The sequence below is a fragment of the Pseudomonas sp. S2_F07 genome, assembly GCF_054668325.1.
The window spans coordinates 6,257,835-6,315,505 of the sequence record NZ_CP162758.1; the positions used below are offsets into that span (position 1 = coordinate 6,257,835).

General features: G+C 61.3%; 50 protein-coding genes (1 of these 50 only partly in view). 26 read left to right on the top strand and 24 right to left on the bottom strand.

Going from position 1 to position 57,671, the window contains the following annotated elements:
• Position 1 precedes the first annotated feature (1 nt).
• The 8 genes from catC (at position 2) to AB4O40_RS28550 (ending at position 7,116) form a co-directional block, all read left to right on the top strand.
• Entirely contained in the window at positions 2-292 is a 291-nt protein-coding gene (catC, locus tag AB4O40_RS28515; RefSeq protein ID WP_460056909.1) for a muconolactone Delta-isomerase, read from the top strand.
• 52 nt (positions 293-344) lie between these two features.
• Positions 345-1,274 carry a catechol 1,2-dioxygenase gene (catA, locus tag AB4O40_RS28520; RefSeq protein ID WP_056723545.1) on the top strand — a complete coding sequence of 310 codons (930 nt, stop codon included), beginning with the start codon at positions 345-347 and terminating at the stop codon, positions 1,272-1,274.
• Positions 1,275-1,471: 197 nt separating this feature from the next.
• Positions 1,472-2,431 carry an AraC family transcriptional regulator gene (locus tag AB4O40_RS28525; protein WP_460154628.1) on the top strand — a complete coding sequence of 320 codons (960 nt, stop codon included), beginning with the start codon at positions 1,472-1,474 and terminating at the stop codon, positions 2,429-2,431.
• 204 nt (positions 2,432-2,635) lie between these two features.
• Positions 2,636-4,000, top strand: a complete 1,365-nt coding sequence (gene benA / locus AB4O40_RS28530) for a benzoate 1,2-dioxygenase large subunit (RefSeq protein ID WP_409079278.1) — start codon at positions 2,636-2,638, stop codon at positions 3,998-4,000.
• On the top strand, positions 3,997-4,485 hold the full coding sequence (gene benB, locus AB4O40_RS28535) for a benzoate 1,2-dioxygenase small subunit (protein WP_056723550.1): 489 nt from the start codon (positions 3,997-3,999) through the stop codon (positions 4,483-4,485). The genes benA and benB overlap by 4 nt, the downstream gene beginning before the upstream one ends.
• 10 nt (positions 4,486-4,495) lie before the next feature.
• Positions 4,496-5,509, top strand: a complete 1,014-nt coding sequence (gene benC / locus AB4O40_RS28540; RefSeq protein ID WP_056723552.1) for a benzoate 1,2-dioxygenase electron transfer component BenC — start codon at positions 4,496-4,498, stop codon at positions 5,507-5,509.
• A gap of 92 nt (positions 5,510-5,601) precedes the next feature.
• Positions 5,602-6,375 (top strand): 1,6-dihydroxycyclohexa-2,4-diene-1-carboxylate dehydrogenase, encoded by a 774-nt coding sequence (locus AB4O40_RS28545; RefSeq protein ID WP_056723554.1) that lies wholly within the window; start codon positions 5,602-5,604, stop codon positions 6,373-6,375.
• 42 nt (positions 6,376-6,417) lie between these two features.
• Positions 6,418-7,116 carry an alpha/beta hydrolase gene (locus tag AB4O40_RS28550; RefSeq protein ID WP_460056903.1) on the top strand — a complete coding sequence of 233 codons (699 nt, stop codon included), beginning with the start codon at positions 6,418-6,420 and terminating at the stop codon, positions 7,114-7,116.
• Positions 7,117-7,119: 3 nt separating this feature from the next.
• Here AB4O40_RS28550 and AB4O40_RS28555 read toward each other — a convergent pair whose 3' ends face one another.
• Positions 7,120-7,482: an NUDIX hydrolase gene (locus AB4O40_RS28555; RefSeq protein WP_056723558.1), complete on the bottom strand. Its 363-nt coding sequence runs from the start codon at positions 7,480-7,482 to the stop codon at positions 7,120-7,122.
• A gap of 219 nt (positions 7,483-7,701) precedes the next feature.
• Here AB4O40_RS28555 and AB4O40_RS28560 point away from each other — a divergent pair, with 219 nt between their 5' ends.
• Positions 7,702-7,902 (top strand): SPOR domain-containing protein, encoded by a 201-nt coding sequence (locus AB4O40_RS28560; RefSeq protein WP_056723560.1) that lies wholly within the window; start codon positions 7,702-7,704, stop codon positions 7,900-7,902.
• Positions 7,903-7,953: 51 nt separating this feature from the next.
• On the opposite strand, the gene osmE is transcribed toward AB4O40_RS28560, so the two are convergent.
• Both osmE and AB4O40_RS28570 read right to left on the bottom strand, forming a co-directional pair.
• Positions 7,954-8,304, bottom strand: a complete 351-nt coding sequence (gene osmE, locus AB4O40_RS28565; RefSeq protein WP_056723562.1) for an osmotically-inducible lipoprotein OsmE — start codon at positions 8,302-8,304, stop codon at positions 7,954-7,956.
• Between the two features lie 13 nt (positions 8,305-8,317).
• Entirely contained in the window at positions 8,318-8,557 is a 240-nt protein-coding gene (locus tag AB4O40_RS28570; protein WP_046043505.1) for a hypothetical protein, read from the bottom strand.
• A gap of 252 nt (positions 8,558-8,809) precedes the next feature.
• Between AB4O40_RS28570 and AB4O40_RS28575 the strand changes: the two genes are divergently transcribed.
• The 4 genes from AB4O40_RS28575 to AB4O40_RS28590 all read left to right on the top strand — a co-directional run bounded on the left by AB4O40_RS28575 (position 8,810) and on the right by AB4O40_RS28590 (position 12,544).
• Complete coding sequence (locus AB4O40_RS28575; protein ID WP_056723564.1) at positions 8,810-9,145, top strand: hypothetical protein; 336 nt, start codon at positions 8,810-8,812, stop codon at positions 9,143-9,145.
• A gap of 161 nt (positions 9,146-9,306) precedes the next feature.
• Entirely contained in the window at positions 9,307-10,596 is a 1,290-nt protein-coding gene (locus AB4O40_RS28580) for an NAD(P)/FAD-dependent oxidoreductase (RefSeq protein ID WP_056723566.1), read from the top strand.
• A gap of 26 nt (positions 10,597-10,622) precedes the next feature.
• Entirely contained in the window at positions 10,623-11,177 is a 555-nt protein-coding gene (locus tag AB4O40_RS28585; protein ID WP_007976194.1) for a helix-turn-helix domain-containing protein, read from the top strand.
• A 20-nt stretch (positions 11,178-11,197) separates the two neighbouring features.
• Positions 11,198-12,544 carry a glutamine synthetase family protein gene (locus tag AB4O40_RS28590; RefSeq protein WP_223541496.1) on the top strand — a complete coding sequence of 449 codons (1,347 nt, stop codon included), beginning with the start codon at positions 11,198-11,200 and terminating at the stop codon, positions 12,542-12,544.
• Between the two features lie 344 nt (positions 12,545-12,888).
• Here the strand turns inward: AB4O40_RS28590 and AB4O40_RS28595 are convergent, their stop codons facing one another.
• The 9 genes from AB4O40_RS28595 to AB4O40_RS28635 form a co-directional block, all read right to left on the bottom strand.
• A complete protein-coding gene (locus tag AB4O40_RS28595) occupies positions 12,889-14,109 on the bottom strand; it encodes an SEL1-like repeat protein (protein ID WP_460056896.1) in 1,221 nt (406 codons plus the stop codon).
• A gap of 64 nt (positions 14,110-14,173) precedes the next feature.
• Positions 14,174-15,448, bottom strand: coding sequence for an SEL1-like repeat protein (locus AB4O40_RS28600; RefSeq protein ID WP_317850370.1), 1,275 nt, complete (start codon positions 15,446-15,448; stop codon positions 14,174-14,176).
• A 17-nt stretch (positions 15,449-15,465) separates the two neighbouring features.
• Complete coding sequence (locus AB4O40_RS28605) at positions 15,466-17,370, bottom strand: phospholipase D-like domain-containing protein (protein WP_223541498.1); 1,905 nt, start codon at positions 17,368-17,370, stop codon at positions 15,466-15,468.
• On the bottom strand, positions 17,367-18,974 hold the full coding sequence (locus AB4O40_RS28610; protein WP_223541499.1) for a type VI secretion system tip protein VgrG: 1,608 nt from the start codon (positions 18,972-18,974) through the stop codon (positions 17,367-17,369). Before AB4O40_RS28610 ends, AB4O40_RS28605 begins: the two co-directional genes overlap by 4 nt.
• Positions 18,975-19,294: 320 nt before the next feature.
• Positions 19,295-20,647 (bottom strand): purine-cytosine permease family protein, encoded by a 1,353-nt coding sequence (locus AB4O40_RS28615; protein ID WP_056723572.1) that lies wholly within the window; start codon positions 20,645-20,647, stop codon positions 19,295-19,297.
• Positions 20,648-20,652: 5 nt separating this feature from the next.
• Positions 20,653-21,330, bottom strand: a complete 678-nt coding sequence (locus AB4O40_RS28620) for a cysteine hydrolase family protein (protein WP_056723575.1) — start codon at positions 21,328-21,330, stop codon at positions 20,653-20,655.
• A 90-nt stretch (positions 21,331-21,420) separates the two neighbouring features.
• The gene (locus AB4O40_RS28625) at positions 21,421-21,570 is read right to left on the bottom strand and encodes a hypothetical protein (RefSeq protein ID WP_162130443.1); all 150 of its coding nucleotides are present in this window, start codon (positions 21,568-21,570) and stop codon (positions 21,421-21,423) included.
• A 31-nt stretch (positions 21,571-21,601) separates the two neighbouring features.
• Positions 21,602-22,645, bottom strand: a complete 1,044-nt coding sequence (locus AB4O40_RS28630) for an LLM class flavin-dependent oxidoreductase (RefSeq protein WP_007982502.1) — start codon at positions 22,643-22,645, stop codon at positions 21,602-21,604.
• 169 nt (positions 22,646-22,814) lie between these two features.
• Positions 22,815-23,300 carry a flavin reductase family protein gene (locus AB4O40_RS28635; protein ID WP_056723576.1) on the bottom strand — a complete coding sequence of 162 codons (486 nt, stop codon included), beginning with the start codon at positions 23,298-23,300 and terminating at the stop codon, positions 22,815-22,817.
• A gap of 323 nt (positions 23,301-23,623) precedes the next feature.
• On the opposite strand from AB4O40_RS28635, the gene AB4O40_RS28640 reads away from it, so the two are divergent.
• Entirely contained in the window at positions 23,624-25,030 is a 1,407-nt protein-coding gene (locus AB4O40_RS28640; RefSeq protein WP_056723579.1) for a purine-cytosine permease family protein, read from the top strand.
• A 69-nt stretch (positions 25,031-25,099) separates the two neighbouring features.
• Here AB4O40_RS28640 and AB4O40_RS28645 read toward each other — a convergent pair whose 3' ends face one another.
• Positions 25,100-25,720: a glutathione S-transferase family protein gene (locus AB4O40_RS28645; RefSeq protein ID WP_056723580.1), complete on the bottom strand. Its 621-nt coding sequence runs from the start codon at positions 25,718-25,720 to the stop codon at positions 25,100-25,102.
• A 355-nt stretch (positions 25,721-26,075) separates the two neighbouring features.
• Between AB4O40_RS28645 and AB4O40_RS28650 the strand changes: the two genes are divergently transcribed.
• The gene (locus tag AB4O40_RS28650; protein ID WP_460056886.1) at positions 26,076-27,401 is read left to right on the top strand and encodes an OprD family porin; all 1,326 of its coding nucleotides are present in this window, start codon (positions 26,076-26,078) and stop codon (positions 27,399-27,401) included.
• 160 nt (positions 27,402-27,561) lie between these two features.
• Here AB4O40_RS28650 and AB4O40_RS28655 read toward each other — a convergent pair whose 3' ends face one another.
• Positions 27,562-29,163: a PQQ-binding-like beta-propeller repeat protein gene (locus AB4O40_RS28655; RefSeq protein WP_409079287.1), complete on the bottom strand. Its 1,602-nt coding sequence runs from the start codon at positions 29,161-29,163 to the stop codon at positions 27,562-27,564.
• A 334-nt stretch (positions 29,164-29,497) separates the two neighbouring features.
• Here AB4O40_RS28655 and AB4O40_RS28660 point away from each other — a divergent pair, with 334 nt between their 5' ends.
• Complete coding sequence (locus tag AB4O40_RS28660) at positions 29,498-30,598, top strand: polyamine ABC transporter substrate-binding protein (RefSeq protein WP_460056883.1); 1,101 nt, start codon at positions 29,498-29,500, stop codon at positions 30,596-30,598.
• Between the two features lie 167 nt (positions 30,599-30,765).
• On the opposite strand, the gene AB4O40_RS28665 is transcribed toward AB4O40_RS28660, so the two are convergent.
• Positions 30,766-31,554 carry an AraC family transcriptional regulator gene (locus tag AB4O40_RS28665; protein WP_414912967.1) on the bottom strand — a complete coding sequence of 263 codons (789 nt, stop codon included), beginning with the start codon at positions 31,552-31,554 and terminating at the stop codon, positions 30,766-30,768.
• A gap of 85 nt (positions 31,555-31,639) precedes the next feature.
• Between AB4O40_RS28665 and AB4O40_RS28670 the strand changes: the two genes are divergently transcribed.
• A complete protein-coding gene (locus AB4O40_RS28670) occupies positions 31,640-32,638 on the top strand; it encodes a bile acid:sodium symporter family protein (protein WP_460056880.1) in 999 nt (332 codons plus the stop codon).
• Between the two features lie 45 nt (positions 32,639-32,683).
• On the opposite strand, the gene AB4O40_RS28675 is transcribed toward AB4O40_RS28670, so the two are convergent.
• From AB4O40_RS28675 to ribBA, 6 genes are all read right to left on the bottom strand, one after another.
• Positions 32,684-34,399: an amidase gene (locus tag AB4O40_RS28675; RefSeq protein WP_460056878.1), complete on the bottom strand. Its 1,716-nt coding sequence runs from the start codon at positions 34,397-34,399 to the stop codon at positions 32,684-32,686.
• Positions 34,400-34,663: 264 nt separating this feature from the next.
• Complete coding sequence (locus AB4O40_RS28680) at positions 34,664-35,818, bottom strand: ABC transporter ATP-binding protein (protein ID WP_414918094.1); 1,155 nt, start codon at positions 35,816-35,818, stop codon at positions 34,664-34,666.
• A gap of 16 nt (positions 35,819-35,834) precedes the next feature.
• On the bottom strand, positions 35,835-36,644 hold the full coding sequence (locus tag AB4O40_RS28685; protein ID WP_007976227.1) for an ABC transporter permease: 810 nt from the start codon (positions 36,642-36,644) through the stop codon (positions 35,835-35,837).
• A 6-nt stretch (positions 36,645-36,650) separates the two neighbouring features.
• Entirely contained in the window at positions 36,651-37,595 is a 945-nt protein-coding gene (locus tag AB4O40_RS28690) for an ABC transporter permease (protein ID WP_056723593.1), read from the bottom strand.
• Positions 37,592-38,617, bottom strand: a complete 1,026-nt coding sequence (locus tag AB4O40_RS28695; RefSeq protein WP_056723596.1) for an ABC transporter substrate-binding protein — start codon at positions 38,615-38,617, stop codon at positions 37,592-37,594. The genes AB4O40_RS28690 and AB4O40_RS28695 overlap by 4 nt, the downstream gene beginning before the upstream one ends.
• Before the next feature lie 314 nt (positions 38,618-38,931).
• Positions 38,932-40,041 (bottom strand): bifunctional 3,4-dihydroxy-2-butanone-4-phosphate synthase/GTP cyclohydrolase II, encoded by a 1,110-nt coding sequence (gene ribBA / locus AB4O40_RS28700; protein ID WP_223541504.1) that lies wholly within the window; start codon positions 40,039-40,041, stop codon positions 38,932-38,934.
• Between the two features lie 70 nt (positions 40,042-40,111).
• Here ribBA and AB4O40_RS28705 point away from each other — a divergent pair, with 70 nt between their 5' ends.
• From AB4O40_RS28705 to AB4O40_RS28725, 5 genes are all read left to right on the top strand, one after another.
• Positions 40,112-40,408 carry a DUF1330 domain-containing protein gene (locus tag AB4O40_RS28705; protein WP_414912970.1) on the top strand — a complete coding sequence of 99 codons (297 nt, stop codon included), beginning with the start codon at positions 40,112-40,114 and terminating at the stop codon, positions 40,406-40,408.
• 900 nt (positions 40,409-41,308) lie between these two features.
• A complete protein-coding gene (locus tag AB4O40_RS28710; protein WP_460056873.1) occupies positions 41,309-43,135 on the top strand; it encodes a DUF1302 domain-containing protein in 1,827 nt (608 codons plus the stop codon).
• Between the two features lie 11 nt (positions 43,136-43,146).
• Positions 43,147-44,484 carry a DUF1329 domain-containing protein gene (locus AB4O40_RS28715; protein WP_460056870.1) on the top strand — a complete coding sequence of 446 codons (1,338 nt, stop codon included), beginning with the start codon at positions 43,147-43,149 and terminating at the stop codon, positions 44,482-44,484.
• 177 nt (positions 44,485-44,661) lie between these two features.
• On the top strand, positions 44,662-46,011 hold the full coding sequence (locus AB4O40_RS28720) for a DUF1254 domain-containing protein (protein WP_409079294.1): 1,350 nt from the start codon (positions 44,662-44,664) through the stop codon (positions 46,009-46,011).
• Positions 46,008-47,393, top strand: a complete 1,386-nt coding sequence (locus AB4O40_RS28725) for a DUF1254 domain-containing protein (protein ID WP_460056866.1) — start codon at positions 46,008-46,010, stop codon at positions 47,391-47,393. The genes AB4O40_RS28720 and AB4O40_RS28725 overlap by 4 nt, the downstream gene beginning before the upstream one ends.
• Positions 47,394-47,837: 444 nt before the next feature.
• Here AB4O40_RS28725 and AB4O40_RS28730 read toward each other — a convergent pair whose 3' ends face one another.
• The gene (locus AB4O40_RS28730) at positions 47,838-49,811 is read right to left on the bottom strand and encodes an alkyl/aryl-sulfatase (protein ID WP_460056863.1); all 1,974 of its coding nucleotides are present in this window, start codon (positions 49,809-49,811) and stop codon (positions 47,838-47,840) included.
• 137 nt (positions 49,812-49,948) lie between these two features.
• On the opposite strand from AB4O40_RS28730, the gene AB4O40_RS28735 reads away from it, so the two are divergent.
• The 4 genes from AB4O40_RS28735 (at position 49,949) to AB4O40_RS28750 (ending at position 54,863) form a co-directional block, all read left to right on the top strand.
• Positions 49,949-50,617 carry an ABC transporter ATP-binding protein gene (locus AB4O40_RS28735; protein WP_056723609.1) on the top strand — a complete coding sequence of 223 codons (669 nt, stop codon included), beginning with the start codon at positions 49,949-49,951 and terminating at the stop codon, positions 50,615-50,617.
• Between the two features lies 1 nt (position 50,618).
• Positions 50,619-53,090, top strand: a complete 2,472-nt coding sequence (locus AB4O40_RS28740; RefSeq protein WP_460056859.1) for an ABC transporter permease — start codon at positions 50,619-50,621, stop codon at positions 53,088-53,090.
• Positions 53,080-54,153 (top strand): lipocalin-like domain-containing protein, encoded by a 1,074-nt coding sequence (locus tag AB4O40_RS28745; protein ID WP_460056856.1) that lies wholly within the window; start codon positions 53,080-53,082, stop codon positions 54,151-54,153. The genes AB4O40_RS28740 and AB4O40_RS28745 overlap by 11 nt, the downstream gene beginning before the upstream one ends.
• A gap of 131 nt (positions 54,154-54,284) precedes the next feature.
• Positions 54,285-54,863 carry a hypothetical protein gene (locus tag AB4O40_RS28750; protein WP_056723614.1) on the top strand — a complete coding sequence of 193 codons (579 nt, stop codon included), beginning with the start codon at positions 54,285-54,287 and terminating at the stop codon, positions 54,861-54,863.
• A gap of 349 nt (positions 54,864-55,212) precedes the next feature.
• Here AB4O40_RS28750 and hglS read toward each other — a convergent pair whose 3' ends face one another.
• Complete coding sequence (hglS, locus tag AB4O40_RS28755) at positions 55,213-56,619, bottom strand: 2-oxoadipate dioxygenase/decarboxylase HglS (protein ID WP_414912978.1); 1,407 nt, start codon at positions 56,617-56,619, stop codon at positions 55,213-55,215.
• A 148-nt stretch (positions 56,620-56,767) separates the two neighbouring features.
• A protein-coding gene (locus tag AB4O40_RS28760; RefSeq protein WP_460056851.1) for an alpha/beta fold hydrolase crosses the window boundary here: on the bottom strand, positions 56,768-57,671 show its 3' portion. 53 nt of this gene lie beyond the right edge of the window; only the last 904 of its 957 coding nucleotides appear in the window; its start codon lies off the right edge, out of view; its stop codon occupies positions 56,768-56,770.

Sequence of the window (57,671 nt, forward strand, 5' to 3'; positions counted from 1 at the left end):
TATGCTGTTCCACGTAAAAATGACCGTGAACCTGCCGGTCGACATGAATCCCGAAGCGGCAGCCAATCTCAAGGCTGACGAAAAAGCCCTGGCCCAGCGTCTGCAAGAGCAGGGCAAGTGGCGCCACCTGTGGCGCATCGCCGGGCACTACGCCAACTACAGCGTGTTCGATGTCGACAGCGTTCAGGAACTGCATGACCTGCTGATGCAATTGCCACTGTTTCCGTACATGGCCATCGAGATCGATGCGATGTGCCGGCATCCTTCTTCCATCCGTGACGATGACCGCTGAGCCCAGCCTGTTCAGCGCGCTACGCTAATAATTACAAGATGAGGAACCCAGAATGAACGTCAAGATTTCCCACACTGCCGAAGTCCAGAAATTTCTCGAAGAGGCCAGCGGCCTGCTCAACGACGCCGGCGACCCACGGACCAAGGCACTGGTCTACCGCATCCTGCGTGATTCGGTGAACATCATCGAAGACCTGGCGGTGACCCCGGAAGAGTTCTGGAAAGCCGTCAACTACCTCAACGTGCTGGGCGCGCGCCAGGAAGCCGGACTGGTGGTGGCCGGTCTCGGTCTGGAGCACTACCTCGACCTGCTGATGGACGCCGAAGACGAGCAGGCCGGCAAGTCCGGCGGCACGCCGCGTACCATCGAAGGTCCACTGTACGTGGCGGGCGCGCCGCTGTCGGAAGGCGAAGCACGTCTGGATGACGGCGTCGATCCGGGTGTGACCCTGTTCATGCAAGGCCGCGTATTCAACACCGCTGGCGAACCTTTGGCCGGCGCCGTGGTAGACGTCTGGCACGCAAACACAGGCGGTACCTACTCGTACTTCGATACCACGCAGTCGGAATTCAACCTGCGTCGCCGCATCGTTACCGACGCCGAAGGCCGCTATCGTTTTCGCAGCATCGTGCCGTCGGGCTACGGCTGCCCACCGGACGGTCCGACCCAGCAACTGCTCGATCAACTGGGCCGTCATGGCCAGCGCCCGGCGCACGTACACTTCTTCATTTCCGCGCCGGATCATCGCCACCTGACCACCCAGATCAACCTGGATGGCGAGAAGTACCTGCATGACGATTTCGCCTACGCCACCCGTGATGAGCTGATCGCCAAGATCACCTTCAGCGATGATCAGCAGCGTGCGGCGGCCCACGGTGTGAGCGGACGCTTTGCCGAAATCGAATTCGATTTCACCCTGCAGTCCTCGGCCCAGCCTGAAGAACAGCAGCGCCACGAGCGAGTTCGCGCACTGGAAGACTGATCGCACGACCCTGTGGGATCACCACACTGTGGGAGCGAGCTTGCTCGCGATAGCGGTTTAACATTCAACATCCATGTTGACTGGCACTCCGTCATCGCGAGCAAGCTCGCTCCCACAAGGTCTTGCGATAACACATCGATGCGAGCACTGTTCTGGAATGATCCGACGCAACCTATAACAACAACGAGAGTGACCTGATGATGCAAGCGCAACTGTTGAGTCAGCGTAGCCGGGTGTTCGACCATGCCGACCCTTACGCGGTGTCGGGCTACGTCAATCAGCACGTCGGCAACCATTGCATCCTCATGCCCCGTGCGGGCCAGCCACTGGCCAGTCTCGATCATCGCAAGTTCGCCAGCCTCGACCTGTGCCGCATCAGCTACGGCGCCAGTGTGCGCGTTACGTCCGGTGCGCTGGACAGCATTTATCACCTGCAAGTGCTGCTGCGCGGCAATTGCCTGTGGCGCGGCCACGGCCAGGAGCATTACTTCGCCCCCGGCGAGTTGCTGCTGATCAACCCCGACGATCCGGTGGACCTGACGTACTCCGACGATTGCGAAAAATTCATCCTCAAGGTCCCGACCCGTTTGTTTGAATCGGTCTGCGATGAGCAGCGCTGGCGCTATCCGGGGCAGGGCGTGCGGTTTCTGGAAAACCGTTATCAGCTCAATGAACTGGAAGGTTTCGTCAACCTGTTGGGGATGATTTGCCAAGAGGCCGAGTCCACCGAGCAGATCCCCAGGGTGCAGGAGCATTACACGCAGATCATCGTCAGCAAGATGCTCAGCCTGATGAAAACCAATGTCTCTCGCCTGGAACTGGGCTCGCAGACGGCCACGTTCGAAGCGATTGCCGATTACATCGCCAATAACCTCAAGCAGGACATCGACAGCGAAGAGCTGGCGCGCCAGGCGCACATGAGCCTGCGCTCACTGTATGGCCTGTTCGAGCGCAATGCCGGCCTTACGCCGAAAAACTACCTGCGCCAGAAACGCCTGGAACGCATCAACGCCTGCCTGAGCGACCCGACCTGCAACGTGCGCAACGTCACCGAAGTGGCGATGGACTACGGGTTCCTGCACCTGGGCCGGTTCTCCGACAGCTACCGCAGGCAGTTCGGCGAGTTGCCGTCCGATACCCTCAAGCGTCGTCACTGAATCAATATTCCCTGTAGGAGCTGCCGAAGGCTGCGATCTTTTGATTTTGTTTTTTAAGACAAGATCAACGGATCGCAGCCTTGGGCAGCTCCTACGGGCTTATCTGCACAAAACGGATAAAGGTCTGCACCCCGCGGATATTCCAGCCTGCCTCCCCGTCCTAGCATGACCCCTGCCTGAACAATAACAATGGAGGCGGCGGCCATGACCCTGCGACCCGAATACGTGCATTCCCTGCTTGAAGACGATCCCGAGCAGGGCCTCTATCGCTGCAAACGCGAGATGTTCACCGATCCCCGGTTGTTCGATCTGGAGATGGAACACATCTTCGAGGGCAACTGGCTGTACCTGGCCCACGAAAGCCAGATCCCCAACATCAACGACTTCTACACCACCACCATGGGGCGCCAGTCGGTCTTCATCGCGCGCAACAAGGACGGTGTGCTCAACGCTTTCATCAACGCCTGCAGCCACCGTGGCGCGACCTTGTGCCGGCACAAGTCCGGCAACAAGAGCTCCTACACCTGCCCGTTCCACGGCTGGACCTTCAACAACTCCGGCAAGCTGCTCAAGGTCAAGGATCCGGCCAACGCCGGTTACCCGTCGAGCTTCAACTGCGAAGGCTCCCACGACCTGACCCGCGTCGCGCGTTTCGAGTCCTATCGCGGTTTCCTGTTTGGCAGTCTCAAGGCTGATGTTTTGCCGCTGGTCGAGCACCTGGGCGAATCGGCGAAGATCATCGACATGATCGTCGACCAGTCCGCCGATGGCCTGGAAGTGCTGCGCGGTTCCTCCAGCTACATCTACGAAGGCAACTGGAAGCTCACCGCCGAGAATGGCGCCGACGGCTACCACGTCAGCTCCGTGCACTGGAACTACGCGGCCACCCAGAACCAGCGCAAGCAGCGCGAGGCCGGCGACAGCAATCCGACCATGAGCGCCGGCAGCTGGGCCAAGCAGGGCGGTGGTTTCTATTCCTTCGACAAGGGCCACATGCTGCTCTGGACCCGTTGGGCCAACCCCGAAGACCGTCCGCTGTACGAGCGCCGCGATGAACTGGCGCAAGACTTCGGAAAGGCCCGCGCCGACTGGATGATCGAGAATTCGCGCAACCTGTGCCTGTACCCGAACGTATACCTGATGGACCAGTTCAGCTCGCAGATCCGCATCGCCCGGCCGATCTCGGTCAACCGCACGGAAATCACCATCTACTGCATCGCCCCCAAAGGCGAGAGCGACCACGCCCGTTCCAGCCGGATTCGCCAGTACGAAGATTTCTTCAACGTCAGCGGCATGGCCACGCCAGACGACCTGGAGGAATTCCGCTCCTGCCAGACCAGCTACCAGGGCAGCGTCACCACCTGGAATGACATGTCCCGGGGTGCCGAGCACTGGATCGAAGGCGCTGACGAGGCCGCGAAAGAGATTGACCTGCATCCGCTGCTCAGTGGCGTGCGCACCGAAGACGAGGGTCTGTTCGTGCTGCAACACAAATACTGGCAGCAGACCATGCTCAAGGCCCTGGCGGCCGAGCAGTCGAAGCTGATCGCCGTGGAGGACGTGCAATGAGTATTTCCTATGAAGCGGTGCGCGATTTCCTCTATCGCGAAGCGCGCTACCTCGATGATCGTCAGTGGGACGAATGGCTGGAACTGTACGCCCCCGACGCGACGTACTGGATGCCGTCCTGGGACGACAACGATGAATTGACCGAAGATCCGCAGCGGGAAATCTCGCTGATCTGGTACGGCAACCGCACCGGCCTGGAAGACCGCATCTTCCGCATCAAGACCGAGCGCTCCAGCGCCAGCGTGCCGGACACCCGCACCTCCCACAACATCAGCAACATCGAGCTGCTCGAACAGGCCGACGGCGTGTGCAAGGTGCGCTTCAACTGGCACACCTTGAGTTTTCGCTACAAGACCGTCGACAGCTATTTCGGCAGCAGTTTCTACACCCTCGATGTGCGCGGTGAGAACCCGCGGATCTTGGCCAAGAAAGTGATCCTGAAGAACGACTACGTTCGCCAGGTCATCGATGTTTATCACTTGTGAGACTGCCGTCATGACCCATTCCATTGCGTTCAACTTTGAAGACGGCGTCACCCGGTTCATCGACGCCAACGTCGGCGAAACCGTGGCCGATGCCGCGTACCGCCAGGGCATCAACATCCCGCTGGACTGCCGCGACGGCGCTTGCGGCACCTGCAAGTGTTTTGCCGAAGCCGGTCAATACGATCTGGGCGAGGAGTACATCGAAGACGCCCTCAGCCCGGAAGAGGCCGCGCAGGGTTTTGTCCTGACTTGCCAGATGCGTGCGCAGAGCGATTGCGTGGTGCGGGTGCCGACGTCCTCCGAGGTCTGCCGCACCCGTCAGGCCAGCTACGACGCCACCATCAGCGCCGTGCGCCAGCTGTCCGACAGCACCATCGCGCTGTCGATCAAGGGCGAAGCCCTGAGCAAGCTGGCGTTCCTGCCAGGGCAATATGTGAACCTGGGGATTCCTGGTAGCGAGCAGACTCGTGCCTATTCGTTCAGCTCGTTGCAGCGCGATGGCGAGGTCAGCTTCCTGATTCGCAACGTGCCCGGCGGCCTGATGAGCAGCTTCCTGACCGGCATGGCCAAGGCCGGCGACTGCATGAGCCTGGCCGGTCCCTTGGGCAGCTTCTACCTGCGCGACATCCGTCGGCCGCTGTTGCTGCTGGCCGGTGGCACCGGGCTGGCGCCGTTCACCGCGATGCTGGAGAAGATCGCCGAGCAGGGCAGCGATCACCCGCTGCATTTGATCTACGGCGTGACCCACGATTTCGACCTGGTGGAAATCGACCGCCTCGAAGCCTTTGCCGCGCGCATCCCCAACTTCACCTTCAGCGCCTGCGTCGCCAGCCCCGAGAGCCAACACCCGCTCAAGGGCTATGTGACCCAGCACATCGAGCCGAAGCACCTGAACGATGGCGACGTCGACGTCTACCTGTGCGGCCCGCCGCCGATGGTCGAGGCGGTCAGCCAGTTCATTCGCGAACAGGGCATCGCGCCGGCCAACTTCTACTACGAAAAGTTTGCTGCCAGCGCGGCTTGAGTCGCACACGAACTCCCGGTGTCGGTAAAGACCCAATGTGGGAGCGGGCTTGTGTTTCGACCGATACATCGTCATTGACCGATGAGGTACACATGAACAGATTCCACGAAAAAGTCGCCCTGATCACCGGCGCCGCCCAAGGCATCGGGCGGCGGGTGGCCGAGCGCATGGCCGCCGAAGGGGCGAAGCTGATCCTGGTGGATCGCTCCGACCTGGTGTTCGAAGCCCAGCAGCAGTTGGCGTCAACCACCCAGGTACTGGCCCTGACCGCCGACCTCGAGCAATACGAGGAATGCAGCCGGGTGATGCAAACCGCCGTCGAGTGCTTCGGTCGCCTCGATGTGCTGGTCAATAACGTCGGCGGGACGATCTGGGCCAAACCGTTCGAGCACTATGAAGCCTCGCAGATCGAGGCCGAGGTTCGTCGTTCACTGTTCCCGACCTTGTGGTGTTGCCATGCCGCGCTGCCGTTCATGCTGGAGCAGGGCAGTGGTGCGATCGTCAACGTATCCTCCATCGCCACCCGTAGCCTCAACCGTGTGCCCTACGGTGCGGCAAAGGGTGGGGTCAATGCCTTGACCGCTTGTCTGGCGTTCGAAACCGCCGGTCGCGGCGTGCGGGTCAATGCCACGGCGCCGGGCGGCACCGAAGCGCCGCCGCGACGCATACCCCGCAACGGTGCCGAGCAGAGTGAGCAGGAAAAACTCTGGTACCAGCAGATCGTCGACCAGACCCTCGACAGCAGTCTGATGAAACGCTACGGCACCCTGGATGAGCAAGCGGGGGCTATTCTGTTTCTGGCCAGCGACGATGCGTCCTATATCACCGGCATGGTCATGCCCGTGGGCGGTGGCGATCAGGGCTGAGGCGAGCGGCGAACAACCCCTTCGGCGAACGGAGTCATGGTGATGAGTGACAAACCCACGATCGTGCTGGTCCATGGTTTCTGGGGCGGTGCCGCCCACTGGAACAAGGTCATCGTCAAGTTGCTCAGCCGGGGTGACACGCACATTCGTGCCGTCGAGTTACCGCTGACGTCCCTGGCCGAGGATGCCGAGCGCACGCGCAAGATGGTTGCCCAGGTGCCCGGTCCGGTGCTGCTGGTGGGGCATTCCTATGGCGGCGCGGTCATCACTGAAGCGGGTGATTTGCCGAACGTGGTCGGGTTGGTGTACATCGCCGCGTTCGCCCCGGACGCTGGCGAAAGTCCCGGCGGCATCACGCAACGGCACCCGCCTGCGGCAGCGGCAAACCTGACCCCGGATAGCGACGGTTACCTGTGGGTCAAGCCCGAGCTCTACCACGAGAGCTTCTGCCAGGACCTGCCGGCGACCGAAGGGTTGGTCATGGGCCTCACCCAGAAAGCACCGCTGGCGAGCACCTTTGGCGACACCATTGGCACGGTGGCCTGGAAGAACAAGCCATCGTGGTATCAGATTTCGACCGCAGACAGGATGATCGCGCCTCAGAACCAGCAATGGATGGCGGCGCGGCTCAACGCCCGGGAGATTCTGACCTTGCATGCCAGCCACGCATCATTGGCTTCGATGCCCGCCGAAGTGGCGGCCTTGATCGACAGGGCCGCGACGGCGTTGGCCAAAGGCTAGGGCCTACAGGCGGCGCACAAAGGTGCCGACAATACTGCGCATGGTGTCGCTGATGTTCAGGTTGTGGACCGCATCCAGAGGGTGCCAGATGCAATCGGTGATTTCGTTCAGCGGCCGCAGTTGCTCAAGGTTCAGTACCGACGCCTCGAATACGTGATGTCGGGTGTCGTCCGATTCCAGCTCCAGCACGTACACCAACTCGTCGACCCGCAAGCCGGTTTCCTCCAGCAGCTCGCGAACGGCGGCATCGGCGGCGCTTTCACCCCGTTCAAGCTTGCCGCCGGGCAACGTCCAGCGTCCTCCACGCTTGCGTACCAGCAGTACATGCCTGTCTCGCTCGCAGATGATCGTTGCGCGTACTTTCATGGATTACCCGATGTCCGTTGTCATGGAAAAGGCATGCAAATGCAGCATTCGGGCCAGGGCCGCGATTGTGCTGCTATCTGGGTAATTTGAGCGGCCGACGCGACGAAAAGTGCAACCGAAAGAAGGAATTTCCATGGCGACGGCTGGTCGGTATTTTGGACAAGGGTGGGTGTAAGGTTAGCAAGTCAACCTGATATCACTGCCCAAAAGGAGGTGACTATGAGTGTTCCGATGCTGAACAAAATGCACATGAACGGTTACGACGTACTCAGTGTGAACCACGGCCCCTGGCGGGTGTGCACCCAGGGCGACCGACTGGGCTCGTTTGCCAGTCGAGAAGAAGCACTGGCGTTTGCCGCTTCGTTGCCCGGCTACAGGGCGCGTACTGGCAAGCCTGCGGGCAGCCATCAGACAAAATGAAATCGGGCCAGAAGCCCCGGTTCTCCGGGGCTTTTTCATGATGCTACGACGCTAGTAGCCACCACCTCCACCGGCGCGGGAGGGCTCCCGGGCCTTAAGCTGCGTATTGCTCCATTGCGCGCAGGTCATGAAACTCTTGTGGTCGACCATGCCCCGGCCGTCGAAGCTGACATTGAACGCTTGTTGATGGCCGGACTGAGTCAGCCTGTAGTCAAAGCACGTGCCGGGTTCGGCGGTACGGTCGCTGACCGTCAGGGGCTGGCCGCCGATTTGACGGACTTGCTCCTGGGTCATGCCGGTGTCGACTTTCGCGACCAGAGGCTGGTCCTGGTAGATCGAGTTGGTGCTGCAGCCTGCCAACGCGGTCAGTACGACGACCAGCGTAAATAGAGGCCTGTTCATGGCAGCGCTCCCGCTATTGAGCCTTGTTGCGGCTAATAACCTTGGCTTTCACTTCCTCGGCGTAGCCGGACAGTTTTGCTTCATCGCCCTGAAACAAGGCGCACAGCTTCTGAACGGCTTGCGCGTCGATGTCATTGCCAAGCAGGCGCAATTGCTGCTCGATGCGCAACAGCTCCACGGCCGACCAGCGCAAATCTGACGCAAGCCCCTGCAGATCGCGCCGAAGTTCCTGTTCCGATTCGTTAAGCCACATAATGACCTCCTGAATGCCTCATTCAGGAATTCTAGACCTGTTTACCGGGCCGGATGTTATGTTCGTCTGATTGAGCGGGGTTTCCTTTGGTCGGGGAAATAAACGTGAACATGACAGTACGCTTTCCTGCTTTATCTGAAAGCAAGGAACTAACCGGGCAAAGTGATATCAATGAAAGTCGCCGAATCGTTGGGGATGGCTGTAGGGACGATGGCGAGCTACATTTTCTTTTTTCGAATTAAAGGAAGCAGCATGCGGATGTTGATGGGAGGGGTCGCGCTGGCATTACTGGCCGGGTGTTCGTTGCCGGCGTCGCTGGTACCGGGCGAGCCAAATGTCAGCAAGCAGAGCGAAAAAACGCCAAAAGAGTATGCGGCGTGTGTGTTGCCTGCCTGGAAAAAGGAAGTATCGAATACCACTCAGGTTTCGATATCCAATGGATACCGCATCACGGCGCCCAGCGTGATCACGGCCGACGAAGTGCTGGATATCGTGAAATACAAGGACGGCAGCCGGGTTTCGCTCTATCAGGGGCCACCTTGGGCCAAGTCAGGCGACCTGCGCAAAATCGTGCGCGACTGTTTGTAAGCGAGGGAGGGTGAAAATCGGTCACCGACCGTTTTTCGACTCAATTGAGAAAAAACCGGATGCCTGGCGTGCATCCGGTTTTTTTTGCGTGCCATTTGCCTGTGTGAAATTTACCGTGTATTTTTTCATGAAATTAAAAATACAAAATTTCACGAGGCCGTATGTTTCAGCAATCCACCCGGCATGTCGCCAGTTACTACGCCCATACCTGCGCCGATCGTCTGGTCGATCGAGCCGCACTGGAAGGTGAGCAAGACACCGAAGTGCTGATCATCGGGGCCGGCTTCAGCGGATTGCACACGGCTTTGCGCCTGGCGCTGGCCGGCAAGCGCGTAACTTTGCTCGAAGCCAGCCGGGTGGCCTGGGCCGCGTCCGGGCGTAATGGCGGGCAGGCGATTCTTGGTTGGTCGTGCGACATGCCACCGCTGGAAGCGGCACTGGGTTACGAACGGGCGCGGCGCCTGTGGGACGGCATGCGCTGGGCCGCGCGGGAACTGCGTGACTTGCCTGGCCGCCATGAGTTCGATTGCGACTACCGCGCCGGTCATCTGTGGACCTCGGTAATGCCCCGTCGGGTAGGCCTGCTGACCGAATGGCAACACGAGGCCAGCCACAAATGGGGCCACGACAAACTGCAATTTATCGAGCGCAGCGAATTGCCCCGGTGGGTTGCCAGCGAGCGTTATCAGGCCGGCCTGTTCGATCCCGAAGGCGGGCATCTGAATCCGCTGAAACTGGCCCTGGGCCTGGCCGATGCGATCGAACGGGCCGGTGGCCGCATCCATGAGCTAAGCAAGGCGCTGAGCTATGGCGAGGAGGGCGACGGGTTTGTGGTGACCACCGAGCGTGGTCGTATTCGCGCCGATGTGCTGGTGCTGGCGTGCAACGCTTACCTCGATCGACTCGATCCGCAACTGGCCAGTTGCGTGTTGCCGGTCGGGACCTATCAAGTCGCGACCGCGCCGCTCTCCAAGGAGCAAGCTACCGCCCTGCTGCCAAGCAACGTGTGCGTGACCGACAACCAGTTCGTACTCGATTATTTCCGTCGCACCCCGGATAACCGCCTGCTGTTCGGCGGTGGTTGCACTTACCTGGGCGGCATGCCCAAGGACATCGCCGCCGCGACCCGGCCGTTCCTGGAGCGCGTGTTCCCGCAACTCACCGGCGTCGATCTGGAGTTTGCCTGGGGCGGCCACATCGACCTGACCCTCAAGCGCACGCCGGATATCGGCCGGCGTGGCGATCTGTACTGGATGCAGGGGTATTCCGGGCATGGCGTGCTGCCGACACTCGCCGCGGCGCGGGCGGTGTCCGACGCGGTACTCGGCCAGCCCGACGAATTGTCCCTGTACCAGGGCCTGAACAACGGCAGTTTTCCCGGCGGAAAATACCTGGCCGCGCCACTGGAAGCCATCGGCAAGGCCTGGTATCGACTGCGCGACAGCATTTGAAGCGACACTTTTCTGGAAGCCTCTAGATGGACATGCAAGAAGAAATCTCGGCGCTGGCGATCCTGATCCAGGACCTGCGCAAGCACAAGAAATACACCCTCAAGGAACTGGCGGACAAAATCGGTCGTTCCGTGGGGTTTCTATCCCAGGTCGAGCGCGGCCTGTCGCGCCCGACCGTGGCGGACCTGACCGCCATCAGCGAAACCCTGGGGGTGCCGACCACCTATTTCTACAGCCTGCCCAAACCCATGGCCTTGTCCTGGGTCACCCGCCCGGACGAACGCCGCACGCTGTACTACGCCGACGGCATCACCGACATCCTCGTTTCGCCAAAGATGCGCGCGTCCTTTTCGATGCTCGAAAGCCAGCTCGAACCCGGCGCCAGCAGCGGCGACCGGCACATGAAGGACAGTTCCGAGCAGGGCGGTTATGTCCTGGAAGGGCAACTGACCCTGTGGCTCGACGACAACGAACCGGTGACCCTGCATCCCGGTGACAGCTTTCAACTGGCAAGCCATGCGCACTGCCGCTACGGCAACCTGTCCGACCAACTGACCCGCGTGCTTTGGGTTTACACCTGATAACAACAAGGACCAAAACGATGGATGCTGTGTGCTCTGAACTGCTGGCCGAGGTTCGCAACTTCCGCCACTGCAACCCCGAAGTGCGTTACGTCGACCTGATATCCCTGGACATTCCGGGGCATTTCTACGGCAAGCGCTACCCGATCGAGATGCTGGAAAAAGTCGCTGCCGGCAGTGCCCTGAAGCTGCCGCAGAACTGCGTGCTGCTCGGCACCCAGGGCGGACTGTTCAAGATCGGCGATTACTGCTTCAACGATGGTGACCCGGATGCACTGCGCCGTTTGGTGCCTGGCACCTTGAAGTTGGTGAGCTGGGAAAAGCAGCCCTTGGGCCAGATGCTGATCACCTCCGACGGCACCGAAAAACCCATCGAATTCGAACCCCGCGAAGTGCTGGCGCGGGTGCTGGAGCGGCTCAAGCGCAAGGGCATTTTCCCGGTGGTGGCCTTCGAACTGGAGTTCTACCTGTTCGACAGTCGCTTGAAGGACGGCTTGCCGCAATTTCCCCGTGATGAGCTGAGTGGCGATGCCGACGATCAGCCGAACATGCACATCGAACGCCTGTCGCGCTTCGCCCCGGTGCTCGATGAAATGGTCGAGACCGCGCGAGCCCAAGGCGTCGATGCCACGGTGATCACCGCCGAACTCGGCCCGGGCCAGTTCGAAATCAACTTCGGCCATTGCGATGACGGCCTGCGCGCCGCCGACTGGGCTGCCCTGTTCTGTCGCAGCACCCGGGGCGTGGCGCTCAAGCACAACTACCGCGCCAGCTTCATGGCCAAACCCTACTTGCAGCACCCCGGCAGCGGCATGCACGTGCATGTCAGCCTGTATGACCAGGCCGGCAACAACCTGCTGGCGGCGAACGGCCAGCGGGCGCTGCGCCATGCGGTGGCCGGTTGCCTGGATGTGTTGCCGCACTGCATGCCGATCTTTGCCCCGAACCACAACGCCATGCGCCGCTTGAGCGGCACGGTGAACGTCGCGTCCCGCGCCAGTTGGGGCTTCGAGGATCGCGATGCCTGCTTGCGTATTCCGGAGTCGGACATCAAGAACCTGCGCATCGAACATCGCCTGGCGGGCGCCGATGCCAACCCCTATCTGGCGTTGGCGGCGATTCTGGTGGGGCTGGAGCAAGGCCTGGAAGGGGAGCGCGAGCCGATTGCACCGCTCAACGAAGACCGTGGCAGTGGCATCGATTTTCCGTTGGAAATGCTTGAAGCCGTGCAGTCCATGCAAAATCATGCATCGCTGCGCGAAGGCTTGGGGGCGGAGTTCGTGGACGTCTATTGCGAAAACAAGCGTCAGGATCATCTGGCATTTCTGCATGACATCAGCGCGCGGGAGTATCGTTGGTTCTTGTAGTCGCCCTTAAAAATATGTGGATATTGAAGGGGTTAGAAGGATTAGTAACCGGATAGTGAATAAAAATATCTTGTTACAGACCGAAATATTCCGTAATATCCGCGCCGCGTTCACCACCACGGTTTATGCATTTTTAAATCCCGGGCGTCCATCAGCTGCCTGGGATTTTTTTTGCCTGAGATTTGAGACCGCAATGGCGCCCCCTCATGGCTATCAGCCGAGCGGCCGGACAGGCGGGGTTTGTCTCGATTCAATGCACTTGACCACTGGCCGTCTCCGGTCGATTGGCTGAGGAAGTGTCACAGCCGATCAAGGCCGCGGCCAATATATAGATCAGTAAATACTCAGGCTTCACCGAACAATATCCATTCGATGTTTTCCTCTTTGACGGTCATTCGGTCGGCGAGCAAGAAGCGGCTAAGACGATGCTGAACATTCAGGGTCGGCATGATCTCGCCCTTCTCGAAGCGCCGGGGCTCGCCTTTTTCCAGGCGCGACCAGGATTGACCGGCGATACTTTCCGCCAGCCAATAACCGGTATGCGTGCAGGCTTGGCCGCTGATGCAGGTCGGTCTTTTGATGTAGTCGATCTGTATAAAGGCCGAGGAGCCTGGCATGGGCCGGCCGGTGGCGGGTTCGAGGACTTTGGCCTTGGCCAGTTGGTGAATCAGTGCTTCGCTGGGCTTTTCTGGTGGGACATTGGCCAGGCGTTCTTCGAGCCATTGGAGCTTGCCGTCCCAAGCAGGCAACGTGGCAGGCGGCAGTGGGACGATCTCGTTGATCTCGGGGACTTTGGGATTGGCGTAGGAGTAACCCGAGAGGATTTTCCAGATTTTTTCGTAGCGATCGGCGCGTTCGAGGTCTTCCTGTTGGCCCAGGTAGTACATCCGATCATCCGGCTCCGGACCACGGAAGCCTTTGCTCAAAAAAGAAGTCGAAGTGCTGTCACCGGCCGCTGCCCCGTGCTGGAATGCTTCGAGTGCTTCCTGATAACGCCCTTTCGTCGATAAATTAATACCTAGTGCTCTTGCCGCTTTGCCGTTTCCTTGCTCCCCAGCGCAACGGCGCATTTGCCGGGCAACGTCCGGGGCAATGTTGATCGGCGCCAACTTGTCTGCGACATAGGCTTGAGCTAGCGGATTACCTTCATCGGCGGCTTTGCGGTAGTAACGCAACGCCATTTCGTGATCTTTCTGTAGTCCCGCCGAACCGTTCTGCAGGAAAATGCCGACAAAGTAATATCCCGTTGCCACTCCCGCGTTGATCAGTTGCTCACTCATGCGCAAATGCTCTTCGCCACGGAGTCCGAAATACCCGCGCATGGCACCGTTCTGCAGATTGATATTGGCCTTGTAGTGACCGTTCTCACTGGCGATGCGGTACAAGCGCTCGATCTCCGCATCAACAATCTTGTCCTGCTTGAGTTGGTTGTTCTTTTGCAACCAGCGCGCGTAATGGAACAGCACATCGGCCTCAGCGGGCGGCGCCGGAATTGTTTCGTGTTGGCAGGTGAAGGCGAGATCAACGTTGATATCGGTGAGCGGGTTTACAAAGTCCACCGACAAAGGCTCGGCACTGTTGGCGCCACAACCGGTCAAGGCGATGAGTATCAAACAGCTCCATAAATACTCAGACCTCACCGAACAGTCTCCATTCGATATTTTCCTCCTCGACCGTCACACGGTCGGCGAGCAGGAATCGGCTGTGACGATGCTTGACGTTCAGGGTCGGCATGATGTCGCCCTTCTCGAAGCGCCGGGGCTCGCCTTTTTCCAGGCGCCACCAGGATTGACCGGCGATACTTTCCGCCAGCCAATAACCGGTATGCGTGCAGGCTTGGCCGCTGATGCAGGTCGGTCTTTTGATGTAGTCGATCGGTATGAAGGCCGAGGAGCCGGGCATGGGCCGGCCGGTGGCGGGTTCGAGGACTTTGGCCTTGGCCAGTTGGTGAATCAGTGCTTCGCTGGGCTTTTCTGGTGGGATATTGGCCAGGCGTTCTTCGAGCCATTGCAGTTTGCCGTCCCAGGCGGGTAACGGGGCGGGCGGCAGCGGGAGGATCTCGTTGATTTCGGGGACTTTGGGATTGGCGTAGGAGTAGCCCGAGAGGATTTTCCAGATTTTTTTGTAGCGTTCGGCGCGTTCGAGGTCTTCCTGTTGGCCGAGGTAGAGCAAGCGGTTATCTGGCTTAGGGCCACGGAAGCCTTTTTCCAACCGGCCGGCAGCACCGTCGCTACCAGCTACAACGCCCATCTGGAAGACCTCAAGCGCTTCTTGGTACTTTCCTTTGTTCTTAAAGTGGACACCTAGGGCGACGGCTGATTTACCGTGACCTTGTTCAGCTGCGCAACGGCGCATCTGCCGCGCAACATCCGGGGCAATATCAATCGGCGCCAACTTGTCGGCTACAACTGCCTGAGCTTGCGCATTGCCCTGATCGGCGGCTTTGCGGTAGTAACGCAAGGCCATTTCGTGATCTTGCTGCAACCCGCCTGCGCCGTGCTGCAAAAAGATACCGACAAAGTAATATCCCGTTGCCACTTCCGCGTTGATCAGTTGTTCACTCATGCGCAAATGCTCTTCACCACGGAGTTTGAAAGTACCGCGCATCGCACCGTTCTGCAGGTTGATATTGGCCTTGTAGTGGCCGTTCTCACTGGCGATGCGATATAAACGTTCGATCTCTCCATCGACGGTCTTGTCCTGTTTGAGTTGGTTGTTCTTTTGCAACCAGCGCGCGTAATGGAACAGCACATCGGCCTCGGCGGAGGCCGTGGGGATCTGCTCGTGCACACAGGTAAAGGCCATATTGGCCTTGGCTTCAGTCAAAGGGTTCAAGGGCGCTTCCTTGGTCGAAGTAGAAGTAGGATTACTGGTATCGCAGGCGAGCAGCAGCAGGCATGACAACAACAAGACCCGTCGCATCAGTCGAGGTCCGACAGGTCTGATTTACCGAAGTAGAACTCAACGACGGGGGCACAAGGCACATCCTTGTCTTCCTGAAAGTCTTTGTTGTCGTCGATGATCCACTGCCAAGCTTCGAACGCTTCCTCCGGATCATCCTGCGCGCCCAATCCATTCGTATGCATATCCCACAACCGCCGCCGCATCGCCTGCGTCACACTCGCCCATTCATGCGCAATATTCAGTTCGCTATCGACCTGCATGCTGCGGGTATTGATGTTGGCCGAGCCGTGAGTGGTGAACACATCGTCGACGATCATCAACTTGGAGTGGATGTACACTGGCATCCAGGGCTTACCGGCGGGCGAGTCGGGGGCAACCAGTGAGCACACATGGACTTTCAGGCCGGAGAGTTCCGGGAGTTGGGCAAAAGTCTCTTTCTCGATTGCCTCGATTTGGCTCTGGAGTGCGGTTTTGCGCCAATCGTTGTCTCGATTCTTGCTCCGCTGAGCTTCCTTGGCCTTGTCGCTGAGATCGGTTCCGCCCAATGCGTTGGTGAGTTTCGTCAGCGTGATCAGGGCATGCTGCTCCAGCCGTTCGCCCAGGCTGGTTTCCAGTGCGGCGGCGTCAGCTTTTGCCTGTTCAATACGCCGTAACTTGGTGATTGCAGGCATGGTATGGCCGCGCCCGAGGCTTTCGAGCATGCGCTGGGTGTTCACGGTGCCGGAGCCGATGCCACCCTCGCTGGCGTTGGTGATTACAAACAGGTGCAAGGGGCCGTGTATGGCGGGGTCGCGCCCGGCCTTGGTCTGGCCGGCGGCAACGGCCTTGATCAATTCGGCCAGGGGCGGCCAGCGGAAATACTGGTTTTCGATGTAGATGAACTGGGTCGCGTTGTTGACCGCCTGCAGGTACAGCTTCTCGATGTCGCGCTTGCCCTCCTGGGCCTGGGTGCGCAGGATCTGCGCGATCTGTCGGGTGGCTTGCGGGGCGCATTGTTGTTGCGGCCCGATCTCTTTGGCTTGGCGCAGGTCGAGCAAGTCCTCGCCGGTTTCCTTGCGCCAGGCGCTGGCGAAGTTGTGGTGCAGGTGTTCCAGGATCGGCCCACTGACCTGGCTTGAAATGTCCTGACGTGGGGTATCGCCACGCGGGCCCTTGTTGGGGGCGGGTTTGGTGTCCTTGTCACGGTTCACCGCCAAATGGTCATTGGTGTCCCAGTACTCGTCGAGCATGTTATGACCCATCACGAAACCGACGGCGCGGTCCGGCAGTTCATAATCGACGAGAACGGTTTTTTGATGATGGGTCGCTGTCGCCGTCAGGATGAATTGCGTGGTGGCGCTGACCTGCGGGTCGAGACTTTTGTATTTCGCCTGATGGGCTATTTCGGCCCTCTCAAGTACGCTGAAACCGCGACTGACGAACACTGGAGTGCCGCGAGCCGCCAGATGCGCAGCGGCCATGTTGTCGGCAAGCGCACAGTTGGCAAACCACTGGCGGTCATAAGCATATTGCTCGTCCGTGGAGGGTTGCATCGCCCGGTCGTATATCCGGTACGGGCCTTTACCGGGCAGATTGGATTCGTCGGCAAAGCCCGCGCTGTTAAACGGCATTTCCCACCCCAATATCCGCACCTTGACGCCTTCGCGAGCCATGGCCATCAGCAATTCACCGATACGCGGCGATATTCCGTCGCGGATGAAATACATCGACGGCTGAAAGCCCCAGCAGATGATGTCGACAGTTGCCTTGGCCTGTGAAATGGCCAGGTGCACGGCCCGAAACGTCTCTTCCCCATTGATCAGCGGTTGATACGTCGCCATGGCGGGAGGGTATTCGGTATTGCGCACATACCATGGCGGGGTACAGGTCACCTCTTGGGTGTGCTGGAGTGCGACCGGTGTGACGATCTCGTATTGGCTCATGGTGTTTTCCCTTCCTGATCACCAGCGCCTTCCATCACCGTGGCATACAGGCCGCGGTGATCGGTGTGCGATATGGGCTGGCTCACCTCGGCGTGGGCTTGCGAAGGGTGGTTGTGCAGGCCACGATTGGCGAGTTCCGCCTGCTCGGCGTTGCGGTATTCCGTGGGCACCGGAATCTGGTAGGTCACACCGTTGGCCATCACCAACCGGTAGCCCTGCGTGACGACCTGATGGTCGATCGACAGTTGCCCGGTCTTGTCCAGCACACCCTGCTTGAGCACTGCGCCGTCGGCGTAGAGCGTATAGGGCATGCCCGCCCCGTTTTGGCTGGAGGCATTTGGGGCGGGTGACAGGTTGAATCGTAAGGTCTGTCTGGACAGACTTTGCGGATAGTCCGGATGCGTGGCCTTCATGCTCGCCGGACCGCTGTACTCGAAATGCGCCGCCTTGACGTTGTGATCGCCCGCCGTGCCCGACTCGATGCCACACGTCTCCAGGGTGATGTAGCTGCCCCCGCCGTTGAGGACGATTTTCTTTTTCGCCGTGATGTGGATTTCATCTTCGGTGCTGGTGATCTCCAACCCGTGCCGTGCGATCAGCTCCAGGCGATCGTTCTGCGCCTGCACCCTCACCGGGCCCTGATTGGCGATCAGCTTGATCCCCAGCTTGCGTACGAACAGGCTCAGGCCCTGGCCGACGCCGATGAACAGGCGCTTGACCACGCTGGCATGGCGGTCGCCGAGCGCGGTGTAGGGTTCGGCGTAGTGATAGGCCTCGCCGTAGGTGCCCTTGGCGCCGCGCGTCTGGTCGATGTCGCCGTCGAGGTACGCGCGGGCGTCCCGGTGCTGGTAGGCGCGGATGTTCACGTGCTGCTCCACCACCTGGTGTTCCGACTGCAGGGCCCAGACGCTGTCCTCACCGCTGCTGCTCAACCCGCAGAGCGGACGCAGCGGCAACTCGACGTCGAACTGGTAGGCGCGCGGGGAGTCGTGGAATTCGACGACGTCGATACTCAGGCGTTCGTCGCTGGTGAAGCGGTACCAGATGCCGACTTCGGCCAGCAACCGGGCAATGAAGGCCAGGTCGCTTTCGCCGTATTGCATCACCTGCTCGCGCCGGGGGTATTCGCGGTGCAGGTGGAAGAGGAAGTCCTGGCCCCTGAAATCGTGGCGACTGCGCAGGATGTGCTCGACGATTTCCGGCACCGACCGGTGCTGGTAGATCCGGTATTGCCGGCCCCGCGCGAGCAGCGCCAGACGCGGTTGCAGGGTGACTTCGTAGCGTGCCTCGTCGACGGAACCGGACAGGCGTTTGAAGCCACCGATCACCCCGTGCAAGCCGCGCAGCGGCTTGACCTCGGACGGTTCGAAGATCAGCGACGAGACCTTTTCCGGCAGTGCGTGCAGGCTGAAGCTGGCTTGTTGGCCAAGCATGAGCTCGGCGTCGATGTCGAGTTGGCTGGAGGTGAACTCGATGTGGTAGCTGAACGGCTGGCTGAGGTGTTCTTCGCCGTGGAAGGCCAGGACGTCGAGGGGGGCGTCCAGCTCCCGGACCCAGAGTGTGTGGCGGCTGTGGTCGAAAAAGGTACGCGGTGCGTTGGACAAAATCAGGCCTCCCTGGGCTGTTGAAGCGGACGGGGAGGCTTCGTTGCCTCCCGCGTTCAAGCGCTCGACAGCTTTCAGGAAGGTAAAAAAGGGTGATATAGGACGCTTCCGACGCTCGCGTAGGATGCATCCGAGTGTTGATGCTGCGTACCTGTAGGACTGTTCGCGGCTGGCGTTTGATGGCGTCCAGCCGTTGGGGGGGGGGCCGGAAGCAGAAGATCAAAAGATCGCAGGCTTCGCCAGCTCCTACGGGGATGTACGCCTTACATTCGTAGGCGCTGCCGCAGGCTGCGATCTTTTATGCCGTCAAATGCTGATGACTACGCTGGCACGCTGACGCGCGTGGTCATTTTCATCAGCCAGTAATAACTCAACGCCGGCACCAGCAACCCGACGATCCACGCCAGATCCACCCCATCCAGCGCCGTGGCCACCGGGCCGACGTACAGCGTGGTGTTCATGAACGGAATTTCCAGGGCAATCGCCAGCAGGAAACTGCCGCAGGCAATCCGGTTGACCCGTCCGTAGATCCCGTTCAGGTCGAAGATGTCGTCAATCCGGTACTGGCCTTTGCGCAGGCAGTAGTAGTCCACCAGATTGATCGCCGTCCACGGGATCAGGAAGTAGCTCATGAAGAAGATGAAGTTGAGGAAGAAGCTGATGAAGTCGTCCTGACTGATGGTGCACAGGGCCGTGGCCACCAGGCTGATCAGCAGCATGAACACGCCGCGCACCCGTGGCGTCACCTTGAGTCGGGCGAAAGGTTCGATCACGGTGATGGTCGACATGAACGCGCCGTACAGGTTGAACACGTTGATCGACACCTGGCCGTAGACGATGAAGGCGAACAGCAGCACCGCGCCAGGGCCGAACAGACCGGCGACATGCCCGCCGACGTTGCTGGAGAAGTCGCCGATGCCGACGCTCAGGATCGCCCCGAGAATCATCATCCACGCACCGCCGCTGACCGTGCCGGCGTAGCTGTACCAGAACACCTGGGCGGTCGGCGTGTTGCTCGGCAGGTAGCGCGAATAGTCGGCGACATAAGGCGCGTAGGACAGTTGCCAGGTTACGGCAATACTCACCGCCACCAGGAACTTCGATAGCGAGAAGCCTGTTGGCAGCCACTGTTCGGCCGGGATCGGCAACTGCAAGGCGAGCACCGTGGCGGCGACGAACACCACCAGCGACAGAATCGACAGCAGCTTCTGCAAGCGGTGAATCAACCGATAGCCATAGAGCGCGACGATGAAGCACAACGCGCCGATCAGGTAGATATTGCCGGACATCGGCAGCGGGCTGACGGACTCCAGCGCCTGGGCCGCGAGCAAGGTGTTGCTGACGAAGAAACCCAGGTAGATCAGCATCACGAACAGCAGCGGCAACACCGCCCCCAACACGCCGAATTGCGCCCGGCTCTGGATCATTTGCGGAATGCCCAGCTTCGGTCCCTGGGCCGAGTGGGAGGCCATGAAAATCGCCCCGAGCAACGAGCCGATGATGATCGCCAGCGCGCTCCAGAACAGGTTGAGCCCCATCACCACCGGCAACACGCCGGAGGCGATGGTGGTGATGTTCATGTTGGCGCCGAACCAGATATAGAACAGCGAACCCGGCTTGCCGTGGCGTTCGGTCTCGGGGATGAAATCGATGCTTCTTTTTTCGACTTGCATGGCGATCACTCCTGAGTCCGGACGAGACGGGATTGCAGACGGGCGATGGTGCTTTGCAGCTCATGGGGCTGGTGGGCGAACAGGTCCGGCTGCTCGGGGATCAGGCTGATGTAATCGCGGCGTTCGAGGGCGCGTTGGCACTCGGTGGTGGTGAGGATTTCCAGTGCGTAGACCCAGTTGGCCAGGATCAGCAGGGCCGAGTAATGCCCGGCCTCGGTGGTCGTGGTGCAGGCATCGCTGACCAGGCGCACGCGATAACCCAGGGCGAAGGCATCGAACACACTGGTGAGCACGCAGACGTCGGTCAGCACGCCGCAGACGATCAGTGTGTTGACCTCCATTGCCTTGAGTCGGGCATCGAGGTCGGTGCGATGAAAGGCACTGTACCGGCCCTTGTCGATGATCAGCTCACCGGGCTGCGGCCTCAGCGACCCGATGATTTCCACTTGCCGGGTGCCGGCGCGGTAACTGCCGGGGCCTCCGTCGGCGGCCAGGGGTTCGCCGTGGGGCAGGTCACTGCCATCGGCCTGATTGATGTGGCGGGTATAGATGACAGGCGTCCGCTGATGGCGGGCGGTATCGAGCAGGGCGGCGGTATGGGCGACCACCCTGTCGAGGTTTTCCAGGACGAAGCCGTCCTCCTGCTGCATGTCGATGATCAACAGCGCGTTGTTATTGTTCATTGGGCAAACCTGATCAAGGCGAAACACGATGCACCGTACGCGCCACGCAATGGCGAGACGCGGGGTGCGTGATTGGCTGTTCGGGTGGGCTCAGTGAACTATTTGCCAGAAACCGTTCTGCTTGGCCGAAACGCTGGCGCGCAGGCGCTTGAAATGCAGGTGCGAAGCGGTCCATTCACCGCGCAGGTAAGCCCGCGCGGCGCCGGAGGGAAGGGCGAGTGATGGGAGGCGACCAGTCATCATTGGAATCGACCCTTGTGGGAACTCGCTCCTACCGGAACGCTGGCACCACGTGCTTGATGAACAGCTCCAGGGATTTTTTCTTTTCCGCGTGGGGCAGGCTGTTATCGCACCAGAAGCTGAATTCGTCGACCCCCAGTTCCTGGTAGTACTTGATGCGCGGAATGATTTCTTCCGGGGTGCCGATCATGGCGGTCTTGTGCAGGCTTTCCAGCTCGAACTCCGGGCGACCGGCGAATTTCTCTTCCGGGCTCGGCGCGAGGAAGCCGTTGACCGGGGTGGTCTTGTTGCCGAACCAGGCATCGAAGGTGCGGTAGAACTTCGAGATCGCCTTGGCCCCGACTTCCCAGCCCTGTGGATCGTCGGCGGTGTGCACGTGGGTGTGACGCAGCACCATCAGTTGCGGGCGCGGCACGCCAGGGTTGTTATCGAGCGCGGCCTGGAACTTGTTCTTCAGGTCGAGGACTTCCTCGTCGCCTTTCATCAGCGGCGTGACCATGACGTTGCAGCCGTTGGCCACGGCGAAGTTGTGCGAATCCGGGTCGCGGGCGGCGATCCACATCGGCGGGTTCGGCTGCTGGATCGGCTTGGGCACGCTGGTGGAGGTCGGGAATTTCCAGATGTCGCCGTCATGGGCATAGTCGCCGTTCCACAGTGCCCGCACCACCGGGACCATTTCCCGCAACGCCTGGCCGCCGGAGGACGCCGGCATGCCGCCGGCCATGCGGTCGAACTCGATCTGGTAGGCGCCACGGGCCAATCCCACTTCCATGCGCCCGTTGCTGATCACGTCGAGCAACGCGCACTCACCGGCCACCCGCAGCGGATGCCAGAACGGCGCGATGATGGTGCCGGCACCCAGGTGGATGGTGGTGGTCTTGCCCGCCAGATAAGCCAGCAGCGGCATCGGGCTTGGCGAGATGGTGTACTCCATGGAGTGGTGTTCGCCGATCCACACGGTGCTGAAACCACCGGCCTCGGCCATCAGCGTCAGTTCGGTCAGGTCTTCGAACAACTGGCGGTGGCTGACGCTTTCGTCCCAACGTTCCATGTGTACGAACAGGGAAAACTTCATGACGCTTACCTCGGATCTATTGTTGTCGGCCGGTCGATCGCGGGCCTGTTGATTTTTGGTATACCATAATACGAATTGAAGAGCAAAAGATCGCAGCCTTCGGCAGCTCCTACGGGCGATATGCGTTTGCCCCTGTAGGAGCTGCCGAAGGCTGCGATCTTTTCAATGGTCAGGCCAGAACGGGCAAAGCGCCCATCTTGCCGTGGCAATACACCAGCGGGCCGGCATTCTGGTTGGGCACGATCAGGTTCTTCACCGCACCGACCATGATGGCGTGGTCACCACCTTCATATTCGCGCCACAGCTCACATTCGATGACCGCCGTGGCGTTGGCCAGAATCGGGTTGCCCAGTTCGCTCAACGTCCACTCGATCCCCTGGGCCTTGTCCTTGCCCTTGCGCGCGAAGGCATAGGCTTCGTTTTGCTGGCCGCCGGACAGCACGTGGATGGCGAAATGCTTGTTCTTGATCAGGACCGGGTAGGAATCGGAACTGTAGTTGGGGCAGAACAGCACCAGGGCCGGGTCCATCGACAGCGAGCTGAACGCGCTGGCGGTCAGGCCGACGATTTGCCCGTCGTCATCCAGGGTGGTGATCACGGTCACTCCGGACGGGAACGACCCCATGACTTGTTTATAGATGGCGGCATCGATCATTGGACGGTCCTCGGGTGCTGTGGTGCGTTTTTATGTGTTTGTAGGTCTGATGGTATACCGTAATACGTCGATTGCAAGGTCTTTTTGGGTGAACCGATAAACGTAAGGCTTTCGTCTTAAGCCCAATGATTACAGGGCTTTCAGCTAGTCAGTGCTGGCGCGCTTCGGGCAGGATGCCGGCTCAGATGCTTGTTTAAAGACCGGATCAGTCTTGTGTAAAGTTTGGAATACCATAATATGGTTCGCATCTGAGGGGCGGCCAGAGAGTCCCCCCGGTTTGGCTTCATACAAAGATAAGAACAGACAAACTCGAGTTCATGCACATGTCCCAGATGTCCCGGCAAGACCCGTTGATCGAGAACCACACGGTCGACTACGTTCCACTCGCAGAGCGCCACGGGAAGGCCCGCGATCTCTTCACCCTGTGGTTCAGCACCAACATCGCGCCACTGCCCATCGTCACCGGCGCCATGGTGGTCCAGGTGTTCCACCTCAACCTGTTCTGGGGGTTGCTGGCAATTGCCCTCGGGCACATGGTCGGCGGCGTGGTGATTGCGCTGGCGTCGGCCCAGGGGCCGTGCATGGGCATCCCGCAGATGGTGCAGAGCCGTGGCCAGTTCGGCCGTTATGGCGCGCTGCTGATCGTGTTCTTCGCGGCGTTGATCTACATCGGTTTCTTCATTTCCAACATCGTGCTGGCGGGCAAATCGATTGTCGGCATTGCGCCGTCGGTTCCGGTGCCGGCCAGCATCCTCATCGGCGCCCTCAGCGCCACGGCCATCGGAGTGATTGGCTATCGCTTCATCCATACCCTCAACCGTATCGGCACCTGGGTGATGGGCAGCGCCTTGCTCGCGGGTTTCCTCTATATCTTCGCCCATGATCTGCCGGCGGACTTCTTCACCCGCGGCGGGTTCAACCTGTCCGGCTGGCTGGCCACGGTGTCGCTGGGCATCATCTGGCAGATCAGCTTCTCGCCGTACGTGTCGGACTATTCGCGTTACCTGCCGGCGGATATCGGCATCACCCGGCCGTTCTTCGCCACTTACCTGGGGGCGACCCTGGGCACGATCCTGTCGTTCACCTTCGGCGCCGTGGCGGTACTGGCAACCCCGGAAGGCACCGAGGCGATGGCGGCGGTCAAGCAGTCCACCGGTTGGCTGGGGCCGATCCTGATGGTGTTGTTTCTGCTCAACATCATCAGCCACAACGCCTTGAATCTGTATGGCGCGGTGCTGTCGATCATCACCTCGATCCAGACCTTCGCCAGCCAGTGGACGCCCAGCATCAAGGTGCGCGTGGTGTTGTCGAGCATCGTGCTGGCGGGCTGCTGCGTGGTGGCGCTGGGGGCCTCGGCGAATTTCATTGCGCAATTCATCGGCCTGATCCTGGCGCTGTTGCTGGTGCTGGTGCCGTGGGCCTCGATCAACCTGATCGACTTCTACCTGATCAAGCGTCGTCGCTATGACATCGCCTCGATCTTCCGGGCTGACGGCGGTATCTACGGGCGCTTCAACCTGCACGCGATCATTGCCTACTTCATCGGCATCATCGTGCAACTGCCGTTTGCCAACACATCGTTGTACGTCGGGCCGTACGCCAATCTTGTGGAGGGCGCGGACCTGTCGTGGCTGGTGGGGCTGGCGGTGACGTGCCCGTTGTATTACTGCCTCGCAACACGAAACCAGTCGCAGCAAAGCCGCTCGGTCGAACTCGGCTACACCGACTGAGGCAAATCCTTTCGTGTTCGTCTGAAAATGCCCGGCGCTTTGTCGGGCATTTTTGTTTTCGGCAATCGCTCAGCAATGATTGAACGCATTCAGGCCGCGTTGTACCGCCGGCCTGGCTTCGACCGAGTCGAACCAGCGCGAAAGTTGCGGAAGCTCTTTCCATTCCAGTCGATCACGGAACGCTGTGACGATGGTGAACGCCGAAATGTCGGCCATGGAGAACTGCTCTCCGGCCATGAATCCGGCAGCCAGAAAACATTCCGCGTAAGTCAGTTGCTCGATCACCCGCAGATCAATGATCGCCGCGGCCTTGTCCTGCCCCGCCTGGTGCAGGAAAAACGCCGCATGGCTGGGGGCGATGACATCGGTCACGAAAAAGAAATAGCGGTCGATCACCCGGGTGCGCGCAGGTCCCGGCTGCGCCGGTGCGAGCCTTCCGGGGGCAATGGAGTCGGCGTACTGGATGATGGCGTTGGACTGGTTGATGACCAGCGGCGGCGCTGTCCCGTGATCGATCAGGGTCGGGACCTTCCCGGCCGGGTTAAGTGCCAGGAAGGCCGGCCCACGATGCTCCTGTGCGTACAGGTCGAGCCTGCGTGCGGTGTAGGCGATGCCCGACTCTTCCAGGGCAATCGCTGCCCGCAGGCTGTTGCCGGTGTTCGCGCCGTAAAGTTCGATTTGATCGTTCATGGGTCATTGCTCCTGTTGGGACAGGCAAGCAGCCACCGAGCACCGCCGACGATGTCAGTATGGTGAAAATCCGCCGCACCGATATACAAAAACAGTGATCGTCCATATCCCTGCGCGACAAGCCTTATCCCTGCACGAAAACTACTTTCATCGCGTTTGATAATAGCCTCTCGAAATGTTTTAAGAGTTTCACAAGCCAGTCAGTCAACCCTCACCCCGAACGTACGATGCTCATGCCACTCATCGAGCGCGCCTGTTTTCGCGCCCGTGTTGAGCGCTGTTGCGTGGGCGGCAACCGGGTCCTGCCTGGCGGTGAAACCTTCAAATAACGATAAGAAACACCCAGGAGCACCCTATGTTCAAACGAGCCATCCCCACCGCAGTCTTGCTGGCCACCAGTTCGGTGTGCGCACAAGCGGCTGACACCGCAAGCCATGGTTTCCTGGAAGACAGCAAGGCCAGCCTGTCCATGCGCACCCTGTACTTCAACAGCGACAATCGCGATGGCAGCGCGGCCCCTTCGAAAACCGAAGAGGCGGCCCAGGGTTTCGTGTTGCGCTATGAGTCCGGGTTTACGCAGGGCGCGGTGGGGTTCGGGCTCGATGCCCAGGCATTGCTCGGCATCACGCTGGACAGCGGCGCGGGGCGCCACGTCGGCAGCGGCATGATTCCCTCTGACGGCGACGGCGCGGCGGCCGCCTGGAGCAGCTTCGGTCCTACGGCGAAGATGCGCCTGGCCAGGACGGAATTTCGCTACGGCACCTTGCTGCCGAAATTGCCGATCCTGCTGGCGAACGATGCCCGTGTGTTGCCGCAATCGTTTACCGGCGCGCAGATCACATCCAACGACATCGATGGCCTGACGTTGACCGGCGGTGTGCTGGAGCACGCGGTAGGGCGTGCCTCGACGGACCGCACAGGCCTGTCGGTCGCCGGCAGCACGCAGGACAGCAACAAGTTCTACTACGCCGGCGGCGACTACAACCTCACCAGGAATCTGAAGACCCAGTATTACTTCGCGCAACTGGAAGACTTCTACAACCAGAACTTCCTCGGGCTGACGCACATCCTGTCCATCGACAGCGCGAGCTCACTGACCACCGACCTGCGCTATTTCCGCACCACGTCGAGCGGTGCCAACAGCTCTGCCGCCGGCCGCGCGCAAGGCTATCGGGTGTCGGGCTATACCGACGACAACGACGGTGAAATCGACAACAGCACCTGGTCTGCGATGGTCACCTACACCCATGGCGGGCACGCGGTGTCGGTGGGGCATCAACAGGTGGGTGGCGGCAGCAACTTCGTCCAGCCCAACCAGGGCAGCCTGGTGGACAAGGGGGCGGGCGGCGGCAGTGTCTACCTGCCCACCGACAAGATGATCCAGAACTTTGCCCGGGCCGGCGAGCAGACCAATTTCGGCCAATACACCTACGACTTCGCGCCCTTGGGCGTGCCGGGCCTGAAAGCCTCGATCGTGTATCTCAAGGGCATGGACATCAAGGCGCAAAACGCCAGTGACCAGTCCGAGTGGGAGCGCGACATGACCCTGGACTACGTGTTGCAGTCGGGCACGTTCAAGGGGGTGGGGTTCTCCTTGCGCAATGCCAAATCGAACACTGACGCGGGCCGCAATGTGGATCAGAGCCGGTTCATCATCAACTACACCTTGTCGTTGTTGTAGGTGAGCAACGAGATAGAACAGAGGGTGATTGTGGCGAGGGAGCTTGCTCCCGCTGGGTCGCGCAGCGGCCCCCATTATTCGCTCATATACCGCGTCGGCAGGATGTGCGACTACTGCGCAGCCGAGCGGGAGCAAGCTTCCTCGCCACAGGGGGCCCGGCTCATTCAGGAACCCGGTTTGTCTGTTTCTCGCTGAAGCGCGGTGGCTCATTGACTGCGTTCACACCCTTGTCCCAAAGCGCAACCAACCCACCGAAAGTCCCGACATAGGCCGTGCCATCCGGTGCCAGTGTGATCGGCGACCAGTTGTTGTCGAACGCCTGGCCGACCCCGCTCAACGCCTTGAATCGGGTCTGGCCGCTGTCGAAATCCAGCGCCATCAGGTACCAGGCGTTCTCGCCGTCGGGCTGCGGCTCGAAAGTGTAGAAGTACAACAGGCCGTTGCTCACCGAGAGTTTGGGGACCACCGAAGGCGACCGCTCCTTCGATTCCCAGACCCGGTCGCAGCCCGACTCATCGGTGCGGATGTCGATGCGGCTGATGCCGCCATGCACGGCCTGCCAGTCCTTCTGCGCGAAGGCGCTGGTGTAGCCGGCATTGTTCTCGAGGATGATCGAGCGCCCCCAGCCGATGGCCGAGTTGTCGGTGGCCGAGGCGTTGTTGTCGAACACCGGCAGCTTGCAGATCAGTCGGTTGCCGGCGTAGTCCTGCTCGCGACGGTAGACCAGCAGGTTGATGCGCCCGTCGCTGTTGTCGGTGATGGTGACGTAGCGCTCGCCGAGCAGGGTCGGGGTCGTGCCGCTGCCCTGATTGATCGCCCCGACCTTGCGCCCGGTGCCACGGTCGTAGACTTCGCGCCAGCCTTGCACGGGCTTGCCATCGGCATCGGCGGCGAAGCGGTACATGGCGTGGTCGGACACCAGATAGACGCCATCGGCCGCCACCGACATGCCGTTCTGGATTTCTTCGTTGGCCAGTTGGATGCCCTGGACCTTGCCGGTGTTCGGGTTCAGGGTACCGATGCGCCCGCGTCGGGTGATCCACCAGATCAAGCCCTGATGATCAGGCATGACCCCGGTAATGGGATCGCACTCACCCTTGGGAAACCAGGAAGTAGGGCGCACGCAATCGTGGGGAACCTTGTCGCTCAGGTCCCAGTTGTCGACCTCTTCGAACGACCACGCACCGGATTGATCCTGACGATGCACCACGCGCTGGATGTGCTGCTCGGCATCGGCGATGACCACGCGATTCTGTTCGTCGACATAGAAATAGGCGCCGGAGGTGTCGGCCATGATCTTGTCCGGGTCCAGGGTAATCAGCGCGTGGAAGGTCGACGGACGCGGCGGCAGCGGGTAGCGGGCCAGCAGCTTGAGAGTGCGCGGTTCGAGCAGTTGCAGTTCGAACTGCATCAGGTTGGCGCACAGCACCACCAGGCGACCCTGCTGATCGAAGGTATGGATCGGGCACATGCCGCCGGGCTTGCGACTGCCGTCGCGGCTGCTCACTTGCATGTCGCCGCCCAATGGACCGGGGCCGGGGTGCGAGTCGGAGCTGTAGCCATCGGCATGCATGTAGCTGCTGCCGTTGCTGGCCATGAAGGGGTTTGCGGGTATGGCGCCGCTCAGCGGTCGAGGGACAGTGGCGCTGCCGATCAATGCAGTGGCATTGCCGGTGCTGGCCAGCGGTTGTGGGTCATAGGGTTCGGAACAGGCGCTGAGCAGGCCGAGCAGGGGCAGGGCAAGCAGGAGTGGAGCACGCATCGAAGCCTCGCGATCTTGTTATTGGTGTGATGCGCAATAAGCAGCAAGGAGACTGCCCGGGCATCGGCTGTTTGGACTAACCCACGGTGAAGTGCTTCGCGCCGCTGATCAATGCGGACACCTATTTTGGCCATTTCGGTCTCCTTTTGGCCTGCCTCACGCTGTGAACCGACCACGCCGTCAGCAAGAATCAGACGCGGGTGGCTGAGTCGGCAACCCGCATTGAAACCACAACCAGACGCTTCACTTCCTTGCCCTTGGCTATTTTCAAGGCCGCTGCCGTGTACAGAACATAAAAACCATCGAACTCACGCCACACTTGGGGAAACGATCCATGGACTCAATGAAACGCATACTGGGCGTCACCGTTTGCGGACTGTCGCTGCTGGCCAGTGCCGTGCACGCCGAACAGCGCGAATTGCGGGTGTACAACTGGGCGGACTACATCCTGCCGTCGGTGCCCAAGGATTTCGCCAGGGACACCGGGATCAAGGTGACCTGGGACACCTTCGACACCAACGAGTCCCTGGAAGCCAAGCTGCTGACCGGCAACTCGGGTTACGACCTGGTGGTGCCGTCGAACCAGTTCATCGAAACCCAGATCAAGGCGGGCGTGTTCCAGAAACTCGACAAGTCCAAGCTACCGAACTGGTCGCACCAGGACCCGGCCTTGCTCAAGCTGCTGGACAAGAACGACCCGGGCAACCAGTACGGCGTGCCCTACATGTACGGCACCGTGCTGATCGGCTTCAACCCGGCCAAGGTCAAGGCGGCGCTGGGCGAGAATGCACCGGTGGACAGCTGGGACCTGGTGTTCAAGCCCGAGAACATGGAGAAGCTCAAGGCCTGTGGCGTCGCCATGCTCGACTCGCCGTCGGAGATCCTGCCGCTGGCCCTGCATTACCTGGGGCTGGACCCGAACAGCCAGAACCCCGATGACTACGAAAAAGCCAAGGCGCTGATGCTCAAGGTTCGCCCCTACGTCACCTACTTCAACTCCGCCAAGTACATGACCGACATCGCCAACGGCGATATCTGCGTGGCCATCGGTTACTCCGGCAGCTTCTATCAATTCGGCAATCGCGCCAAAGAGGCGGGCAACGGCGTGGTCGTCGACTGGCGCCTGCCGAAAGAGGGCGCACCGATCTGGTTCGACACCTTCGCCATCCCGAAAAGCGCGAAGAACGTCGCCGAGGCCCACGAATTCCTCAACAACCTGCTGGACCCGAAAGTCATCGCGCCGATCAGCGACTTCCTCGGTTACCCGAATGCCAATAAGGACTCGCTGGCGCTGATCAACAAGGACATCACCGGCAACCCGAACCTGACACCGACCAGCGAGGCCTTGAAGACGCTGTACGTCGTGCAGCCATTGCCGCAAAAGCTTGAGCGGGTGCGTACGCGGGTCTGGACCAGTATCAAGTCCGATCAGTAACAGCGAGAAATTGTGTGAGATCTCTGTGGGGCACAGATTTTGTGTACACCACATGACCCTGTGGGAGCGGGCTTGCTCGCGAAGGCAGAGTGTCAGTCAATGCATATGTCGACTGATCCAGCGCATTCGCGAGCAAGCCCGCTCCCACAGTTTGTTCTGTGTGGGGCTCAGCGAAAGAATTCGCCCGGTGTTTCGCCGAACTGCTGACGGAAGGCCGCGATAAACGCCGAGGTCGAATCGTAGCCACAGGCCAACGCGACGTCGGTCACGCGCTCGCCCTGCTCCAGTGGCGTCAGGGCGCCAAGCAAACGCAAGCGCTGGCGCCAGGCGCGAAAGGTCAGGCCGGTGTCGCGCAGGAACAGGCGACTGAGGGTTTTCTCGGTGACGCCGAATTGGTCGCTCCAGTGACTGAGGGTGGTCTGTTGCTCCGGGTGCGACTCCAGGCTTTGGGCGATTTGCCGCAATCGGCTGTCCTGGGGCAGGGGTAGCATCAGGTCGATCTGCGGTGCCTCAGCCAACTGATCCAGAATCACCTGGGCCAACCGACCGTGCGGTCCGTCCTGATCGTATTCCACCGGTATCTGACTGAAGGCGCGGATCAACTCACGCAACAAGTCGCTGACCCCCAACACATGACACCCCGGCGGCGCCCACGTCGAGACACTGCAATCGATGTACAGGCTGCGCATCTCCGTGCGCGGCGAACTGAACACCCGGTGCGGCATGCCCGCCGGAATCCACACCGCACGCTCCGGCGGGGCGACGAAGCGCCCGGCGCCGGTCTGTATTTCGAGCACGCCCGCAATCGCATAGGAAAGCTGCACCCACGGATGGCTGTGGCGCCGGGTCAGGGCGCGATTGGGCAGCGATTCGGTACGGCCATAGAGCGGTCGTGGCAGGCTGGACAGCCCGGGAATACTGCGTCGAACACTCTTGTCATGTCCTTTAGGCGGCATCAGCTGGCTCATCGGCGTTAGTCGGTAATTCCCAGTCACGTTAGAGTCGCTTTCACGTACTGGCAACCCCCGGATGATCAACCCCATGACTCGCCCCCGTCTGTTACCCGACAACTTCACCCTGACCCTGATCGGCGTCGTGACGCTCGCCAGCCTGCTGCCCGCCAGCGGTCAGGTCGCGGTCGGTTTTGGCTGGCTGACCAACATCGCCATCGCGCTGCTGTTTTTCCTGCATGGCGCCAAGCTGTCCCGCGAATCGATCATCGCCGGTGCCGGGCACTGGCGCCTGCATCTGCTGGTGTTCAGCCTGACCTTCGTGCTGTTCCCGCTGCTCGGCCTGGCGCTCAAGCCGCTGCTGTCGCCGCTGATCGGCAATGACCTGTACATGGGCATGCTCTACCTCTGCGCGCTGCCTGCCACGGTGCAGTCGGCGATTGCCTTTACCTCCCTGGCGCGGGGCAACATCCCGGCGGCGATTTGCAGCGCGGCGGCGTCGAGCCTGTTCGGGATTTTCCTCACGCCGTTGCTGGTGGCCCTGCTGTTGAACGTGCACGGCGAAGGCGCCTCGACCCTCGACGCCATTCTCAAGATCAGCGTGCAGTTGCTGCTGCCGTTCATTGCCGGGCAGATCGCTCGGCGCTGGATCGGCAACTGGGTGGCGCGCAACAAGAGTTGGTTGAAGTTCGTCGACCAGGGGTCGATTTTACTGGTGGTCTACGGCGCGTTCAGCGAGGCGGTAATCGAAGGCCTGTGGCAGCAGATTCCATTGCTGGATCTGGTCGGGCTGGTGCTGGTTTGCTGCATCGTTCTGACGCTGGTGTTGGTGGCCGCGACCGTACTGGGCAAGGCGTTCGGTTTTAATCAGGAAGACCGCATCACCATTTTGTTCTGCGGTTCGAAGAAAAGCCTGGCGACCGGGGTGCCGATGGCGCAGGTGTTGTTTGCCGGCAGCACCATTGGCTTGCTGATCTTGCCGCTGATGCTGTTCCACCAGATTCAACTGATGGTCTGTGCGGTGCTGGCGCAGCGTTATGCCAAGCGGTCGGAATCGATTCCGGAACTGATGGCTCAGGTTGATCCTTGATCGGCAAGCAATGGCGGCTCGAGTGAGCCGCCACGGTTTTACGATTTACTGCTTGCCCGCAACCAATGGCGGAGTACGCGGCGGGATCATGCGTTTGCTGCCGGTCGACTCGAACGCCGATGCCAGGTGCAGCAGCGACGAGTCGTCATAGGCACGACCGGCAAAGGTCAGGCCGACCGGCATGCCGATGTCCGGCATCACGCCCATCGGCACGGTGACCGTTGGCACGCCCAGGTGACGGATGGCGAGGTTGCCATTGGCGACCCACACGCCGTTGCTCCAGGCGATGTCCGCCGATTGCGGATCGACATCGGCATTCGCCGGACCCACATCGGCCACCGTCGGGAACAGCACCGCGTCGAGCCCCAGGCGATCCATCCAGTCTTCCAGATCGATCTTGCGGGTTTTTTCCAGCCCGCGCAGGCCGTCCGGCACCGTGCTGATCTGGTCCCACGGGGTGATGCCGCGCTCGGCCATTCGCACGTATTCGTCCATGCCTGCGGCCAGGTCGCCCTCGCGGTTGGGCAGGGTGCCCGGGTCGTGAGGGAAGATCTGCGGGCCGTCGACATCGACGAGGCGATTCAGTTTGGGATCGCCGTTGGCTTGCAGGAAATCATCGAAGGCCCAGGCGGTCAGGTCCCACAATTCATGGTGCAGAAATTCTTTGGAGACGATGCCACGATTGAACACGGTCGGCGCACCAGGACGATCGCCTTCGCAATTGGAAACCAGCGGAAAGTCCACTTCGAGCACTTCGGCGCCTGCGGCTTCGAGGGCCTTGCGCGCCTGTTCCCAGAGCCCGATCACCGAAGGACGGGTATTGATGCGCTGGCCGGTCGGGCCACCAATGCCCGGTGCTTCGGACGTACCGGCTTCAGGGTCGGCGTTGATGTACATGCGTGGAATGCCGAACTTCTTGCCTTTGAGCGCATCACTGTTGGCGGCCAGCGCCGCGTAGGATTCAGGGCGTACCGAAGAGGATTTCGGGATCGGCACCCAGGGTTGCAGGCGCCACAGGTCGCCGCGGGTGTCCGGGTCGTCGGCCACCACCACATCGAGCACTTCGAGCAGGTCGGCCATGGTCCGGGCAAACGGCACGACCACGTCCATGGTCGGGGTCAACGGCCAGTTGCCGCGTACCGAGATCACCCCGCGCGAAGGGGTGTAGGCGCACAAGCCATTGTTCGAGGCCGGGCCGCGCCCGCTCGACCAGGTTTCTTCCGCCACACCGAAGGCCGCGAAACTGGCGGCAGTGGCAGTACCCGCGCCGTTCGACGAGCCGGAGGCGAAAGGGGCGGTGAGGTAGTCAGCGTTGTACGGGCTCTCGGCGCGGCCGTAGACGCCGCGCTGCATCCCGCCGTTGGCCATCGGCGGCATGTTGGTCTTGCCCAGGCAGATCGCCCCGGCAGCACGTAGGCGTTCGATGGTGAACGCATCGCGATAGGCGACCAGGTCCTTGAAGGCCGGGCTGCCGGAAGCGGCGGTGAGGCCCTTGACCAGATAGCTGTCCTTGGCGGTGTAGGGGATACCGTCCAGCGCTCCCAGCGTCTGGCCCTTGGCACGACGGGCGTCGGACGCCTGCGCTTCGGCCAGCGCCTCCGGGTTGCGCACCACGACCGCGTTCAGCGCGGTAGGCGTTTCGGGGCCGTCATAGGCGTCGATTCGCGCGAGATAAGCCTGGACCAGTTCAACCGAGGTGGTCTGGCCGGATTCGAGCGCGGCGCGCAGCTCGGCGATGGAAACTTCAGTAACTTCGATCATGCTGCCACCGCCGCTTGCAGGTGGAGGGTCCCAAACACTTCACTTTTCTCGAAATGGACTTTCATATCGTTATTCTCGTTGCACTGTGTGGCACGACAGGGTCGGGTGTTAAAAATACTGAGCACCATTTAGCATTAAACCGGGATTTTAGGAATCCGTTGTCCAATTTATCTTACAGGCGACAGAAAAAAGGCCACCACAACCCGACGTTGTGGTGGCCCGAGGGTGACTCATTATAGTGGCCCGCGCGCGCAGGCCAATGGATCAGTGAGCGCCGGCAGCCTTGTTCAGGTCGCTTTCGGCCCATTCGGTGTAGACGCAGGCATCGGCGGTGGCCCAGCGCACCCGCACCGGGTCGCCTGCCTTGAGCGGCATTCCGGCGGCGGACAGCGCCTTGACTGTCATCGAGGTGCCGCCAGCAGTGACCACGCTGCAGGTCTGGCTTTCGCCGAGAAACAACACTTCCACGACCTTGGCCGAGACTTCGTTCCAGCCGGCGGCCAGGGGTTCGGCAAGGGCTTGTTCATTGCTCAGGGCCAGGGCTTTTTCCGGGCGCACCATCAGCAGCACGTCCTGATCGGTTTGCAGGCCGGCGGTCAGGCGAATCGACAGCGGCTGCCCTTCGAAGGTCGCCACCGCATTGCCCTGGGCCTTGAGCTTGAGGAAGTTCGAGTTGCCGAGGAACGAGGCGACAAAGGCGTTCGGTGGATTCTGGTACAGGTCGTAGCCGCTGCCCAAACCGACGATCTTGCCGTGGCTGAAAATCGCGATGCGCTGGGACAGGCGCATGGCTTCTTCCTGATCGTGGGTCACGTAGACGATGGTGATGCCCAGGCGTCGATGCAGCTGACGCAGTTCATCCTGCAAGTCTTCGCGCAGTTTCTTGTCCAGTGCGCCGAGGGGTTCGTCCATCAGCAGGATGCGTGGTTCGTAGACCAGCGCCCGGGCAATGGCGACCCGTTGCTGCTGGCCACCGGACAGTTGCGAAGGGCGGCGATGGGCAAATTGCTCAAGTTGCACCAGCTTGAGCATCGCATCGACCCGGCGCTCGCGCTCGGCGGTAGCCAGTTTGCGGATGGCCAGCGGGAAGGCGATGTTGTCGCGTACCGACAGGTGCGGGAACAGCGAATAGCGCTGGAACACCATGCCGATATCGCGTTTGTGCGGCGGCACGTTCACCAGCGACTGGCCATTGACCAGGATCTCGCCGCTGCTCGGGGTTTCGAAGCCGGCCAGCATCGACAGCGTGGTGCTTTTACCCGAGCCGCTGGAGCCGAGGAAGGTGAGGAATTCACCGTCCTTGATGTCCAGCGAGATGTTGTCCACGGCGGCAAAGTCGCCGTAGTGCTTGTTCAGGTTACGCAGGCTGACCAGGGGCTTGTCATTTTGCTGCGCGGAATCTTTGATCACTGCACTCATGTCGTACTCCTGGCGCTCAAGCGCTGATTTCGTTGCGCCGGCGCAGAGCGGCGGCGATCACCATGACCAATACCGAGAGGCCGATCAGCAGCGTCGAGGCGACGGCGATCACGGGCGTCAGGTCCTGGCGCAGGGTGGTCCACATTTTTACGGGAAGGGTTTGCAGGGTCGGGCTGGCCATCATCACGCTCAGCACCACTTCGTCCCACGAGACGAGGAAGGCGAAGAGGGCGCCGGCCACCATGCCCGGACGGATCGCCGGGAAGGTCACCTTGAACACCGCTTGCAGGCGCGAGGCGCCGCAGATCACCGCCGCGTCTTCAATCGACTGATCGAACAGCTTCAGTGAGTTGATGATCGAGATGATGGTGAACGGCAAGGCAACTATGACGTGGCTGACCACGAAGGCGAACATGGTCCCGGTGTAACCCAGTTTCAGGAACAGCGCGTACACCGCCACGGCGATGATCACCAGCGGTACGATCATCGGCAGGGTGAACAGGCCGTAGAGCATTTCCCGGCCGGGGAAGCGGCCACGCACCAGGGCGAACGCGGTGGGCAGGCCCAAAGCGACGGCGAAGAAGGTGGTCAGCACCGCGACCTTGAGGCTGGCCATGGCCGCGTTCATCCAGTCGGCGTTGGAGAAAAACTGGCCGTACCATTTCAGCGTCCAGCCCGGTGGCGGGAACACCAGCCATTGCGACGAACCGAACGACAGCAGCACGATGAACACGATCGGCAGCAGCAGGAACAGACCGATCAGCCCGGTGGTGGCGTACAGGCCGAAGCGCATGCGCCGGCTCATGGCATTGGGGGTCAGGAGCATGACGGCTTACCTCGCGTTGCTGGCGCCAACCGGGGATTCCGGCTGGAGCTTCAGGTAGAAGTAGAACAACACCAGCGTGATCACGATCAGCAACGCGGCGCCGGCGCTGGCCAGGCCCCAGTTGAGGAACGACTGCACCTGCTGAATGATGAACTCGGGCAGCATCATGTTTTGCGCACCGCCCAGCAGTGCCGGGGTCACGTAGTAACCCAGGGACATCACGAACACCATCAGGCCGCCGGAGAACAGCCCCGGCCGGCACAGCGGCAGGAACACCCGGAAGAAGTTGGTCCAGGGGCTGGCGCCGCAGATCGAACCGGCCTGCAGGATCATCGGGTCGATGGCCTGCATGGTCGCCTGCAACGGCAGCACGATGAACGGGATCATGATGTAGCTCATGCCGATCACCACGCCGGTGAGGTTGTGCACCATCTCCAGCGGTTGATCGATGATGCCCATGGCCATCAACGCCTTGTTGATCACCCCGGAGGCTTGCAGCAATACCAGCCAGGAGTAGGTGCGGGCGAGCAGGCTGGTCCACATCGACAGCAGCACGATGTTCAGGATCCAGCGACCCCAGCCACGGGGCACCAGGGTGATCGCCCAGGCCAGCGGGAAGCCCAGCAACAGGCTGAACAGGGTCACCAGGCCAGCCACCGAGAAGGTGTTGAGCAACACCCGGGCATAGGCCGAGTTGGCGAACAGTTGTTCGTAGTTACCCAGGCCCGGCACCGGTTCCAGCACGCCGCGCAGCAGCAGGCCAATCAACGGCGCCAGAAAAAACAGGCCGAGAAACAGCAGGGCGGGCACCAGGTTGCTTGCGCCACGCCAGCGCTGCGCCAGGGAAGGGGATTGCGTCATCACAGCTGCCTTGGCGGGGGCCGAACCGGCAGCGCCAGTGGCGCTCCCGGTGGCAGTGGATGGACGAGACGCGGTTGCCGTCATTTTCATTTGACCAGCCATTCGTTCCACCGTGTCGCGATGGCCGGACCGTTCTTGGCCCAGTACGCGAAATCAAGAGTGATCTGATCCTTTGCGTAAGCGGTCGGCAGGTTTGGCGCCAGCGTCGAGTCCAGGCGCTGCACGCTGTCGACGTTGACCGGGGCGTAGGCGGTCAGGTTGGAGAAGTCCGCCTGGCCCTTGGCACTGCTGGCGTTGGCCAGGAACTTCATCGCCGCGTCCTTGTTCTTCGAGCCTTTTGGAATGACCAGGATGTCGGCCATGACCAGGTTCTGCTTCCAGCTTACGCCGACCGGGGCGCCGTCTTCTTGCAGGGCATGAATCCGGCCGTTCCAGAACTGACCCATGCTCGCTTCACCGGAGGCCAGCAGCTGCTGCGACTGTGCGCCGCCGCCCCACCAGACGATGTCTTTCTTGATGGTGTCGAGTTTTTTGAACGCGCGGTCCAGGTCCAGCGGGTAGAGCTTGTCCGCCGCTACACCGTCGGCCAGCAGCGCCAGTTCCAGCACGCCAGGGCTTGGCCATTTGTAGAGGGCGCGTTTGCCGGGGAAGGTCTTGGTGTCGAACAGCGCGGACCAGTCCTGAGGCTTGTTGGCGCCGAGCTTGCCTTCGTTGTAGCCGAGGACGAAGGAGAAGAAGAACGAGCCGACGCCATGGTCGCTGACAAAGCGCGGGTCGATCTTGTCGCGATCAATGACTTTGAAATCGAGGGGTTCGAGCAAGCCTTCGGCGGCGGCGCGCAGGGCGAAGTCGGCTTCGACGTCGACCACGTCCCACTGCACATTGCCGCTCTCGACCATGGCCTTGAGCTTGCCGTAATCGGTCGGACCATCCTGCACCACGGTGATGCCGCTGGCCTTGCTGAACGGGTCGGCCCAGGCCTGCTTCTGCGCATCCTGGGTGCTGCCGCCCCAACTGACGAAGTTGACGCTTTCAGCCGCCAGCAGTGCCTGGCTGGTGACGCTCAGCAGTCCCGCAAAAAGAACCGCGGTCGCACGTTTGTTCAACACCATTTTCACGCCCTCATTGTTGTGTTTATGAGCGGGGCTTGGAGTGCCCGCCTATCGGGAGCAGTAGGTCCGTCGAGTCAGTGCTGACTGTCCGGTCTATGGAATATCATATTATGGTATTCCAAGCTTTGTGCAAGCACTTTGCCGTACCGGCTATCAGCCGAAAGTGGTTTTTTTGGCTCTGGGGATTGGTCTGAGCCTGTCAGGCAATGCAATCCCTTGTGGGAGCGAGCTTGCTCGCGATGAGGGCGTGTCAGTCGATACAAGTGTTGACTGTCATACCGCTATCGCGAGCAAGCTCGCTCCCACAGGGGGCATCACTCGGTGAATGGAATGCTCTCCACCACCTCCAGGTCATACCCGGTCAAGCCCGCATATTTCAGCGGCGGGCCGAGGTGGCGCAATTTGCCGACTCCCAGGTTCTGCAGGATCTGCGCACCGGTACCCACTTCCGAATAAATCCGTGACTGCGAACGGCTGAACTGCCGGGGCGGCTGGGTCAATTGCGGCACCCGTTCGAGCAACGCCTGGGAGGATTCGTGGTTGGCCAGCACCACCACCACGCCGTGGCCTTCGGCGGCGACACGCTGCAAGGCGGCCCACAAGGTCCAGTTGCTCGGCCCGCTGTATTCGGCACCGACCAGGTCGCGCAATGGATCGATCACATGCACCCGCACCAGTGTCGGTTGCTCGCGGCGCAGATCGCCCATGACCATGGCCATGTGGACACCGCCTTCGATGCGATCCTCAAAGGTGATCAGACGAAAGGTGCCATGCACGGTCGGCAGGTCACGTTCACCGATGCGCACGATGGTGTGTTCGGTGCTCAGGCGATAGTGGATCAGGTCGGCGATGGTGCCGATTTTGATCCCGTGCTTGCGCGCGAACACTTCCAGGTCCGGGCGGCGGGCCATGGTGCCGTCGTCATTCATCACTTCGACGATCACCGAGGCCGGCGTATGGCCGGCCAGGCGTGCCAGGTCGCAACCAGCTTCGGTATGGCCGGCGCGGGTCAGCACGCCACCCTCCCGAGCGCGCAACGGGAAGATATGGCCCGGTTGCACGATATCGGCGGGGCCGGCATGGGCGGCGACGGCAGCGGCCACGGTGCAGGCGCGATCTGCGGCGGAAATACCGGTGGTCACCCCGACGGCGGCCTCGATGGACACGGTGAAGGCGGTGCTGAACACGCTGCCGTTGCTCGGCACCATCTGCTCCAGGCCCAGGCGCTTGCAGTGCTCGTCGGTCAGGGTCAGGCAGATCAGGCCCCGGGCTTCACGGGCCATGAAGCTGATCGCCTCGGGTGTGCAGCAGTCGGCGGCCAGCAACAGGTCGCCTTCGTTTTCCCGGTCTTCATCGTCGACCAGCAGGACCATTTTGCCGAGGCGGTAATCTTCGATGATTTCTTCGATGCTGTTGAAGGCCATGCTGGAGTCTCGGTATTTGTTGGATTGGTAATGTGGTATACCATAATACAAAATAAACCGAGAGGTCACTATGAAGGCTTACTGGATTGCTCATGTGGATGTCACCGACCCTGATCAATACAGCCAATACACCCGGCGGGCGCCCCAGGCGTTTGCCCTGTATGGGGGGCGGATCCTGGCGCGGGGTGGGCGTAGCGAGGCGATGGAAGGCCGGCCTACGCCGCAACGCAGTGTGGTGATCGAGTTTGATTCCTATGAGCAGGCGGTGGCTTGCTATCGGTCGGCGTTGTATCAGGAGGCCAGGGGGTATCGTGAGGGGGTCGCTATGGCTGAGGTGATTATTGTCGAGGGCGTGGTGCCGGTCTAAAAAGTGACTGAGTACATATCCGTTTCTGCGGTAAAGGCGACTTATGGTTTCGCCCTTACGGCGAGTCACTTTTTACAAGCGCCTAAAAAAAGTAACCAAAAAAACGCTCGCCCCGAACGTACGGCCCCTCGCTAAGGCTCGGGGTTCCTTCGCTGCGGCATTCATCCGGGGGCATTGCCCTCCGGTCGGCTTCGCTTCGACCTACATGCAATGAGTTCGACTGCGTCGAACGGCGCTGCGCGCCAGTCCCCGGATGAACACCTCCACTCAGCCTGCCGAGGGGGCGGGTGGATCAAGATCAAGAGCTGCAGGCGAGCTAACGCTCGGCCTGATGAGTGGTGAGAAGCGACGCGGTGGTGTGGGCTGCTCTGTCTTTGCTCTTCTGTGGGAGCGAGCTTGGTCCGGGCGGCGTTCCGACGATGGCGGCCTTATGGCCGACCAATCTCTTTCGGCTAAACGCATTCCCCCTGTAGGAGCTGCCGCAGGCTGCGATCTTTTGATCTTGATTTTCCGCACCCTTCGACATTGTCAAAAATCAAAAGATCGCAGCCTCGTTGCACTCGACAGCTCCTACAGGGAAACACGCACACATCAGAACCAGGCCGGCCGGTAGGCCGCCTCGGGCGCTGGTGATGCTGGCTCGCAAGCTTGCTCGGGTGGTATTCGCCTTGCTGAAAGGGCAAAGCGAATATCAGCCAAAAGCCAGTTGAGGGCTTTCCCTCAACCATAGAATCTCCCACAGGGGACCGCATCCGCAGAGATGGAAATGCACACCTTCAGAAATTAACCGAGGCCCCCCGCACTCCCCCGATGATTATTTTTTGTCGGCCATCGCTTGCGTGTCCCGCCCGATAGTTGGGCACCGTGTCCAGGCTGAGCAAACCTGACCGGAGCCCAATAATGATAAAAAAACGCTCGGCCATAGCCGGAGTCCGTCCGCGGCTTCACCGGCTTGGCCACTCTCGCCCGCAACCCCTTGCGCTGGCGATTCTTGCCGTACTGACGGGGCCAACCTACGCCACCACATTCGACATCAACGAAGACTGGAGCCTGTCGACCAGGACCAGCCTGAGCCTGGGCAGCAGCTGGTCGACGCAAAACCCCGACAAAAGCCTGATGACCCGCGCCAACGCCTTGCAGGCCCAGGGCGTGAATGCCAATGGCACCAGCGTCAGCGCCGACGACAACCGGCTGAACTTCGAGAAGGGCGACACCATCTCGCAACTCTTCAAGGGCCTCACCGATGTCAGTCTCGACGGCCAGGGCCAGGGCGCGTTCATTCGCTTCAAATACTGGTACGACCATGCCTATGAAACCGGCAATGGCCGCTTCAAGGATTTCGACGATTCGGGCTGGGACAACCTGTCAAAATTCAAGGGTTTCGAGGTCCTCGATGCCTACGTCTGGAAAGACTTCCAGGTGGCCGGGCATCCGCTGAACGTGAAGGTCGGTAACCAGGTGCTGTCCTGGGGCGAAGCGCTGCTGATCCAGAACGGCATCAACGTGATCAACCCGCTGGACATCTCGGCGTTCAACCGTCCCGGCGTGGAAATCAAGGAAGGCCAGTTGCCGGTGGAGATGGTCTCCTTCAGTTTCGGCCTGACCGACAGCACCAACCTCGAAGGTTTCTACCAGTACAACTGGCGCCCCAGCGTACTCGATGGTTGCGGCACCTTCTTCGCCAGCAGCGATGTGATCCAGCCGGGTTGCGGGCCACTGTACCTGAGTCAGGTACAGACCGATCAACAGATGCAGGCCGCCGGTTTGTACGCCACGTCCCGGGGTAACGAATCGCCCTCCGACAACGGCCAGTTCGGCTTCGCCCTGCGCCAGATGATCCCGGCGCTCAACGATGCGGAAGCGGCGATCTACTACATCAACTATCACTCGCGGTTGCCGTATTTCACCATTGACGCCAGGAACACCGCCTTGCCCGGCACCTTCCCCGGTGGCATCCAGGGGCCGAGCTATGCGGCGGCCTTCCCGGAAAACATTCACCTTTACGGCATCAGCCTCAATGGCGTCGAGCCGGTCACCGGGATTTCCCTGGCCGCTGAGTTGAGCTACCGGCCGAACATGCCGATCGCGATCAACGCGCCTGACGTCAACGTCGCCGTGATTTCAGGGCCGGGGGGCAGTTCCTGGTTGCAGTTGCCGCCAGGCTTCAGCACCACCAATGGTAGCCAGTTCGATGCGTGGGAACGCAAGGGTGTCTGGCAACTGACCGGTTCGGCCACCCAGGCCATCGACAACGTACTGGGTGCCACGCGCCTGAGCCTGTTCGGTGAAGCCGGGGTCGTGCACATCGACGATCTGGGGGACGAGCGCCTGGGCCGTAACGCCGCGTTCGGCCGCAGCGCCCCGCGCAACGGCACGGCGTGCAACACGGTAGCTTCAGGCGTGACTAACCAATACTGCACCGACAAGGGCTTTGCCACCGATTGGTCGTGGGGTTATCGCCTGCGCGCCAGCCTCGAATACAGCGATGTGTTGCCGGGCATCAACCTGATTCCCGCCGTCAACTGGCGGCATGACGTCTCGGGCTATTCCTACGATCCGCAAGGGCCGTTCCAGGAAGGCCAGCAAGCGCTGGGCGTGAGCCTGACCGGCGTCTACATGAACGATTACAGCGTGGAACTGGCCTACAACACGTTCTTCGGTTCCAACGACTACAGCACCCTCGACGATCGCGATTTCGCATCCGTCAGCTTCAAGGCAGACTTCTAAGGAGAACCGTTATGCGTATGCAATTGTGCGTGCTGGCCCTGGCCTGCACCGTCGGCCTGGCCCAGGCCAAAGGCATCGATTCGGCGGCACTGGGCAAGACCCTGACCCCCATGGGCTCGGAAGTGGCGGCCAATGCCGACGGCAGCATTCCGGCCTGGACCGGCGGCCTGGGGAGCAACGCCGGCACCGTCGACAGCAAGGGCGGCTACAGCGATCCGTATGCCGCCGAGAAACCGTTGTTCACGGTCACGGCAAAGAACGTGGCGCAGTACGAGAAGTTTCTCAGCCCCGGGCAAATCGCGTTGTTCAAGCGTTTTCCCGACACCTACAAGATGAACATCTACCCGAGCCATCGCAGCGCCAATCTGCCCAAGGAGGTACTGGCGGCCAGTCGTGAGAACGTCGCCAAGACCAGCATGGCCGACGGCGGCAACGGTTTGCATGACTATGCCAGGGGCATTCCGTTTCCGTTGCCCACCGAAGGCCTGGAGGTGATGTGGAACCACATGACCCGTTATCGCGGCGGCAGCTACGAGCGCATCAGCAGCGCCGCGCTGGTGCGTGAAAACGGCGCCACCAGCTACGTGCGCAACCAGTCGCTGATCAACTTCGCCGACACCGTGGGCGGGCTGGAACCCAACTCGAACATTCTGTTCATGTTCAAGAGCCGGGTGCTGGAACCGGCGCGCTTGTCAGGCGAGGCGGTGCTGGTGCATGAGCCGATCGACCAGGTCGCCGAGCCGCGTTCGGCCTGGCAATATCTGCCGGGGCAACGTCGCGTGCGTCGTGCGCCGATGATCGCCTACGACAACAGCGCCCGTTACAGCAACGGCCTGATCACCGCCGACAACATCGACGGCTACAACGGCGCGCCGGACCGTTTCGACTGGAAACTGGTGGGCAAGCAAGAGCTGTTCATCCCTTACAACAGCTACAGGATCGGCAGCCGCGACCTCAAGTACGACGCCGTGATCAAGCCCAACCACGTCAATCAGGACCTGGCTCGCTACGAGAAACATCGGGTGTGGGTCGTCGAGGCAACCCTCAAGCCCGGTGCCCGGCACATCTACGCCAAGCGCCGCTTCTATGTGGACGAAGACAGTTGGCAGATCGCCCAGTCGGACCAGTACGACAGCCGCGGTGAACTGTGGCGCAGCGGTGAACTGCACGCGATCCAGCAGTACGACCACGGCTTCACCTATAACGTGCTGGAAACCTCCTATGACCTGATCTCCGGACGCTACTACGCCGGCGGCCTGGCCAACGAAGAGACCGAGCCGATGCGCGTGGGCTTCGCCGCCAAGACTGACGACTACACCCCGTCGGACCTGCGGCGCTGGGCCAAGTAACCATTCGCCAAACCACCACAAATCCAATGTGGGAGCGGGCTTGCTCGCGAAGAGCGAGTGTCAGGCGGCTGCAATGTTGCATGGCACACCGCTTTCGTCGGAACGCCGCCCGGAGCAAGCCCGCTCCCACAAGGGGACGGGGGGATGATGTTTTTGTATCTGCCAAGGAGATCTGCCATGCGCTATTGGATATCCGCTCTGGCCCTGGGCGCGAGCCTGGGCACTGTTCACGCCGCAACCCTCGACCGACAGCAAGCGAAAGCCCTGGCCCAGGAAGCCTACGTGTTCGCCTACGCCACCGTCGAACACGACAAGGTACTCAGCGCCATCGCCGCTAAACTGCCGTTCAACCATCTCTACAGCGAGCCGCGCCTGCTCGGCCCGCAAGACGACAAAGTGGTGTCGCCCAACAACGACACCTTCTATTCCCGCGCCTTGCTCGATCTGCGCAGCGAACCGATGGTGCTGGACGTGCCGGCCGTGCAAGGCCGCTACTACAGCTTCCAACTGGTGGACATGCGCACCGACAACCTCGACTACATCGGCACCCGCGCCACGGGTGAGCAAGCGGGGCGCTACCTGATGGTCGGGCCGGACTGGAAGGGGCCAGTGCCATCGGGTTTCAGTGCGGTGATTCGCTCGCCGAGCCGGCTGGTCTTCCTGTTGGGACGGACCGAGGTCAAGGGCGAAGCGGATCAGAAAGACGCCGCACAAGTGCTGAAGGGCTACGCCTTGCAACCGCTGTCCAAAGTCAGCGGCAGCGCGGCCCCTGAACCCTTGGCACCGCTGCAACTGCCGGCGTATGCGGACACCAAGCAAGGGCCGGCGCAGGCGCTGTTCAGCACCTTCAACGCGCTGGCTCCCTTGCACCAATGGACCGCCAGCGAACAACAGAAACTGGCCCGTTTCGCCGTCATCGGCGTGAAGCCGGGGACCGCATTCCAGGCCCCGGAAGACTTGAGCGAAGCCGTCGCCCAAGGCGCCGAGGCCGGTCGCGAACTGGTCCGCGCAGCCTCCAGCCAACTGTCGGTAGAACGGCAGGGCTGGTTACCGTCGCCGTCCAACGTCGGCAAATACGGCGGCGATGACCTGACCCGTGCCGCAGTCGCCTGGCGCTACATCTACGCCAACGATGCGGTGGAAGCGCAGTACCCGATGGCGTTGCACGATGCCCAGGGCCAGGCGCTCACCGGCCAGCACGCCTATCGCCTGCATTTTCCCGCCGGGCAATTGCCGCCGGTGAATGCGTTCTGGTCGTTGACCCTGTATGACGGCAAAACCCAGTTGCTGGTGGCCAACCCGATCCAGCGTTACGCCCTGGGCGACCGCAGCCCTGGTCTACAATACGATGCCGATGGCGGCTTGACCCTGATCCTGCAAGCCGATGCGCCCAAGGCTGCGCCGCAGGGCAACTGGCTGCCGACGCCGCAAGGTCCGTTCAACCTGCTGTTGCGCCTGTACCTGCCCAGGGGCGGGGCACTGGACGGGAGTTATCAGTTGCCGACGATAACGAGGATCGAATCATGAACCTGATTTGCAGTCGCCGCCGGGTGCTGGGCGGCATGGGGGTATTGGGCGGCAGCCTGATGTTTCCACGCTGGTTGCTGGCCGCCGATTCCGATGACCCTCGGCAGATTGCCAAAGAGGCGTGGATTTACGCCTACCCCATGCTCATGCATTACCAGACCATGGAAAAACAGGCGCTCAACCCGGCTGCGCCGGAGTATGTCGGTGGCTTCAACCGCTTTCGTCATTACGGCGAGTTGTTTACCCCGAACAACCGCGACATCGTCACGCCGAACAACGACACACCGTACTCCTGGGCCTGGCTCGACCTGCGCAGCGAACCCCAGGTGTTGAGTGTGCCGGCGGTCGATGACGAGCGCTATTACGTGCTTCAACTGGTCGACCAGTACACCCACAACTTTGCCTATGTCGGTGTGCTCAGCACCGGTCGCGAAGCGGGGAATTACCTGATCGCCGGACCCGGCTGGCAAGGCCCGACACCGGATGGCGTCAAGGCCGTGCTGCGCAGTGAAACCGAAATCGTCATGGTGCTTGGAAGAACGGGTCTGAAAAACGCCGGGGACCTGCCGGCGGTGCGGGCCTTGCAGCAGCAATACGGTCTGGTTTCGTTGCATGAATACATCGGCAGTGCGCCGCCCGTGGCTGCGCCAGCCATTGACTGGCAACCCTGGGACAGCAAGACCGGGCTGGGGCTGGAGTTTATCCCGGCGCTCAACCAGATCCTCAGCCTGTGCCCCACGCAGCCGTCCGAACAAGCCTTGCGCGCACGCTTTGCCCGGATCGGCATCGTGCCGGGCCAGGCTTTCGACCCGGCGACGTTGCCGCAGGCCACGCGCCAGGCACTGCTCGCCGGGATTCAGGACGCCCGGGCGCAACTGCAAACCGCCGTGAGCCAGGTACGCACCACCCTCGGCCTGTTCGGCACGCGCGAAGCGCTGAACGGCAATTACCTCAACCGCGCAGTCGCGGCGAATGTCGGCATCTACGGCAACAGCGTGGAAGAGGCCTTCTACACCGGCACTCGCCTGGATAACCAGGGGCAACCCTTGCAGGGCGGGCGAAGCTATCGCCTGCGTTTCGCACCGGGGCAATTGCCGCCGGCCAGCGAGTTCTGGTCGCTGACCTTGTATGACTTGCCTGACCGGCAACTGGTGGCCAACCCGATCAATCGCTACTGCCTGAGCAGCCGGGATCATTTGCAAGAGGATTCGGACGGTGGGTTGACGTTGGTCCTGCAGAGCGCCGCTCCGCCGGAGCAGAGCAACTGGTTGCCGACGCCAGCGAGCGGGGCGTTCAGCCTGGTCCTGCGCCTGTATGGACCCGGGCAGCAGGTGGTCAATCAACGCTGGCAAATGCCAGCGATTGAAGTGGTTACTGCCTAAGCCGCCTCGCTTTTGCTTTTGCTTTTGCGTTTGCTTTTGACCTTCTTGCCCCCTCGAGAGGCCGAGCGCAGGTTCTGCGCAGTGGGCAACCCGGCATGGATGCCGGGTTAGCCGCCCCCGGCCATGGATGGCCGATGGCGGCGGGCCCACGGAGCAGGACCGGAGCGAGGGGATGCCGAGCCTAGGCGAGGCACCGAACGTAAGGGGCAAGAGCCCTTGGTTACTTGGGGTCGGGCGGCGTTCCGTTTTTCCAAGTAACTCGCTGTAAGAGCGAAACCGCCAGAGGCCGTTACCGCAGCAATGGATATGTACACCCACAAAACAATCATCGCCTGACACATAGCCATCGCGAGCAAGCTCGCTCCCACAGTGGATCTGTGTCGTTCACAAATGCTGTGAGCTGCATGGGTTCCAGTGGGAGCGAGCCTGCTCGCGAAGGCGATATCAAGGCGTAACGATATTGAACTGCGGCGCAAACGTATCGAGGCTGCTCATCAACTCCCCAAGCTTCTTGCCATTGCCCTGCAACTTGATCAGGCCTTTCTGCATCGCCGTCGGGATATCCAGTTGCTTGAGGCTGATCTGTTCCAGGGTGGCCTTGCTCATGGTCACGCTGGCATCCGCCTGGGTGTTGAGCCCGGCACGGTGGGTCAGCACGCCATTGCGCAGGGTCAGGTTGAAGTCCTGGTTCAGGTCATCGAAGGTCCAGTTCAGGGTCAGGTCATGGCCTACGGCCTTTTCACTGTCCAGGCGCACCGCCAGGAAGTCGAAGAACATCTGCGGGCTCATCGCCCGCACCATATCCACCGAAACCGAAGTGCCGGCATTGGCTGGCACGCCGTTGCGCAGTTCCATGGCGCCGGTCAGGTACATGTTGCGCCAGGTAGCGTTTTCACTTTGATAGCCCATTTGCTCCAGTGCCTGGGCCTGGGCTTTGCGGGCGTCGCCGTTGTCCGGATTGGTGAACAGCAACTGATTGCCCAGTTGCGCGGCCCAACGGTATTCGCCCTTGGCCATTGCTGCCTGCATTTTCCCCAGCACCGCCGCTTCGCCGCCCATGGCTTCGACCGAACGCTTGGCCGTTTCTACCGGCGGCAGCGGATTGAGGTTGGCCGGGTTACCGTCATAGAAACCCATGTAGCGCTGATACACCGCCCGGGTGTTGAAACTCAGTGAGCCGTAGTAGCTACGGGTGTACCACTTCTGGTCGAGGCTGCCGGGCAACTTCTTGATCGAGTCAGCGATTTCCAGCGGCGTCAGGCCCTGGTTCAGCAGGTGCAGGGTGCGGTCATTGAGGAAGGCGTACATGTCGCGCTGGTCGGCGAGGAAGGTGCGGATGCGCTCGCCACCCCAGGTCGGCCAGTTGTGCTGGGCGAACAACACGTCGCTCTTGTCGCCGTAACGCGCCAGGCTGCCGTCCAGGTACTCGGCCCAGGCCTTGGCGTCGCGTACTTGGGCGCCGCGTGGGGTGAGGATGTTGTGCATCATTTGCGTGGCGTTTTCCGCCATGCACAAGGCGCGCAACTGCGGCAGGTACAGGTTCATTTCCGCCGGCGCCTCGGTGCCCGGGGTCAACTGGAATTCCACGTCGAGGCCGGCGATGGTGCGGGTTTCCAGTTCCTTGTCGATCAGGTCGGTGGGCGGGATCAAGGTGACGGTGCCGCCGCTCGGCGTGCTCTTGCCCAGGCCGGCGTCGACCTGGCCTTTTTCGCCACGGGGCAGCAGGCTGCCAAACTGGAACTGCGCGCGGCGGCTCATGGCGTTGCCGGCGTAGACGTTCTCGCTCATCACGTGTTCCATGAACCCGGCGGGGGCGAACACCTTGACCTTGCCGGCCTTGACGTCGGCTTCGTCGATGACTCCGCGCACGCCACCGAAGTGGTCGACGTGGGTGTGGCTGTAGATCACCGCCACTACCGGTTTGTGCGGACGGTTCTGGTAGTACAGGTCCAGCGCCGCCTTGGCGGTTTCGGCCATGGTCAGCGGGTCGATGATGATCAGCCCGTCGTCGCCTTCGATGATGGTCATGTTGGCCAGGTCGAGGCCGCGCACCTGATACAGCCGGGGGCTGACTTCGAACAATCCGGCATGGGCACTGAGTTGGGCCAGGCGCCAGAGACTCGGGTTGACCGACTCCGGGGCCTTATCCTTGGCGAGGAAGTCATAGGCCTGGATATCCCAGATGACCTTGCCCGAGGCGTCCTTGACCTGGCCCTTGAACGGCGCGATCAGACCCTTGGTGACCGACTCGTAGTCGGTGCGGTCGGTGAAGGGCAGTTGCTGCAGCACCGCGGCGTTACTGGCGGTGGTTTGCGGGCTGGCCGCGACCGGTCCATCGGCGGCGACCACCGATTGCGCAAGGCAGGCAGTGATCAGGCAAGCGAACAACCCACGAGGGCTCAAGGTGAAACGAGGCATGGCGTCTCCGTTTTTTATCGTTATGGTTAGACCAGCGTCGAGGGTAGGGCGGGGTTCAGCCGGGGCGATCATCAGCAACGGACAAAAAACATTCAGGGCCGCTATCCTTGGGCCATGCATATCCAGCAGGTTGACCCATGCTTGAAGTCCATGGCGTTTTCAAAAGCTACGCCACACCGCAGGGGCCACTGCCGGTGCTGCAAGGCGTCGACCTGACGCTCAAGCCCGGCAGCAGCCTGGCGCTGATGGGCGAGTCGGGCAGTGGCAAAAGCACTTTGCTGCACCTGATCGCCGGGCTGGACAAGGTCGATCGCGGCAGCATCCGCAGTGGCGAGCATCGCCTGGAACAGATGAATGAAGGGCAACTGGCGAACTGGCGGCGTACGGAAATCGGCCTGGTGTTCCAGCAATTCAATCTGATCGGCAGCCTGCGGGTCGAAGACAACCTGGCGATTCAGGCACGCCTGGCGGGGCGTCATGACCCACGCTGGCAGGCGCACCTGGTGCAACGCCTGGGCTTGGGCGATTTGCTGCGGCGCTATCCGGAGCAACTGTCCGGCGGCCAGCAGCAACGGGTCGCGCTGGGCCGGGCGCTGGCGGCGCGCCCGCCACTGCTGCTGGCCGACGAGCCCACCGGCAGCCTCGATGAAACCACTGGTGCCGAGGTATTGCAGTTGCTGCTGGAATTACTCGAGGACAGTCCCACCAGCCTGTTGATGGTCACCCACAGTCCCGGCGTGGCGGCGCGGCTGGCCAAAAAAGCCCTGCTGTGCGGCGGTCGCCTGGCCGGTGCGGGTGAGCGCTGACATGCGCATCTTTGGCGAAACCCTGCGCGCGCTGCTCAGCCACTGGCGGCAGCATCCGGTGCAGTTTTTCAGTGTACTGACCGGGTTATGGCTGGCTACCGGTCTGTTGACCGGCGTCCAGGCACTCAACAGCCAGGCCCGTGACAGCTATGCCCGCGCCAGTCAGTTGATCGGCGGCGAGCCCCAGGCCAGCCTCGGTGCACCCGGCGGCGGCACGTTCCCCCAGCAATGGTTTATCGATCTGCGCCGCGCCGGGTGGCCGGTGTCACCGGTGCTGCAAGGTCGGGTCATGCTCAAGGGGCACGAAGAGCAGCGTTTGCAGTTGATGGGCATCGAGCCGGTGTCGCTGCCGGCGGGTGCGGCGGTGGCCGGACAGGCCCTGGCGATTGAACAGGTGGTCGGCTTTTTCAGTCCGCCGGGCAGTACCTGGATCTCGTCGCAGACCTTGCAGGCACTGGGATTGCGTGAGGGAGACCGGCCACTGAACCTGGCGGGCGTGGCACTGCCGCCGCTGCAGGTGCAGGCTGACATGGCGCCCGGTGTGCTGCTGGTGGACATCGGTTTTGCCCAGCAGATTCTGGGATTGCCAGATCAACTGTCGCGGCTGCTGTTACCAAAGGATTTCACCGCGTCGCTGCCGGAGCCGTTCAAGGGCCAGTTGCAACTCAAGCGCGCCGACGAAGAAAACAACCTGGCGCGCCTGACCGAAAGTTTCCACCTCAACCTCGATGCCCTGGGGGTACTGTCGTTCGTGGTCGGCCTGTTTATCGTGCACGCCGCCATCGGGCTGGCGCTGGAGCAACGGCGAAGCCTGCTGCGGACCCTGCGTGCCTGCGGTGTGAGTGCGCGGATGCTGATCGCTTGTCTCGCCGTCGAATTGGCTGGATTGGCCCTGATCGGCGGCGTGGCCGGGGTGGTCAGCGGCTACCTGCTGGCCGGCGTGCTGTTGCCCGATGTCGCCGCCAGCCTGCGTGGCTTGTACGGCGCCGAAGTGGCGGGGCAGTTGAGCCTCAGCCTGTCGTGGTGGTTCAGTGGTATCGGCTTGAGTCTGATCGGCGCGTTGCTGGCCGGGGCCAACAGTCTGTTGCGGGCGGCGCGTCTGCCCTTGTTGGCGCTGGCCGACCCGCAGGCCTGGCATGAGGCCCACGCACGCTGGTTGCGCCGCCAGGGTTGGGTGGCGGCTTTGGCCGGGGTGATTGCGCTGCTGGCGTTGATTTTCGGCGACAGCCTGATCAGTGGCTTCGTGTTGATGGCGGCGCTGTTGATTGGTGCCGCGCTGGCCTTGCCGGTGATGCTCAGTTGGCTGCTCAGTCTCGTTTCGCAGCGCAGTCGCTCGGTACTCGGCCAGTGGTTTGTCGCCGATTGCCGCCAGCAACTGCCGGCGTTGAGCCTGGCCTTGATGGCGCTGCTGTTGGCCATGGCGGCGAACATCGGTGCCGGTAGCATGACCGCAGGCTTTCGCCAGACCTTCAGTGACTGGCTCGAACAACGGCTGACGGCCGAGCTTTACCTCAATCCCCAGAACCCGGCCCAGGCCCGGGAGCTGCACAGCTGGCTCAATCAGCAGCCGCAATTGGCGGCGGTGCTGCCCAACTGGCAGGTTTCGATCCAGTTGCAGGGCTGGCCGACGGACCTGTCGGGGATCATTGACCATCCGACCTATCGCCAGCACTGGCCGTTGCTCGAGACCTTGGGCGACAACCCTTGGGAGCGGCTGGCCAAGGACGATGCGGTGATGCTCAGCGAACAACTGGCCCGGCGCCTGCACGTGCAACTGGGCGATCACTTGACGCTGCCGACGCCCACCGGCCTGTGGTCGCCACGGATCGTCGGGATCTACGCCGACTACGGCAATCCCAAGGGCCACATACTGGTGAACATCAGCCACCTGCTGCGCGGCTGGCCGCAATTGACACCGAACCGCTTCAACCTGCGCATCGAACCGCCGTCGATCCCGGCGTTCGTCACGGCATTGCAGGCGCGTTTTACCCTGGAGGACAGCCGCATCGTCGATCAGGCGCGGCTCAAGGGCTGGTCCACGCAAGTCTTCGAGCGCACCTTCGCCGCCACCGCCGCCCTCAACAGCCTGACGCTGTGCGTGGCCGGGGTGGCGCTGTTCATCAGCCTGTTGACCCAAAGCCAGAGCCGTCTCGGGCAACTGGCGCCATTGTGGGCGCTGGGCGTGACCCGGCGGCATCTGATGTTGCTCAACCTCGGGCAAACCTGGTTGCTGGCGATCTTGACCCTGGTGTTGGCGTTGCCGCTGGGCATCGCCCTGGCGTGGTGCCTGGACACGGTGATCAACGTGCAGGCCTTTGGCTGGCGCCTGCCGTTGCGGGTGTTTCCATTGCAACTGTTGCAATTGATGGGGCTGGCGCTGGTGGCGACGCTACTGGCCTCGGCCTGGCCGTTGTACCGTTTGTACCGCACGCAACCGGCGGACCTGCTGCGTACGTTTGCCCATGAAGATTAAGGCCTGCGTGTTACTCCTGGCGCTGCTGGCGAGCGGTTGCGATCAGCCGGCACCGGAGCAAAAGGGCTTTGCCGGGCTGGGTACCCAGGCCGCTGCGTTCACCCCGGTGGTGCCCGGTCGGATGTTCAGTTTCCCGGCGGATCACGGCCCCCACGACGGCTTTCGCATCGAATGGTGGTACGTCACGGCCAACCTGCAGGACGATCAGGGCAATGAATTCGGCGTGCAATGGACCTTGTTCCGCAGCGCCCTGAAAGCCAGCCCCGAGGTGGCGGGTTGGCAGAACCAGACGATCTGGCTCGGCCACGCCGCAGTGACCTCGGCGACGGCACATCACGCGGCCGAACGTTATGCCCGTGGCGGCATCGGTCAGGCCGGTGTCAGCGTTGCGCCGTTCAATGCATGGATCGACGACTGGCAATTGCGTAGCCAGGCGACTGCCGACGACCCGTTGGCTGACGTGCTACTCAGTGCCCGCGACCGGCGATTCAGCTACCGGCTGAGGTTGACCCCGACAGGTCCGCTGGTGCTTCAGGGGGACCGTGGCTTCAGCCAGAAATCAGAACAGGGTCAGGCCTCTTACTACTACAGCCAGCCGTTCTTCCGGGCCAGCGGCACCCTGGACATCGACGGCAAGACCTTCCAGGTCAGTGGCCCGGCCTGGCTCGACCGGGAATGGAGCAGCCAGCCCCTGACGGGCAACCAGACCGGTTGGGACTGGTTTTCCCTGCACCTGGACAGCGGCGAGCAGGTGATGCTGTATCGCATGCGGCAAAAGGACGGCGAGCCTTACCTCACCGGCACCTGGATCGACGCCGGGGGCCAGGTACAATTGCTGCATGCCGGCGACATCATCCTCACGCCGCAAGACACCGCCCGGGTTGCCGGGCGCACGATGCCCATTCGCTGGTCGATCAACATCCCCGCCAGACACCTCGATATCGCCATTACCGCGCTCAATCCCCAGGCCTGGATGGACTTGCGCATTCCGTACTGGGAAGGCCCGGTGCGCCTCGGCGGCAGTCATGCAGGGAGTGGCTATCTGGAAATGACCGGGTATTAGTACCCTGTGCCACGAAATTCAGCGGTCTGCCGCGACCACTTGCCGAACAGCGTCTATGCTCAGCGCACACATGGCGTTGAGCCCGTTTTCAACGCCGTCTGTTGCCATCTATCACAGGGAAAGTTCTGCCTATGAAACGCCATGCACTGACCAAAGCCATCACCCTCGCTACCATGTTGTCTGCCGCCAGTTTTGGCGCGGTTGCCGCCGATATCCCATTGTCCGAAGTCGTTGTGGCTGATCAGGTCTCCACCAAAGTCGTTTCGGTTGATGCCGCGAACCATTCCGTGGTTCTGAAGGGCCCGCAGGGCAACGAGTTCCCGGTGCAATTGACCGACAAGGCGAAAAACCTCGATAACCTCAAGGCCGGCGATACGGTCGACATCACGGTCACCAGCGCCGTTGCAGCGTACCTCGACACCGATATCGACAAAGGCCTGCCCGGCACCGCCGAAGCCATCGGCGAAATCCGCGCAGCACCCGGCAGCGCCAATCCGGGCGGCGAAGCTTACCGCCAGGTGAAAGTGCAGCTGAAAATCACCCACATTGACCTGAAGAAAAACCAGGTGACCTTCGAAAACCCGGAAGGCAAGTCCAAGACCGTCGACGTCAAACGACCTGAAGTCCAGGCCAAACTCAAGGACTTGAAAGTCGGGCAAAGCGTCAACGTGGTTTATACCGACGTATTGACGGTGACCAGCCAACACTAATATTGAGTAATGGTTCTATACAGGCTGATTATTTTTGTGCAAGTTTTGTATAGGAATAATCAGCCCGTAATGGCCGAACAGGTGAGTTTGTACTGTCGTGTTGCATAGTATTTAAATCGACATCTTGTTAAACATTGTGTCGATAAATTTCATCTTTGTGGCACGGACATATCAGTCCGTTTCTACTAAAATGCTTTCCGTTCGCCCAGTGTCAGGGCTCTTTACCAGTGCATGGATTGCCGAGGCCATTGCACTGGGCGAACACTTTATTTGTTGTATTGAAGGTTTTGGATATAAAAAAACGGGCGGCCTGCAGGTCGCCCTTTTTTATTGAGTTGTAACAAGCCCTTCAGCCTTGTTTTTTATTGACTTGAACAACATCGGCCAACGCGGCGAAACACTGTTCGATCGAACGCCGCTGGCTCTCGGCATACAGTTCCAGTTCATCGATCGTTGAACGCCCCAGGGCCTGTTCGAACGCCTGCTGGTTGGCATGGGCGCCGTAACGGGTTTGTGCCGCATCCCCCAGGTTTGACTGAAAAATCCCCGCCGCGCTGACCGGCAGGAAGTCTTCGTACACCAGCGGTTCAACCCGCAGGTATCCATCGCTGAGCAGGTCTTCCAGGGGCGTGCTTTTCAGGTCGCCCGCCGTCATGCCTTTTTCCGTCACGAAGTAGCGGAAGTAAGCCAGGCCCTGTTGGCGCATGCCTTCCCAGGTGTCAGGGAACTCGCTGAAATGCTGTGCCATCAGGGCGTTGTAGCGTGCGGCGTTGGCTTCGTTGGGGAAGTCCTCGAGTTCATCCCGTGCGGCATTGAGCAAGCGGTCGTAGAGTGCGCGACCTTTGGGCGTGAGGGCGGCACCGCGCTGTTCGATCTCACCGAACCGGGCACTGTGGCTGCCGCGAGCCTCGCTTTGATCGGTGAAGGCAATCGGCTCGTCCAGGGCCTTGAAGCTGGTCTGGCGCAGCAGGATCGGGCACTGGCGGCGAGGCGGGCCTTCGATCACCGCTTTGGGGGTGATGCCATGGGCCGGCATCTGCGCCTGGACGATGTCGATGTCCAGGGTCCGCGGTGTCAGGTGGTTGATGTGCGGGCCCTTGAACGCCACCACGTCGGCGATCAGACGATGCTGGGCGCTGAGCTGTCGATACTGTTCGGCGGTGACGGTGGCGCTGTGGTGCCAGCGAAAGGTTTCCAGTGCCTGTTCGACGAACGCCTGGGCTTCCTGCTCGGTCAGGCCACCCCGGGATTCGGCGCGTTCGACGAGCGTGAGGGCCGTGGGGGTGAAGATCGAGCGCTGGTCGAGCATCGACTGGGCGAACGCTCGCAGCTCCTGGTCTTCGATCAATTCCAGGCGCAACAGCGAGGTGAACACCCGGAACGGGCTGACTTGCAGCGATGCTTCATGCACCGCGCGAAACGCCGTTGAATGCACCGGCACGCCGGCCGGTGTCAGGTCGTAGTAACCCACCGGTTGCATGCCCATCACCGCGAACAGGCGGGCGAGGGTCGCCAGTTCGTCGGCGGTGCCGACGCGGATCGCCCCATGACGCTCCAGGTCCAGGCGCTCGATTTCGCCGGTGCTGGTGAGCTGCCGCAGGATTTGCCCATCGCTGTCCAGCACGTGACGGTTGGTCTGTTCCACCAGTTCCATCAAAGCGCCGTACAACGGCACCTCCTCGCGGTACATGTCGGACATCGCTTTGGAGAAGCGTTGGCGGATCAGGTCAGGGCTGATGAAGTTCGGGTGGTTCATGAACAGGATTCCTGGCGCGGTGACGTAAAGGATGGACAAAAGATCGCAGCCTTGCGCGACGCCGACAAACGAAGTTTCTGACGAACTTCATTCTGTAAAGGACTGTCAGGGGGCGTTCTCAATTAGTTTCCCCACCTGAGAACGCCCCCTAGTGCAGTCGTTGATCCTGTGGGCTCTCCGAACGCAGCGATGCCAAAAACTCGCGATACAGGCGCGCCGAGCCGTAGGGCGCTTCCACCATGGGCATGTGCCCGATGGCGTCCCAGATATGCACGCGCAGGTCGGCGATGCCCTTGCTCCAGACCGCCACGCTGCTGACATCGATCAGCCGGTCCTTGCGTCCCCACAGCAACAGCGCCGGGGCGGTGATGTCGGGCAGGCGCGGTTCCATCGGCGGGCTGGCGCGGAATTCGTGGAAGATTTCTTCCAGCTCCTCGCGGGACTGTTCATAGCGCTGGGCGACGGCATCGAGCACCAGCTTCGGTACCCAGGGCGGCGAAGCCATGGTCATGGCGTAGAAACGCTGGAATTCTTCCCGCGAATGAATCAGAAACGGGTTGTGGCCCTTGGCCAAATGCCGTTCAAGGTCACTGGGCTCGGGCGAAGTGACCCCGGCCGGGTCGATCAGGGCCACCGACACAATGCGCTCCGGATACGTGGCCGCGAGCCAGGCCGCCATGTAGCCGCCCATGGAGTTGCCGATGACATGGACTTTCTCGACTCCACACACGTCCAGCAGCTGGATCATGCGCTTGGCTTGCAGCGGGATGTCGTAGCCGCCGCCCGCCTTGAAGCCGGTTTCACCATGGCCGGCGATGTCCGGGATGATCACCCGATGGCTGCCGACAAAGTGCCGGGCGAAACGCAGCCAGAGGTTCTTGTCGGCGCTGAAGCCATGGAGCATCAGCACACTGCTGGTGGCCTCGTACGGCCCGCCTTGCCAGGTCGAGACGGTCATTTCGGGGATGGGCACGACGATCTTGTGCAGCCGGTACAACTTGGCCTCGGCCGCCATGCTCAAGTCATAGAGCCAGTAGCCGATGGCCGGGTAG

Bases quoted from the DNA above. Each gene is read 5' to 3' on its own strand.
- catC (WP_460056909.1), top strand. From the start codon at position 2: ATGCTGTTCCACGTAAAAATGACCGTGAACCTGCCGGTCGACATGAAT.
- catA (WP_056723545.1), top strand. From the start codon at position 345: ATGAACGTCAAGATTTCCCACACTGCCGAAGTCCAGAAATTTCTCGAA.
- AB4O40_RS28740 (WP_460056859.1), top strand. From the start codon at position 50,619: ATGCGCATCTTTGGCGAAACCCTGCGCGCGCTGCTCAGCCACTGGCGG.
- AB4O40_RS28745 (WP_460056856.1), top strand. From the start codon at position 53,080: ATGAAGATTAAGGCCTGCGTGTTACTCCTGGCGCTGCTGGCGAGCGGT.
- AB4O40_RS28555 (WP_056723558.1), bottom strand. From the start codon at position 7,482: ATGAAAGTACGCGCAACGATCATCTGCGAGCGAGACAGGCATGTACTG.
- AB4O40_RS28750 (WP_056723614.1), top strand. From the start codon at position 54,285: ATGAAACGCCATGCACTGACCAAAGCCATCACCCTCGCTACCATGTTG.
- AB4O40_RS28550 (WP_460056903.1), top strand. From the start codon at position 6,418: ATGAGTGACAAACCCACGATCGTGCTGGTCCATGGTTTCTGGGGCGGT.
- AB4O40_RS28605 (WP_223541498.1), bottom strand. From the start codon at position 17,370: ATGAGCCAATACGAGATCGTCACACCGGTCGCACTCCAGCACACCCAA.
- osmE (WP_056723562.1), bottom strand. From the start codon at position 8,304: ATGAACAGGCCTCTATTTACGCTGGTCGTCGTACTGACCGCGTTGGCA.
- AB4O40_RS28660 (WP_460056883.1), top strand. From the start codon at position 29,498: ATGGACTCAATGAAACGCATACTGGGCGTCACCGTTTGCGGACTGTCG.
- AB4O40_RS28620 (WP_056723575.1), bottom strand. From the start codon at position 21,330: ATGAACAATAACAACGCGCTGTTGATCATCGACATGCAGCAGGAGGAC.
- AB4O40_RS28665 (WP_414912967.1), bottom strand. From the start codon at position 31,554: ATGCCGCCTAAAGGACATGACAAGAGTGTTCGACGCAGTATTCCCGGG.
- AB4O40_RS28585 (WP_007976194.1), top strand. From the start codon at position 10,623: ATGGACATGCAAGAAGAAATCTCGGCGCTGGCGATCCTGATCCAGGAC.
- benC (WP_056723552.1), top strand. From the start codon at position 4,496: ATGACCCATTCCATTGCGTTCAACTTTGAAGACGGCGTCACCCGGTTC.
- AB4O40_RS28560 (WP_056723560.1), top strand. From the start codon at position 7,702: ATGAGTGTTCCGATGCTGAACAAAATGCACATGAACGGTTACGACGTA.
- AB4O40_RS28675 (WP_460056878.1), bottom strand. From the start codon at position 34,399: ATGATCGAAGTTACTGAAGTTTCCATCGCCGAGCTGCGCGCCGCGCTC.
- AB4O40_RS28680 (WP_414918094.1), bottom strand. From the start codon at position 35,818: ATGAGTGCAGTGATCAAAGATTCCGCGCAGCAAAATGACAAGCCCCTG.
- AB4O40_RS28710 (WP_460056873.1), top strand. From the start codon at position 41,309: ATGATAAAAAAACGCTCGGCCATAGCCGGAGTCCGTCCGCGGCTTCAC.
- AB4O40_RS28525 (WP_460154628.1), top strand. From the start codon at position 1,472: ATGATGCAAGCGCAACTGTTGAGTCAGCGTAGCCGGGTGTTCGACCAT.
- AB4O40_RS28735 (WP_056723609.1), top strand. From the start codon at position 49,949: ATGCTTGAAGTCCATGGCGTTTTCAAAAGCTACGCCACACCGCAGGGG.
- benA (WP_409079278.1), top strand. From the start codon at position 2,636: ATGACCCTGCGACCCGAATACGTGCATTCCCTGCTTGAAGACGATCCC.
- AB4O40_RS28580 (WP_056723566.1), top strand. From the start codon at position 9,307: ATGTTTCAGCAATCCACCCGGCATGTCGCCAGTTACTACGCCCATACC.
- AB4O40_RS28685 (WP_007976227.1), bottom strand. From the start codon at position 36,644: ATGCTCCTGACCCCCAATGCCATGAGCCGGCGCATGCGCTTCGGCCTG.
- AB4O40_RS28655 (WP_409079287.1), bottom strand. From the start codon at position 29,163: ATGCGTGCTCCACTCCTGCTTGCCCTGCCCCTGCTCGGCCTGCTCAGC.
- AB4O40_RS28640 (WP_056723579.1), top strand. From the start codon at position 23,624: ATGTCCCAGATGTCCCGGCAAGACCCGTTGATCGAGAACCACACGGTC.
- AB4O40_RS28545 (WP_056723554.1), top strand. From the start codon at position 5,602: ATGAACAGATTCCACGAAAAAGTCGCCCTGATCACCGGCGCCGCCCAA.
- benB (WP_056723550.1), top strand. From the start codon at position 3,997: ATGAGTATTTCCTATGAAGCGGTGCGCGATTTCCTCTATCGCGAAGCG.
- AB4O40_RS28720 (WP_409079294.1), top strand. From the start codon at position 44,662: ATGCGCTATTGGATATCCGCTCTGGCCCTGGGCGCGAGCCTGGGCACT.
- AB4O40_RS28575 (WP_056723564.1), top strand. From the start codon at position 8,810: ATGCGGATGTTGATGGGAGGGGTCGCGCTGGCATTACTGGCCGGGTGT.
- AB4O40_RS28570 (WP_046043505.1), bottom strand. From the start codon at position 8,557: ATGTGGCTTAACGAATCGGAACAGGAACTTCGGCGCGATCTGCAGGGG.
- AB4O40_RS28670 (WP_460056880.1), top strand. From the start codon at position 31,640: ATGACTCGCCCCCGTCTGTTACCCGACAACTTCACCCTGACCCTGATC.
- AB4O40_RS28690 (WP_056723593.1), bottom strand. From the start codon at position 37,595: ATGAAAATGACGGCAACCGCGTCTCGTCCATCCACTGCCACCGGGAGC.
- AB4O40_RS28650 (WP_460056886.1), top strand. From the start codon at position 26,076: ATGTTCAAACGAGCCATCCCCACCGCAGTCTTGCTGGCCACCAGTTCG.
- AB4O40_RS28715 (WP_460056870.1), top strand. From the start codon at position 43,147: ATGCGTATGCAATTGTGCGTGCTGGCCCTGGCCTGCACCGTCGGCCTG.
- AB4O40_RS28625 (WP_162130443.1), bottom strand. From the start codon at position 21,570: ATGACTGGTCGCCTCCCATCACTCGCCCTTCCCTCCGGCGCCGCGCGG.
- AB4O40_RS28730 (WP_460056863.1), bottom strand. From the start codon at position 49,811: ATGCCTCGTTTCACCTTGAGCCCTCGTGGGTTGTTCGCTTGCCTGATC.
- AB4O40_RS28645 (WP_056723580.1), bottom strand. From the start codon at position 25,720: ATGAACGATCAAATCGAACTTTACGGCGCGAACACCGGCAACAGCCTG.
- AB4O40_RS28590 (WP_223541496.1), top strand. From the start codon at position 11,198: ATGGATGCTGTGTGCTCTGAACTGCTGGCCGAGGTTCGCAACTTCCGC.
- AB4O40_RS28695 (WP_056723596.1), bottom strand. From the start codon at position 38,617: ATGGTGTTGAACAAACGTGCGACCGCGGTTCTTTTTGCGGGACTGCTG.
- AB4O40_RS28725 (WP_460056866.1), top strand. From the start codon at position 46,008: ATGAACCTGATTTGCAGTCGCCGCCGGGTGCTGGGCGGCATGGGGGTA.
- ribBA (WP_223541504.1), bottom strand. From the start codon at position 40,041: ATGGCCTTCAACAGCATCGAAGAAATCATCGAAGATTACCGCCTCGGC.
- hglS (WP_414912978.1), bottom strand. From the start codon at position 56,619: ATGAACCACCCGAACTTCATCAGCCCTGACCTGATCCGCCAACGCTTC.
- AB4O40_RS28630 (WP_007982502.1), bottom strand. From the start codon at position 22,645: ATGAAGTTTTCCCTGTTCGTACACATGGAACGTTGGGACGAAAGCGTC.
- AB4O40_RS28635 (WP_056723576.1), bottom strand. From the start codon at position 23,300: ATGATCGATGCCGCCATCTATAAACAAGTCATGGGGTCGTTCCCGTCC.
- AB4O40_RS28615 (WP_056723572.1), bottom strand. From the start codon at position 20,647: ATGCAAGTCGAAAAAAGAAGCATCGATTTCATCCCCGAGACCGAACGC.
- AB4O40_RS28705 (WP_414912970.1), top strand. From the start codon at position 40,112: ATGAAGGCTTACTGGATTGCTCATGTGGATGTCACCGACCCTGATCAA.